At 71.5% G+C, this 57,671-nt stretch carries 42 protein-coding genes and 1 tRNA gene (1 of these 43 only partly in view); 13 read left to right on the top strand and 30 right to left on the bottom strand.

Annotated features, from left to right (window positions below):
• Positions 1-9: 9 nt before the first annotated feature.
• The 3 genes from ACYVDO_RS11095 to mfd are packed head-to-tail and all read right to left on the bottom strand — an operon-like array spanning position 10 to position 5,146.
• Positions 10-984: a MazG family protein gene (locus ACYVDO_RS11095; protein WP_460935742.1), complete on the bottom strand. Its 975-nt coding sequence runs from the start codon at positions 982-984 to the stop codon at positions 10-12.
• 8 nt (positions 985-992) lie between these two features.
• Entirely contained in the window at positions 993-1,529 is a 537-nt protein-coding gene (locus ACYVDO_RS11090; RefSeq protein WP_460935740.1) for a hypothetical protein, read from the bottom strand.
• A 20-nt stretch (positions 1,530-1,549) separates the two neighbouring features.
• A complete protein-coding gene (mfd, locus tag ACYVDO_RS11085; RefSeq protein ID WP_460935738.1) occupies positions 1,550-5,146 on the bottom strand; it encodes a transcription-repair coupling factor in 3,597 nt (1,198 codons plus the stop codon).
• A 235-nt stretch (positions 5,147-5,381) separates the two neighbouring features.
• On the opposite strand from mfd, the gene ACYVDO_RS11080 reads away from it, so the two are divergent.
• The 5 genes from ACYVDO_RS11080 to ACYVDO_RS11060 all read left to right on the top strand — a co-directional run bounded on the left by ACYVDO_RS11080 (position 5,382) and on the right by ACYVDO_RS11060 (position 11,022).
• Positions 5,382-6,014: a hypothetical protein gene (locus ACYVDO_RS11080; RefSeq protein ID WP_460935736.1), complete on the top strand. Its 633-nt coding sequence runs from the start codon at positions 5,382-5,384 to the stop codon at positions 6,012-6,014.
• A gap of 120 nt (positions 6,015-6,134) precedes the next feature.
• Positions 6,135-7,283: a hypothetical protein gene (locus tag ACYVDO_RS11075; protein ID WP_460935734.1), complete on the top strand. Its 1,149-nt coding sequence runs from the start codon at positions 6,135-6,137 to the stop codon at positions 7,281-7,283.
• A 90-nt stretch (positions 7,284-7,373) separates the two neighbouring features.
• The gene (locus ACYVDO_RS11070; protein WP_460935731.1) at positions 7,374-8,684 is read left to right on the top strand and encodes a glycosyltransferase family 4 protein; all 1,311 of its coding nucleotides are present in this window, start codon (positions 7,374-7,376) and stop codon (positions 8,682-8,684) included.
• A complete protein-coding gene (locus tag ACYVDO_RS11065) occupies positions 8,666-9,469 on the top strand; it encodes a glycosyltransferase family 25 protein (RefSeq protein WP_460935729.1) in 804 nt (267 codons plus the stop codon). Before ACYVDO_RS11070 ends, ACYVDO_RS11065 begins: the two co-directional genes overlap by 19 nt.
• A 305-nt stretch (positions 9,470-9,774) precedes the next feature.
• Entirely contained in the window at positions 9,775-11,022 is a 1,248-nt protein-coding gene (locus ACYVDO_RS11060; protein WP_460935727.1) for a DUF4082 domain-containing protein, read from the top strand.
• A 188-nt stretch (positions 11,023-11,210) separates the two neighbouring features.
• Here the strand turns inward: ACYVDO_RS11060 and ACYVDO_RS11055 are convergent, their stop codons facing one another.
• From ACYVDO_RS11055 to ACYVDO_RS11010, 10 genes are all read right to left on the bottom strand, one after another.
• Entirely contained in the window at positions 11,211-12,782 is a 1,572-nt protein-coding gene (locus tag ACYVDO_RS11055) for a YveK family protein (protein WP_460935725.1), read from the bottom strand.
• Positions 12,779-14,362, bottom strand: coding sequence for a hypothetical protein (locus ACYVDO_RS11050; RefSeq protein WP_460935723.1), 1,584 nt, complete (start codon positions 14,360-14,362; stop codon positions 12,779-12,781). Before ACYVDO_RS11050 ends, ACYVDO_RS11055 begins: the two co-directional genes overlap by 4 nt.
• Positions 14,359-16,533 carry an alginate lyase family protein gene (locus ACYVDO_RS11045; protein ID WP_460935721.1) on the bottom strand — a complete coding sequence of 725 codons (2,175 nt, stop codon included), beginning with the start codon at positions 16,531-16,533 and terminating at the stop codon, positions 14,359-14,361. Before ACYVDO_RS11045 ends, ACYVDO_RS11050 begins: the two co-directional genes overlap by 4 nt.
• Positions 16,530-18,734 carry a bi-domain-containing oxidoreductase gene (locus tag ACYVDO_RS11040; RefSeq protein WP_460935719.1) on the bottom strand — a complete coding sequence of 735 codons (2,205 nt, stop codon included), beginning with the start codon at positions 18,732-18,734 and terminating at the stop codon, positions 16,530-16,532. The genes ACYVDO_RS11045 and ACYVDO_RS11040 overlap by 4 nt, the downstream gene beginning before the upstream one ends.
• 25 nt (positions 18,735-18,759) lie before the next feature.
• Positions 18,760-20,667 (bottom strand): asparagine synthase (glutamine-hydrolyzing), encoded by a 1,908-nt coding sequence (gene asnB, locus ACYVDO_RS11035; RefSeq protein WP_460935717.1) that lies wholly within the window; start codon positions 20,665-20,667, stop codon positions 18,760-18,762.
• Positions 20,668-20,678: 11 nt separating this feature from the next.
• Positions 20,679-21,971 (bottom strand): glycosyltransferase family 4 protein, encoded by a 1,293-nt coding sequence (locus tag ACYVDO_RS11030; protein ID WP_460935715.1) that lies wholly within the window; start codon positions 21,969-21,971, stop codon positions 20,679-20,681.
• A complete protein-coding gene (locus ACYVDO_RS11025; RefSeq protein ID WP_460935713.1) occupies positions 21,968-23,287 on the bottom strand; it encodes a nucleotide sugar dehydrogenase in 1,320 nt (439 codons plus the stop codon). The genes ACYVDO_RS11030 and ACYVDO_RS11025 overlap by 4 nt, the downstream gene beginning before the upstream one ends.
• Positions 23,288-23,432: 145 nt before the next feature.
• On the bottom strand, positions 23,433-24,950 hold the full coding sequence (locus ACYVDO_RS11020) for a lipopolysaccharide biosynthesis protein (RefSeq protein WP_460935711.1): 1,518 nt from the start codon (positions 24,948-24,950) through the stop codon (positions 23,433-23,435).
• A gap of 16 nt (positions 24,951-24,966) precedes the next feature.
• Positions 24,967-26,100 carry a DegT/DnrJ/EryC1/StrS family aminotransferase gene (locus ACYVDO_RS11015; RefSeq protein WP_460935709.1) on the bottom strand — a complete coding sequence of 378 codons (1,134 nt, stop codon included), beginning with the start codon at positions 26,098-26,100 and terminating at the stop codon, positions 24,967-24,969.
• Complete coding sequence (locus ACYVDO_RS11010; protein WP_460935778.1) at positions 26,100-27,224, bottom strand: DegT/DnrJ/EryC1/StrS family aminotransferase; 1,125 nt, start codon at positions 27,222-27,224, stop codon at positions 26,100-26,102. The genes ACYVDO_RS11015 and ACYVDO_RS11010 overlap by 1 nt, the downstream gene beginning before the upstream one ends.
• Before the next feature lie 352 nt (positions 27,225-27,576).
• On the opposite strand from ACYVDO_RS11010, the gene ACYVDO_RS11005 reads away from it, so the two are divergent.
• Positions 27,577-28,746: a glycosyltransferase family 4 protein gene (locus ACYVDO_RS11005; RefSeq protein WP_460935707.1), complete on the top strand. Its 1,170-nt coding sequence runs from the start codon at positions 27,577-27,579 to the stop codon at positions 28,744-28,746.
• Positions 28,747-28,773: 27 nt separating this feature from the next.
• Here ACYVDO_RS11005 and ACYVDO_RS11000 read toward each other — a convergent pair whose 3' ends face one another.
• From ACYVDO_RS11000 to ACYVDO_RS10960, 9 genes are all read right to left on the bottom strand, one after another.
• Positions 28,774-29,913, bottom strand: coding sequence for a glycosyltransferase family 2 protein (locus tag ACYVDO_RS11000; protein WP_460935705.1), 1,140 nt, complete (start codon positions 29,911-29,913; stop codon positions 28,774-28,776).
• 108 nt (positions 29,914-30,021) lie between these two features.
• Positions 30,022-37,095: a DUF4082 domain-containing protein gene (locus ACYVDO_RS10995; RefSeq protein WP_460935703.1), complete on the bottom strand. Its 7,074-nt coding sequence runs from the start codon at positions 37,093-37,095 to the stop codon at positions 30,022-30,024.
• 35 nt (positions 37,096-37,130) lie between these two features.
• Complete coding sequence (locus ACYVDO_RS10990; RefSeq protein ID WP_460935701.1) at positions 37,131-37,712, bottom strand: RNA polymerase sigma factor; 582 nt, start codon at positions 37,710-37,712, stop codon at positions 37,131-37,133.
• Positions 37,709-38,710, bottom strand: coding sequence for an NAD-dependent epimerase/dehydratase family protein (locus tag ACYVDO_RS10985; protein ID WP_460935698.1), 1,002 nt, complete (start codon positions 38,708-38,710; stop codon positions 37,709-37,711). The genes ACYVDO_RS10990 and ACYVDO_RS10985 overlap by 4 nt, the downstream gene beginning before the upstream one ends.
• Positions 38,707-39,801 carry a Gfo/Idh/MocA family protein gene (locus ACYVDO_RS10980; protein WP_460935696.1) on the bottom strand — a complete coding sequence of 365 codons (1,095 nt, stop codon included), beginning with the start codon at positions 39,799-39,801 and terminating at the stop codon, positions 38,707-38,709. Before ACYVDO_RS10980 ends, ACYVDO_RS10985 begins: the two co-directional genes overlap by 4 nt.
• A 103-nt stretch (positions 39,802-39,904) precedes the next feature.
• Positions 39,905-41,485, bottom strand: coding sequence for a sugar transferase (locus ACYVDO_RS10975; RefSeq protein WP_460935693.1), 1,581 nt, complete (start codon positions 41,483-41,485; stop codon positions 39,905-39,907).
• 452 nt (positions 41,486-41,937) lie between these two features.
• Positions 41,938-42,537, bottom strand: coding sequence for an aminoacyl-tRNA hydrolase (gene pth / locus ACYVDO_RS10970; protein ID WP_460935691.1), 600 nt, complete (start codon positions 42,535-42,537; stop codon positions 41,938-41,940).
• A 200-nt stretch (positions 42,538-42,737) separates the two neighbouring features.
• Positions 42,738-43,427: a 50S ribosomal protein L25/general stress protein Ctc gene (locus tag ACYVDO_RS10965; RefSeq protein WP_460935688.1), complete on the bottom strand. Its 690-nt coding sequence runs from the start codon at positions 43,425-43,427 to the stop codon at positions 42,738-42,740.
• Positions 43,428-43,580: 153 nt separating this feature from the next.
• The gene (locus ACYVDO_RS10960; RefSeq protein WP_460935686.1) at positions 43,581-44,561 is read right to left on the bottom strand and encodes an EamA family transporter; all 981 of its coding nucleotides are present in this window, start codon (positions 44,559-44,561) and stop codon (positions 43,581-43,583) included.
• Positions 44,562-44,633: 72 nt separating this feature from the next.
• Between ACYVDO_RS10960 and ACYVDO_RS10955 the strand changes: the two genes are divergently transcribed.
• Positions 44,634-45,185, top strand: coding sequence for a CGNR zinc finger domain-containing protein (locus ACYVDO_RS10955; protein ID WP_460935684.1), 552 nt, complete (start codon positions 44,634-44,636; stop codon positions 45,183-45,185).
• A gap of 37 nt (positions 45,186-45,222) precedes the next feature.
• On the opposite strand, the gene ACYVDO_RS10950 is transcribed toward ACYVDO_RS10955, so the two are convergent.
• From ACYVDO_RS10950 to ACYVDO_RS10935, 4 genes are all read right to left on the bottom strand, one after another.
• The gene (locus ACYVDO_RS10950) at positions 45,223-46,203 is read right to left on the bottom strand and encodes a ribose-phosphate diphosphokinase (protein WP_460935682.1); all 981 of its coding nucleotides are present in this window, start codon (positions 46,201-46,203) and stop codon (positions 45,223-45,225) included.
• The gene (gene glmU, locus ACYVDO_RS10945) at positions 46,200-47,672 is read right to left on the bottom strand and encodes a bifunctional UDP-N-acetylglucosamine diphosphorylase/glucosamine-1-phosphate N-acetyltransferase GlmU (RefSeq protein WP_460935679.1); all 1,473 of its coding nucleotides are present in this window, start codon (positions 47,670-47,672) and stop codon (positions 46,200-46,202) included. The genes ACYVDO_RS10950 and glmU overlap by 4 nt, the downstream gene beginning before the upstream one ends.
• Positions 47,673-47,753: 81 nt before the next feature.
• Positions 47,754-48,011 carry a PspC domain-containing protein gene (locus ACYVDO_RS10940; RefSeq protein ID WP_460935677.1) on the bottom strand — a complete coding sequence of 86 codons (258 nt, stop codon included), beginning with the start codon at positions 48,009-48,011 and terminating at the stop codon, positions 47,754-47,756.
• Positions 48,012-48,253: 242 nt separating this feature from the next.
• Positions 48,254-48,332 (bottom strand) — tRNA-Gln (locus tag ACYVDO_RS10935).
• 151 nt (positions 48,333-48,483) lie between these two features.
• Between ACYVDO_RS10935 and ACYVDO_RS10930 the strand changes: the two genes are divergently transcribed.
• The 4 genes from ACYVDO_RS10930 to ACYVDO_RS10915 all read left to right on the top strand — a co-directional run bounded on the left by ACYVDO_RS10930 (position 48,484) and on the right by ACYVDO_RS10915 (position 52,321).
• A complete protein-coding gene (locus tag ACYVDO_RS10930) occupies positions 48,484-49,455 on the top strand; it encodes an acyl-CoA desaturase (RefSeq protein ID WP_460935675.1) in 972 nt (323 codons plus the stop codon).
• Between the two features lie 166 nt (positions 49,456-49,621).
• Positions 49,622-50,665, top strand: coding sequence for a hypothetical protein (locus ACYVDO_RS10925; RefSeq protein WP_460935673.1), 1,044 nt, complete (start codon positions 49,622-49,624; stop codon positions 50,663-50,665).
• Entirely contained in the window at positions 50,662-51,672 is a 1,011-nt protein-coding gene (locus tag ACYVDO_RS10920) for a methionyl-tRNA formyltransferase (RefSeq protein ID WP_460935670.1), read from the top strand. Before ACYVDO_RS10925 ends, ACYVDO_RS10920 begins: the two co-directional genes overlap by 4 nt.
• A 49-nt stretch (positions 51,673-51,721) precedes the next feature.
• Complete coding sequence (locus ACYVDO_RS10915; RefSeq protein ID WP_460935776.1) at positions 51,722-52,321, top strand: TetR family transcriptional regulator; 600 nt, start codon at positions 51,722-51,724, stop codon at positions 52,319-52,321.
• A gap of 15 nt (positions 52,322-52,336) precedes the next feature.
• Here the strand turns inward: ACYVDO_RS10915 and ACYVDO_RS10910 are convergent, their stop codons facing one another.
• A complete protein-coding gene (locus ACYVDO_RS10910; RefSeq protein ID WP_460935668.1) occupies positions 52,337-53,149 on the bottom strand; it encodes a methyltransferase domain-containing protein in 813 nt (270 codons plus the stop codon).
• 63 nt (positions 53,150-53,212) lie between these two features.
• On the opposite strand from ACYVDO_RS10910, the gene ACYVDO_RS10905 reads away from it, so the two are divergent.
• Positions 53,213-53,731, top strand: coding sequence for a MarR family winged helix-turn-helix transcriptional regulator (locus ACYVDO_RS10905; protein WP_460935666.1), 519 nt, complete (start codon positions 53,213-53,215; stop codon positions 53,729-53,731).
• A gap of 19 nt (positions 53,732-53,750) precedes the next feature.
• On the opposite strand, the gene ACYVDO_RS10900 is transcribed toward ACYVDO_RS10905, so the two are convergent.
• Positions 53,751-54,437 carry an alpha/beta hydrolase gene (locus tag ACYVDO_RS10900; protein ID WP_460935664.1) on the bottom strand — a complete coding sequence of 229 codons (687 nt, stop codon included), beginning with the start codon at positions 54,435-54,437 and terminating at the stop codon, positions 53,751-53,753.
• Positions 54,438-54,594: 157 nt separating this feature from the next.
• Here ACYVDO_RS10900 and ACYVDO_RS10895 point away from each other — a divergent pair, with 157 nt between their 5' ends.
• Entirely contained in the window at positions 54,595-55,155 is a 561-nt protein-coding gene (locus ACYVDO_RS10895) for a PadR family transcriptional regulator (protein WP_460935662.1), read from the top strand.
• 36 nt (positions 55,156-55,191) lie between these two features.
• Here ACYVDO_RS10895 and ACYVDO_RS10890 read toward each other — a convergent pair whose 3' ends face one another.
• A complete protein-coding gene (locus ACYVDO_RS10890; RefSeq protein ID WP_460935660.1) occupies positions 55,192-57,009 on the bottom strand; it encodes an ABC-F family ATP-binding cassette domain-containing protein in 1,818 nt (605 codons plus the stop codon).
• Positions 57,009-57,671, bottom strand: the 3' portion of a protein-coding gene (locus tag ACYVDO_RS10885; RefSeq protein ID WP_460935658.1) for a 4-(cytidine 5'-diphospho)-2-C-methyl-D-erythritol kinase. The gene runs 273 nt beyond the window's last position; 663 of the gene's 936 nt are visible here — the last part of the coding sequence; its start codon lies beyond the right edge, outside the window; the stop codon is at positions 57,009-57,011. Before ACYVDO_RS10885 ends, ACYVDO_RS10890 begins: the two co-directional genes overlap by 1 nt.

The following is a 57,671-nucleotide window of genomic DNA, read 5'->3' as shown; positions in this document are numbered from 1 at the left end:
GCGCCCGGGTCAGGCCTGCTGGTCGAGCAGGCGCAGCGCCCGGCGCAGCTCGGCCTCGGCGTCCGTGCCCTCGGCGCGGGCGCGCGCGACCAGGGCGAGCAGCTGGGACGCGACGTCGTCGCCGGCCGCAGGCACCGCGTCGCCCCGCCGCTCGAGCCGGGCGACCACTTTGTCCGCCGCGAGCAGCGCGGGCAGCGACGCCGGTATGCCGTGGAGCAGCCCTGCGTGCCCCGCCTCACCACCGGCGTGCGCCGCCTTGTCGGCCCGCTCCCGGGCCTTGATCTGCTCCCAGCTGCGCTCGACCTCCTCGGGCGTCCTGGCGGCACCGTCGGCGAACACGTGGGGGTGGCGGCGGACCAGCTTGGCCACGAGGCCGCCGGCGACGTCGTCGATGTCGAACGGCTGCTCCGCGTGCTCCTCGGCGACCCGGGACTGGAAGGCCACCTGGAGCAGGACGTCCCCGAGCTCCTCGCGCATGTGCTCGCGGTCGCCGGACTCGATCGCCTCGGCCGCCTCGTGCGACTCCTCGACGAGGTACTTCACGAGCGACTCGTGGGTCTGCTCCGCGTCCCAGGGGCAGCCGCCCGGCGAGCGCAGGCGGTCCATCACCGCGACGACGTCCAGCAGCCGGGCGCCCTGGACGTCCCAGGACCCGACGACGACCTCCACCTCGGGGGGGTGCGGCAGCCGGGACACCTCGGCCGCCACCGCGTCGGTGAGACCCGGGTCGGCGTCCGCCGACGACACCCAGACGACCGAGGCGTCCGCGGCGCGGGCCACGAGGTCGCGGGCGAGGGCGGGCGGCGCCAGGCCGCCGGCATACGCCACGGGCACCCCGGCCTCGGCGAGCGCGGCGGGCAGCGGCTCGTCCGCGTCGCGCGCGAGGACGTGGTCGGCGGACTCGAGCGCCTGCCAGGCCGACCGGCTCAACAGCCCCGGAGCGACCCGGGGGCTGGCGACGAGCAGGCTGAGCCGGCCGGTCACGTCGGGTGTCAGCCCTGGGGCGTCGCCGGCGCCGTGGGCGCCGGCTGCTTGATCCAGTTCGGTGCGCTGGCGTCGAAGGCGATCCGCTTGGGGTCGAACGTGCCGTAGCGGGGGTTGATCGTGACCTTCGCCTTGTGCAGCGCGTCGATCGCCTCGTTCTGCTGCTGCTGGTCGAGGGCGGCCGGGTTGTTGGGGTTGAGCAGGTCGCTGGTGCGGATCAGCTCGAGCGCGGCGTCGTTGAGCCTGCCGGAGCTGTCGTCCATGCTCGCGCGGACCTGGCTGTCGGAGACGCCCTTGCCCACGCGGTTGGCGACGGGGACGACGAAGGGGGCGAAGACGAGCAGCTGCAGGGCAGTCGCCGTGTCGATCTGGGCGTTCGGCACGACCTCCTTGATCTGGGTCACCGCCTCCTGGACCTCGGTCTCGGAGATGCGGTCGCCGTTCACCACTGCAGCGGTGTCGGCGGTGGCGCAGCCGGAGACGGCCAGCACCCCCGCAGCCACCACGGCCGCGGCCGACGCGCGCAGGACGCGAGTTGCGTTCACGAAGTTCCCTCTCTCGGTGCTCAGCGGGCGGTCGCCGCTCCCTGTCCGGCGCCGACGCGGGCCGCGTCGGAGACGCTGCCCAGCAGCACGGAGCGGATGAGGTCGCTGGCCCACTGCAAGACTGCCGTGTCGCGCAGTGGTCTGCCACCCACCCGAGCCGTGGTCGGCTTCGGCACGAGAATGGTATGCACCGCGTCCTTGACCAACGACTTCGGGTACAGCCGCTGCAGCCGCAGCTGGGCTGACTCGGGCAGGTCGACCGGGCCGAACCGCACGAAGTTCCCCTGGACGGAGATGTCCGCGACCCCGGCCTGGCGTGCCACCGTGCGCAGCCGGGCGACCTCGATGAGGTTCTGCACGGGCTCGGGCAGCGGGCCGTACCGGTCCTGCAGCTCGGCCACGATCTCGGCGAGCTGGTCCTCGTCGAGCACGCTGGCCAGCTTCTTGTACGCCTCGAGGCGCAAGCGCTCCCCCGGCACGTAGTCGTGCGGCAGGTGCGCGTCGACCGGCAGCTCGATCTTGATCTCCGCCGGGGCAGTCTCGCCCTCGCCGCGGAAGTCGGCCACGGCCTCGCCGACGAGCCGGACGTAGAGGTCGAACCCGACTCCCGCGATGTGGCCGGACTGCTCACCGCCGAGCAGGTTGCCGGCGCCGCGGATCTCGAGGTCCTTCATCGCGATCTGGATGCCGGAGCCGAGGTCGGTGTGGCTGGCCATGGTCTGGAGCCGGTCGTGGGCCGTCTCGGTCATCGGCTTCTCGGGCGGGTAGAGGAAGTAGCAGTACGCGCGCTCGCGGCCCCGGCCGACGCGCCCGCGCAGCTGGTGCAGCTGGCTCAGGCCCAGCACGTCCGCCCGCTCGACGATGAGGGTGTTGGCGTTGGAGATGTCGAGGCCCGTCTCGACGATGGTGGTGCAGACGAGGACGTCGAACTTCTTGTCCCAGAAGTCGACGACGACCTGCTCGAGCTTGTGCTCGCCCATCTTGCCGTGGGCCGTCGCGACCCGGGCCTCGGGCACCAGCTCGCGGATGCGGCTCGCGGCCCTCTCGATGCTCGACACCTTGTTGTGGACGAGGAACACCTGGCCCTCGCGGAGCAGCTCGCGCCGGATCGCGGCGACGATCTGCTTCTCGTCGTAGGCGCCGACGTAGGTCAGCACGGGGTGGCGCTCCTCGGGCGGCGTGGCCAGCGTGGACATCTCACGGATGCCGGTCACGGCCATCTCGAGCGTGCGCGGGATCGGGGTCGCCGACATCGCCAGGACGTCGACCGAGGTCCGCAGGCTCTTGAGCTGCTCCTTGTGCTCGACGCCGAACCGCTGCTCCTCGTCGATGACGACCAGGCCCAGGTCCTTGTACCGGATGTCCTTGGACAGCAGGCGGTGCGTGCCGATGACGAGGTCGACGCTGCCGTCGGCGAGGCCGGCGATGGTCTCGCGGGCCTCCTTGTCGGACTGGAACCGCGAGAGGGCGCGCACGGTCACCGGGAACTGCTGGTACCGCTCGCCGAACGTCTGGAGGTGCTGCTGGACGAGCAGGGTCGTCGGCACCAGGACGGCGACCTGCTTGCCGTCCTGGATCGCCTTGAACGCGGCGCGCACGGCGATCTCGGTCTTGCCGTAGCCGACGTCGCCGCAGATGAGGCGGTCCATCGGGACCGTGCGCTCCATGTCGGCCTTGACCTCGTCGATCGACGACAGCTGGTCGGGGGTCTCGACGTAGGCGAAGGCGTCCTCGAGCTCGCGCTGCCAGGGCGTGTCTGGCCCGAAGGCGTGGCCGCTGGTGGCCATCCGGGCGGAGTAGAGCTGGATCAGCTCGGCCGCGATCTGCTTGACGTAGCGGCGGGCCTTGCTCTTGGTCTGCTTCCAGTCCGACCCACCCATCCGGTTGAGGGTCGGCTGCTCGCCGCCGACGTACCGCGTGACCTGGTCGAGCTGGTCGGTGGGGACGAAGAGGCGGTCCCCCGGCTGGCCGCGCTTGGACGCGGCGTACTCGATGACGAGGTACTCACGCGTGGCGCCGCCCACGGTCCGCTGGACCATCTCGACGAACCTGCCGACGCCGTGCTGCTCGTGGACGACGAAGTCGCCCGGCTTGAGCTGGAGCGGGTCGACCTGGTTGCGCCGCCGCGACGGCATCCTGCGCATGTCCTTGGTCGAGCCGCCCGAGCCGGTGGAGCCGGTCAGGTCGTTCTCGGTGATGAGCGCGAACCTGCTTGCCGGACAGAGGAAACCGCTGCCCACCGAGCCGTTGGTGAGGTGGACCACGCCCTCGGTGAGGTCGGTGAGGTCGGCGTCGAGCCGGGCGGGGACCGACTCGGTCGCCAGGACCTCGGCGACGCGCCGGGCCATGCCCGGTCCCTCGGTGACGACGACGACGCGCCAACCGTCCGTGACCCAGCGCCGCAGGTCGGCCACGGCGTCGGGGGTGCTCCCGCGGTAGCGCGGCGCCTCCTCCAGGCCGGTGTTGACGACGACCGCGTCGTCGGCGGCGGTCTCCTCGTCGGCGACGAACGGGGAGAGGTCCCACCACGGCATACCGAGCTCGGCGGCGTGGGCCCGCAGGTCGGCGACGCCCCAGAACGAGGCGGTGCCCAGCACGCCCTGCAGGTCGATCGGGACGGCGTTGCCGGCCGCGGCGTTGGCCCAGCCCGCGTCGAGGAACTCCTGGCTCGTGGCGACGAGGTCGTGGGCCCGGGTACGCACGCGCTCGGGGTCGCAGACGACGACGGCGCTGCGCTCGCGCAGGGTGTCCAGGATGCTCTCCATGCCGTCGACGAGGGCCGGGGTGAGCGACTCCATGCCCTCGACGGCGATCCCCTCGGCGAGCTTGCCGAGCAGGTCGAGGGCCCCGGGCAGCTGGTCCATGAGGGCCCGGGCCCGCTCGCGGACGGAGTCGGTGAGCAGGACCTCGCGGCACGGCGGGGCCCAGAGGCCGTGCTCGGCCACCTCGAGGCTGCGCTGGTCGGCGACCTTGAACCAGCGGATCTCCTCGACGGTGTCGCCCCAGAACTCCACGCGGACCGGGTGGTCCTCGGTGGGCGGGAAGACGTCGAGGATGCCGCCGCGGACGGCGAACTCACCGCGCCGCTCGACGAGGTCCGTGCGGGTGTAGGCCGCGGCCGCGAGGTCCTCGACGACCTGCTCGAGAGGTGCCTCGTCGCCGGCCCGCAGCGCGACCGGGGCCAGCTCGCCGAGGCCCTGCGCGAGCGGCTGCAGGACGGCGCGGACCGGGGCGACGACGACGTCGAGGGGGCCGTAGGTGGCGTCGGTGGGATCGGGGTGGCGCAGCCGGCGGAGCACGGCGAGCCGCTTGCCCACCGTGTCGCTGCGGGGGCTGAGCCGCTCGTGCGGGAGCGTCTCCCAGGCCGGGAAGTCGGCCACGCGGGCAGGTGCGAGGAAGCAGCCGAGGGCGTCGACGAGGTCCTCGGCCTCCCGGGTGGTCGCGGTCACGACGAGCAGGGGGCGCTCGGAGGCGCGCGCCATGGCCGCGATCAGCTCGGGACGGGCACCGGCCGCCACGCTGAGGTCGGCCGACGGCTCGCTCGAGCGAGCGACGGTCAGGGCACCGGCCACGGCGGGGTCGGTGGCGAGGACGTCGAGCAGGGGGGCCAGCGACACGGGCACTTCTCTCGGTGGGGGCAGCACGAACGCCCCACCTCGAGGAGCAGGTGGGGGTGCTCCCACTGTAGTCGCGACTCCCGACAGGCACCCGGGGGCGCAGACTGCAGCCGAACCGCGCGCTCCACGGTCGTGCACCGGGCCCAGCAGCGACTACAGCATCGGCATGGGGTGCCGGCTCCCACACGCTCCTAGGGTCGAAGAGCATCGCCGTCCGACCACTGGGGGAGAGACCATGACGACACGCACGCGGCGCACGCTGACGAGCGCACTGGCCGTCGCGGCCCTCGGGATGACCGGCTGTAGCGGGTCGCCCGGCACGCCCCCTTCGGCAGCGCGTGTCGGCGGTATCACCTCCTCCACGACAACGTCCGGGGGCGGCACCGGGGCGAGCGCCTCCCCGACCACGAAAGCAACCGCGAAGGACCCCCGCGCCCACTTGCCGTCGGCCAAGCCCGTCGGCTCAGTCTCGGTGTCGTATGCAGCGGCCACCGAGAAAGACAAGGGGCGACTGGCCCCGGTGCAGGCCGCCTCGGCCGACCTGATCGACCGCTCGACAGTCCGGACCATAACCGTCGGCGGAAGGTCGGTCGGGGTGGTGGGCGTATACACGGTCAAGAAGTCGGCCGGAAGCAACCCGATCTTCCAGGATCAGTACGTCGTCCAACTGATCAACGCGGTGACCGGAAGGGCCACGACGCCGCAGTTCGTCAAGGCCGACGGACAGGTCCTGGCGCTCTCCACCACTTCCACGGCCGTGGCCGGCTGGTTCACCGGTGACACCGTCACCCTCGTCTACCGCCAGGGCAAGACCCCGGATCTGGCCGCGCTGGCACTCGCCGTGCGCTCATCACCTGTCAAGGGCTGAGCCTCACAAGTTTTCCAACGCGCCCGTGAGGTCAGGAGCCCAATGAGTACCAGCGCCACTCGCACGGTGCGACCCGCACCCCAAGGGCGGGAGCGCATCGTCAAGGGGTCCCGGGGCCCCGTGTTCGTGCAGGCGATCTGGGCTGCTCTGGTCATGAATGTGCTCACCTTCGGAACCACCACGACGGTGGTCCCCCTTCCCACTTCGATCGGCAAGATGATCGCCCAGGGCTCCCTGCCCGTGGCGTTACTGCTCGCTCTCGTCGCCAACCGGCGAGGGCTTGTCCGGGTGAACCTGTTCATGAGCCTGCTCACGGTCCTCGCAGTGCTAGGACTGCTTGTCAGTCTCCACAACGAGTTCTTCCTCGGATCGACGTATCGAGCGGTCCGCTTTCTCCTGTTTCTCACTGTTCTTTGGCTTTTGACACCGTGGTACGGACGCCGCGACATGCTCCTCCTTCGCTGTCACCGACGCGTGCTGTGGGTGGCCCTTGGCACGGTGTTGTTGGGTGCGGCAATCAGCCCCGGCTCGGCCTTCTCATTCGAGGGACGGCTCGGTGGAGTGATCTGGCCGATCTGGCCAACCGGCGTGGCGCACTTTGCTGCCACCCTTTTCGGGACAACCGTGGTGCTGTGGACCTGCCGGGTGATCACGGGAAGAAATGCGACATTGGCACTGGTCATATCGGGCGCGGTCCTGATCGCCACTCACACGAGGACCGCCGTCACCGGGACTGTCGTCGGCCTCATCGTCGCGACTGCCAGTCTCATGCTCGGCCACGTACGCGCTCGAAGAGTGGCCCTTGGAAGCGGAGTCGCAACGGTCGTCGCAGCCATGTTCTTCGCCTCGGCGCTGACGACGTGGGCGCTCCGGGGGCAAAGCACCAGCCAGGTCGGTGAGCTCACGGGGCGGACCAAGGTCTGGACGGACGTCTTCGACACCCCGCGTCCTATGGTCGAGCAGGTATTCGGTTCCGGGCTCTCCAACCAGAGCTTCAACGGGCTGCCGATCGACAGCAGCTGGGTCAGCGTGTTCGTCGACCAAGGGCTGATCGGGGTCTTCCTGCTGGCGACGGCCGTGTTGCTGCTCTTCCTCATGGCAGCCACCCGCGAGCGTGGGCCGCAGCGAGCTGCCGCGCTGTTTCTGCTGACGTACTGCGTGGTGGCGTCCATCACCGAAACCGGCCTCGGGGCCGCCGCCCCGTACCAGCTGGACCTGGTCGTTGCCGCCGCCCTCCTGATGCGACCCGCCCCCGGCGGTGGCGGATGAGTGTGCTCAACGCCCGCCGACGATCGGGCTCACGAGCAACTCCGTCGCTGATGACCGACTCCTCTTTGCGACACCGGAGAACCTGTACACATGGCCAACGGAACCGACATGGCTGACCTCCCCTCGGTCGGTGGACCCACCCGCGACTGCGGTTCGCCACCACTCGTGATCGCGACGCTGCATAGACCCCAGGGGTCGACAGGTGTTCAGACGCATGTGCAGGAGCTTCTGCAGCATCTCGAGCGCAGCGGTCGCACCGCCACGCTGCTGACGCCGTTCTCGTGGGGCGGACCGCTGAGCATTCCCGTATTCGGTCCGCGCCTGATCCTGTCGCGAGTGAGCGCGTCCGCCGGCATCATGTGGCACCGGCACTGGCATGAGGTCTTTCTCCGGAACGCGTTGCGCAACCACTTGGGCAGGCTGGGCGACTGCATCATCTACGCCCAAGGGCCACTGGCGGCCCGCGCCGCCATGAAGGCCAGGCAAGGTCCACATCAGCGCGTGGTGATGGCCGTCCACTTCCGCGTCTCGCAGGCGGACGAATACGTCGAGAGCCGGCAGATCAAGCGCGGGGGCTGGGTCTTCCGTCAGATACGCCAGGTGGAACGCGAGGTGATTCCCAAGCTCGATGGTGCAGTGTCTGTCACCAAGTGGGCCCGAGACGCGCTGGTGGACTGGCTGCCCGATGCGGCCGCCGTCCCTCACGCCATCATCAGCAACTTCGTCTACCGACAGCGCGCGCACGTCGAGACGGAGCTGCTCGGCGATCTGGTGACGATGGGCCGGCTGGAACCCGTAAAGAACCATCGTTTCCTCTTGTTGGCGCTCGCTGAGGCGAAGCGGAGAGGACGGGCCTACACCCTGGATATTTTTGGGGAAGGTGTGTGCCAAGCCGAGCTCGCGGACATGGCGGTCGCGTTGGGACTTGAGGACGAAGTTCGTTTTCGAGGCTTCAGGGACGACGTCAGAACGTTCCTCCCGCGCTTCCGCGCGTACGTCCATGCTGCGTACTCCGAGTCTTCCTCGCTGGCGATCATGGAGTCGATGGCGGCGGGTCTGCCCATCGTAGCCGGCTATCTGGAGCCCCTGACGGAGGTGTGTGATGACGGCGTCGAAGCGAGGTTCTTCTCGCTGGAGGACCCGGTCGAGGCCGCGACTGTGTTGATCGACCTGCTGGAGTGTGAGCCGGCGAGGGGCGAGATGGCGAGGGCCGCTCGCGCCCGCTTCGATCGTGACTTTGACGCGGACACCGTAGCTCCGCAGCTCATGTCCTTCTTGGAGGGCACCGAGCAGAGAACGCCTCTGGAGGGCACCGAGGAGACAACGCCGAGGGCGGGGCGTGGAACATTCATGAGTCTAAGCACAAGTGGAGGAGAAGAACCGTGCACGCGTACGTCATAAACCTCGCCCGGTCGCCGGAGAGGCGAGCGCACATCACGGCCGGCCTGGAGAAGACCGGGCTGGACTTCGAAATCATCACGGGTGTGGATGGTCGAGACCTCGACTTGGACGACCGAACCACCATCGCACCGGAATTGCTGGCAAAGAACGACTTTGCCGCTGGGACGGCGGGGTGCGCCTTGAGCCATCTTCGGGCTTACCGCAAGATCATCGCGGACGGGCACGACTTTGCGTTGATACTCGAGGACGACGTAACCGTACCGGCCGATCTCGGTTCGATCGTGGACCAGATCACGCCACACATGACGGGGGCGGAAGTCGTGCTGCTGAACTACGGCAGCAAGGAGGGTCCCCGCTTGGGACGGGAGGGGAGCATCCCACTCTCGCCATCAAGCGTCCTTGCACTCCCCATCGACGTCAACGACCTGGTGAACACTGCGGCCTACATCGTCACCCGAGCCGCCTGCGAGCGTTTGAGCCAGCACCTCCTACCGCTGCGCGCCAACGCTGACGACTGGGGATTCCTCTATCAGGAGGGGTATCTGGAACGAATTCGTTGCGTCCATCCCCTCGCTGTCACGAAGAGCGCTGCCTTCGAGTCGACCATCGGGCTCTACTCGCTCGGGAATGGAGCGGTGTCCCGGCTCGCAGGGACTCTGCTACGTCGTAGAATTCCGTTGTTGCGCAGCGTAGTTTTGCGCAGACGACAACGCATCCTTCGTCGGTGGGAACGGTCTGAGGTAGTCGACAATCCGTTCACATTGAGGCCGTCAAGGCTGGATTAGCCTGATCGGTGGGCGTTGATGGGAATCCTCGAGAAGCAAGGCGATCCGGGCGAGCGTCGGCTGATGCCCCATTCGGGCCAGTCGGAACCCTCCCTTTCCACCCCAGCACCGCGGAGGGCGCCGTGGTTCATGGATCGCCCAACCGACCGCCCCGCGGGGTCTGCATGCAGCTCATGACTAGGCGCCCCGTGCTGCTCTTTGCCACGGCGGCCGTATTGGCAGCGGGCATTTCAGTCGCGTGGAGCGCTTGGCCGTCTGCGCCACCATCCCCCTTCCAGCGTCTTCGGCTGCCCACGGGCAGTGCCGTGTCTGACGACACGTCAGCCGTCACCCTCGGGGTCACGTTCATCCCGTCGATCGATGGGTACGTGACAGGGGTGGAGTTCCGCCGCGACACCATGGGGAACCTCGCCAGGGAAGTGCAACTGTGGAACTCGACGGGCAAGCAGCTCGCCACGTCGTCCCAAACACCTCATGGAACTGGGCTCGTGCAGCAACTGTTCGGAGAGCCTGTGCCCGTGAAGGCAGGCGCTCAGTACGTCGCGTCCTACTTTGCTCCCGCCGGGCGCTACAACTCGGTGGAGCAGGCGCGAAGGAAACCGCAGACCTCGGGTCCATTGACCGCGCCAGCGAACGCCGGTGTGTACAGCTATCAGACGGAGACGACGTACCCAACGCAGACATGGGAGTCGTCGGACTACCAGGTGACGCCGCTATTCGTTGCGAAGCTCCCCGGCGCACCCCGACCGTCATCGTCGAGGTCCTCCCGCTCGAGCTCGCCCCGCCCCTCCGAGATGCCACCAACGTCGGCCGTGGCGCCCACCACGTACCCGACGTTGCCGCCGATCGCCGCGATGCCTGCAACCCCGGAGGCATACAGGTGTGTGCGGACGGACGCGCAGGGCAAATGCTTCTATCCGGCAGTTCCGTACATCACCGGCACCTCCGACAATCCGTATTTGAACCAGAACATCTGGGCAGCGGCGAGCGACCCCACATACCAGCAGTCCCTCTTCGGCCGCAGCCCACGCGACTGGTACGTGTCCGTCAACGCCAATACGCACTCTGGCGGCGTGCAGGCGTTCCCCAATGTCGGCTGGAACATGGCCGGCGTCGTTGATGCCATGCCCAAGACTGTCACCTCCTGGTCCGTGGACTTTCCCCACGATGGAAAGACCATCGCCTGGGCGGCCTATGACCTCTGGCTGAACGATTGGGCCGACGAGGTCATGATTCAGGTAGACATCTCCGCGAACGACCGCTACAACTGCCAGAACGTCGCGTCCGCGACGTTCGGTGGCAGACCTTGGCACATGTGCCGGTTTGGAGCAGAGCGGGTGTGGAAGCCGGGCATGGACGACGGCAGCATTCGCAACGAGCCGATCGGGTCCATCGAGATCAAGCAGTTCCTGGTCTGGATGGAGGATCACGGCCACCTGCCGAGGAACAGCACATGGACCGCTGGCAGTTTTGGGTTCGAGCCTTGTGACACAGGCGGGGCGACGGCGAAGATGAAAGTCACGGACTTCTCCTGGATGATGCTTGCTCCTTGACGCGCCAGCTTCTTTGCGCCCACCCGACTCTTGTCCCGTGAGGCAGAATTCGCAGGAACTCGCCATCGTCGCGAACGCAAAATGTGAAGCTGCGTCACCTCCTGTGGTGCACCCGTTGATCAACTGGCGCTCACGCGTCTCCCTGTACACGCACTCGCTGGCGGCTTCAGCAGGCTTGGCTCAGTCGGTCAGGCCTGGGTCACCACATCGGGCGTGTCGAGTGCCAAGGGCTCGACGACTCCCAGACTCTCGTCGGTCTCGTCGGCACCCACCAGCATCACATAAGGCAGGCTCAGGCCGGCTGCACGCAACAGCTCCCCGGTGGTCTCGAGCAGCTCCGGGGTCGCGCGTCCTGCTGTGACGAGCGGGATGACTTGGTCGACCCACGTCCCAAGGCTCTCGGCGTCCACACCGGGATTCACCTCGGCGAGCACGAGGACCACGTCGGCTGCGTCCCAACGTGCTCCCCATTCGTCGCCCATCGACACAGTGGCGCCCCCTGCATAGCCGGCCGCGAGCGGGCCACGAGCCAGCTCCGGGACGGACCCGGCCGGCCGGTACGCCTCCACCGTCCCGGCCTCGTGCTCACCGCGGCGACGGACGCGACGTGGGGCGCGCGCCAGGGCGCCGCTGCGGCTCAGGTCGACGAGGACGACGGCGAAGCCGCGCTGGCGCAGGGCCTCGCCCAGTCCGTGGACGACTGCCGCAGCGGCGGCTGCGTTGCCGACCGCAGCCACGGCGACGCGATGGGGTGCCCTTGACGTCCCCGTCCGGATCACCGTCGACGCGGCGCCCTCCACGAGGAGGTCGAGGTCACTTCCGCGCCACCCTCGCTGCCCGCGACGACGCGGGAAGAGGCGCGCGAGCCCGCGGGCAGGCGTTCCGGCAGAGGCCACCGAGTACGCGACCGGGACGTCGAGGGCGAGGGCGATGTCGTGCCGCCGCCGGAGTCGGTCGGTGGTCAGGGCGCGGAAGAAGACGATGGCGACTCCCAGTGCCAGGCCCCCGAGCAGCCCCGACCCGACGTCCAGGACGAGGGTCTTCTTGTGCGAGCGGGTCACGGGGTGGGCGGCATCGAGCACGTGGGTGCTGGCAAGGGCGGCGTCGAGTCCCATCGTGGCATCGTCGGAGGCCTGCTCCAGCTGTGCGACCTGTACAGCGAGCTGCGCTCGCTGGGTGACCACGTCCGTCGACTGGCTCTGCGCCCCTTGGTCCAGGCCGCGGATCTGCGCCTGGAGTGCGTTGATCCTCGACTGGTAGCCATCGACGATGCCCGCCGTGATCGAGCCCAGCTGCTCGCGACGGAACCGCAGGAACGTCTCGCTGAGCACCTGGCTGCGGTGGACGGCGTCGGCGTCGCTGGCGCCCGTGACCGTAACCGTGAGGATCTCGGCGGTGGTCGCCTGGGCGCTGACCGAGCCCTGGAACGCCTCGGGCGACACGGCCAGCCCGAGCTGCTCGACGGTGCGCTGGGCGACCTCACGGGTGTTTAGCAGGCTCAGGTCGGTTGCCATGGCAGCGGCCGGGTCGAGGTCGGCTGGGTGCACCATCAGGATCGTGACCGTTGCCGCGCTCCCCGGGGGCAGGTACACGACGACGGCCAGCCCGAGCAGGGCGCCAACGGCGGCGAGCCCGACCCATGTGCGCCAGAGCCGACGGAGTGAGTTGCGCAGGTAGTGCAAGGTCCCGAGCAGGGGACGCGGCGTGCCGGCGAGCTCGTCCTGCTCGTTCTCGGGGATGCGCCACGACGTGTCGATCACGGTCTCCTCCTGCGGCCCTGGAGCGAGGCGGCCTCCCCGTGGACCGGGGTGCCGGTCATGAGCGAGGGCAGCGGGACGTGCTGCGCACGTTCGGCGGGTGCCAGCCGGCCGGTCGTCCTGTCGAGCACGTCGGGGTCGACGACCACGATCCGCGCGATGGGGTGCCCGCTGTCGTCCGCCACGAGTGCGACCGTGGCCAGCTCGTTGGAGGTGGCTGCACCTGAGCTCACCGCAAGGATGGTGACGGAGCGACCGGCCTCTCGGACGTGTAGCACCGGGTTCTCCCTGTCGACGACGACGACCCGGACGACCAGGTCGTCCCCGGCCTGCAGCACCGGCTCTCCGGTGTCGACGAGGAGGCCCGGGCGGGGCTGGGTGCCCGCGGTGACCCCTGCGCACGCGGCCCACAGGGCATTGGCGGAGGGATGCGACTGGGCGGCCACCAGGTGCGTGCGCAGTCCCGTCGAGGCGGCGAACGCGGCGATCTGGGGACCCGCCGCCAGGCCGCGCACGTCGTCCGAGAGCGTGAGGACGATGACGCCCGTCGGTGCCTGGTCGCCCTCAGCCTCCGGAAGCAGGCTGCCGGCGTGCCCCGGGGTGACCAGGCGCAGCAGCTGTCGCAACGTCCACGTCTCGACGTTCGGGGGAGCGTACTTCTGCAGGAGGGTGGACCACCCGGCCACGGACCGCGGTGCCTGGCTCTGCAGCGAAGCCGCCACCGGGATGCCCACGGCGTCGGCGATCTCGTCCCGGGAACGCACGGTCGGCTCGCGCCGCCCACGCCAAACGATGACGATGACAGCCAGCAGGACGAGCAAGGCCGCTCCACCGAGCTCGTAGGTGCCGTAGTGGACGATCTGCGGGGTCGTGCGCCCAGGCGTGGCCGGCTGGATCACGCTGGCCGCACCCCCCGGCTGGCCGTTCGTGGCGGCGTCGATCTCCTTGTTGACCTGGTCGAGCTGCAGGGCCAGCTTGCCCTGCTGAGCCGTGAGGTTGGACACCGCTGTGGCGTCCGCCTTGCCCGTGCTGGAGGTGAGGCCCTCTTGCGCGATCCGCTGCTGCGTGGCGGCCACCTGGGCGTTCACGCTGTCCAGCGACACCTTGAGCGCCTGCGCCCTTGCCGCGAGCGCGTCCCGCGCATCCTTGCCCGTGGCGTCGGCGGAGGCCTTGAGGTAGCTCACCTCCGCCTGCGCCACGGCCTGGGCCAGCGCCTCGGCATTCTGGCTGGTGGTCCCCGTGGCCGTGAATCGAAGCACGTCGTCGGTCGTGGCCGCCACCGTGACGCGGCGGCTGACCTCAGCCTGGCTGAGCTCCGGCTTGACGGCCTTGCGGGCGACGTCCAGGACGGCCTCGCTCTGGGCGATCTCGACCTGGGTGTCGATGCTGTGGGTCACCGAGGTGGTCGAGCCGGCCGGGGCGGCCGGCAACAGGACGAGGCTGGAGCTGGTGAAGTCCGCCGGGTGGACATAGGCGACCGCAGCGCCCGACGTGGCGCCGAGGGCGGCGGCCGCGACCAGGACCCCCACCCTTCGGCGCACCACCGCCCACGTCGACCGGAGGTCGATCACCTGCTCGCTCATCGCCGTCCCTCCTGCTGGGTCGTGCTCGGCGTCCGAGTGGCGCCCTCGGGCACGGCGACCAGCCGACGGGCTGCCGTGGGCCGCTCCGTCGCCGTGCTGTCACGTGTCCCGGAGACGTCGCGCATCCTTTCGAGGCCCCGCATCGCCGAGAGAGCCCCGGTGTCCGCGAGGTCGAGCGTGGTCGTCAGGACGAGCTCGCCGTCGACATAGCCGGAGCCGACGAGGGTGCTGGTGGGTACCCGTGTGCCGAACCGGGGTGAGTACCAGCCGCGCACCGGGTCTGTCCCGCCACGGTGGGCGGCCCAGGCCAGCGCGTCGGGCACCCGCAGCCATGCGGTGCCCGCGCCGGAGGGGCCGTGCCAGGACAGCTCGGCGACCGGGCCGTCGAGCGCCACCTCCACCTCGGGGCCGAGGTGCCAGGCGAGCCGCACGGTGTGCGGGCGCGACGAGGTCACGGTGTCGCGGACGGTGACGACGCGCGCCACCGTGTCGAGCTCCACCCGGCGGTCGTGCCGCAGGGCGCGGTCCAGGCGGTGGTAGCCGTCGTGGTGCGCCGACCACGTCTGCACCACACCGTCCAGGTCGCTCTCGTCCACCACGGCGTCGGTGCGCGTCGACCACAGGAACGGCCCGCCCTCGACCGACTGGCTCTGGCCGTCGACCTCGATCGTGTTGTGCGCCAGGGTGGAGCGGAAGTACGACCGCCACGCCGGCTCCCCGTGGTAGCAGTACGTGCCGGGGTCGGCGAGCAGGTCGACGCTGTCGCACCGGACCTCGACCGACAGCGCGTCCGCGTGGCCGTGGGCCGCCATGGCGCCGAAACCCTGCGGGCCCCCGTCGCACCGGCACCAGATCTCCGGGCCGCCGCCGTGTGTCCTCAGCAGGTGCAGACCGGCGTCCGCGAACCGTGTGGGGGCCCGCTCTGGCCGGCCGGCCACCGGGACCGGGGTGGCGAGCGACCCGAGCAGGACACCGCCCACGGTTCCCGGGGCCTGCGGCCACCACGGCTGCGCGCCCAGGACCGCTGCGCCCCACGACAACATCGAGGACCACGTGTCGCCCTCGGGGTCGTCGACGAGCAGGCCACGGCCCTCGTCGCCGTCGCCCTGACGCGGTGGCCGGCCGGTCCCGTCGACCATGGCCGCAGCCGCGTCGAGACAGGCTGCCAGCAGCCGCCGGGTCGGCGCCGCGAGCGGCTCGCCCGCCACGTCGGCCTCGACCAGGCCCAGCAGGCCGAGCTCGGCGACGAACCGGTGGTAGTCGGAGGCCTGCTCGCGGTTCACGCCGCTCGGAAAGGTGTTGGCCTCCAGGGAGGACTCGAGGGCGCGCGCGGCCGAGCGGCGCCACTGGCGGCTCTCCTCGAACCAGGGGAACGCGCACGCCGCGGCGAGCAGGCCGACCGACTCGGCGACCAGGTGGTTGTTCGAGGACGAGCCGCGGCTGCGGAAGGCGGCGAGGTACTCCTGGTGCCAGCGCAGCTGGTGCAGCGCCACCGGGTTCTCGTCGAACAGCGCGGCGGTGCCCGTCCACCCGTCCAGCAGTCGGCGAACCCAGACCCAGCTGGTCAGCCGGGTGCCGAGCTCGATCCCGCTCGTCCAGTGGATGCCCGAGAGGAACGGGTTGGCCGCCCACCAGGAGCGCAGCTGGCGGTCCACCACCACGGCGTACCGCTCGTCGCCGGTGAGCCACCAGGCGGCCGCGAGGACGGTGAGGTGGTGGTGGCGGGACAGCTCCCAGACCGATTTCACGTTGCCGGTCACCGACTCGTCGCGGTGGTCGACGCGGAAGGCGAGGACGTCCTGCGGCGCCCGCCGCCCGGTCACGGGGTCGGCGAACCAGTCGGGGTCCAGGACGTCGGGGCGCCGCACCCCCAGCACGAGCCATTCCCCCGCCAGGAGGCGGTCGGCGGCCTCGAGCAGCGCCTCACGGGCGGCCACGGGCACCAGCTCGCGCGTACCCACCGGGACGGCCGACGCGAACGGCCTGCGCTCCAGCACCCGGGGGACTCCGGCGAGCCCGCGCCTCCCGCCGCCGGCGGTGACGGCGGCGCCGGGTGCGACCCGGCGTCGGGACCAGGCGAGCTGCCGGGCGCGGTCACCCACGCGTGCGCCGACCTCGCCGGGCGACATCGCGCGCAGCCGGCGGGCGTACCAGCCCAAGGACCTGCTCACAGCTTGACCGGCCCCCCTGACGAGAGGCTCTCCTCGACCGCGATCGTGGCGAGCGTCGTGGAGACCAGCGAGTCCAGGCCGATCGGCATCGGACCGCCTGCCCGGACCGCCTCGACGAACGCGGTCACCTCCGCGCGCTGGCCCTTGTCCTGGCCGGCATACGACCGCTTGACGTCCTTGCCCGACCGGCTCCACACGGTGGCACGGGTGAAGTTGTCGAGCCGGGCGTTGCGCCCCGCCCCGGAGACGTCCAGCGTCTCCTTCGGGAACCGGGCGTTGCCGTCGGTGGCGTACGTCAGCGACGCCAGCGAACCGTCGGCGTAGCGCAGCGTCGCCTGCAGGTCGGCGCCGTCGGAGGTCTGGAAGGCCGTCACCTCGACCGGCACGGACCCGGTCCACGCGCTCACGGTGTCGATGAAGTGGCCACCCTCACCGAGGAACCGGGAACCCTCCTGCTCCTCGTCGAGGTACCAGCTGCCCGAGGAGAGCTGCCCGGCGTTGACGAGGTAGCGCAGACTCACGGGGCCCGCCGTCGCCCCGAAGCGCCGGCGCAGGTCGGTGAACAGCGGGGCGAACCGGCGGTTGAAGCCCACCATGACCCGGTCGTTCCCGGTCCGGCCGACGGTCTCCAACACCCGGTCGACCTGCTCTGTGGTCAGGGCCAGCGGCTTCTCGACGAAGACCGCCTTGCCGGCCTCGAGGGCCCGGCACACGAAGTCGGCGTGGGAGTGGTGCCTGGTGACCACGAACACGGCGTCGATGCCGGGGTCGGCCAGCACGCTCGACGCATCGGTCGTCATCGCCCCGAACCCGAACTTCCGCTGCGCGTTCACCGCCGACAGCGACCGGGTGGTCGCCACCGTCGCGAGGGTTGCGCCCGGCAGCTTGGCGAGGTGCGGCAGCAGCATCGAGCTCGCATAGGCACCCGCGCCGATGAAGCCAAGGCGCACTTCCCCCGTCGCGGTGCCGCCGCCCGTCCGCGGGCCGGTCGTGGCGCGCCGTGGCGCGGTCAGCGTGCGCGCGTATGCCGTGGACGGCACCGCCGTGACGCCCTGGGCCGCGTCGTCGGCGTCCGGGTACGCGAAGAGGAACCCGATGCCCTTGAGCGATCCGTCCCGCAGCTGGCCGTACACCTGCTCGGCGTCGGCCACGGGGCGGGTGCCCGAGACGAGCGCCGAGACGTCGACGGACCCGGACGCGAGCAGGTCCAGGAAGCACTGGAGGTTGCGGCGCTCGGTCCAGCGGACGTAACCCGCGGGGTAGTCGACGCCCTCGAGCTCGTACTTGTCGTCGTACCGGCCCGGCCCGTAGGACCGCGAGAAGCGGACGTCGAGCTCCTTCTCGTAGTAGGCGTTCCACGGGAGGTCGAGCTTCGTCTTGCCGATGTCCACCACGCGCGCCCGGTCGCGGGCGATGCGGGCAGCCAGCTCCACCGGGCCGTTGCTGTCACCGCCGGCGGCGAGGAAGACGTGGTCGGCACCGAGGCCGCCGGTGGCAGCCGCGATGGCACGCTCGAGCGCCGCGGCGCCCTCGCCGTCGGGGGTCCCGCTGGCGATCGCCCCGGCCTCCTCGGCCATGGCGCAGCGCACAGGTACGGTGTCCACCCCGACGACGCGGACCCCGGCCGCGACGAGCAGCCGGACCACGAGCTGGCCGATCAGGCCCAGCCCGATGACGCACGCCAGCTCACCGAGCTGGGGCTCGCTGCGGCGGACACCCTGCATGGCGATGGCGCCGACCGTGGCGAACGCCGCGTGCTCGGGGGCGACCCCCTGCGGCACGTGGACGCACAGGTTCCTGGGCACCCAGTTGAGCTCGGCGTGCAGCGCGAACTCGTTACCGGCGGCGGCGACCAGGTCGCCGACGGCGAACTCCTCCGCCCCGGCTCCCACCTCGACGACGACGCCGCACAGGGAGTAGCCCAGGGGCGTGTAGCTGTCGAGGGTGTTGATGGCCTTCTTGTACGTGGCGACCGGGCCCTGCTGGGCCATGGAGTCGAGGACCTTCCTGACCTGGTCCGGCCGGGCGCGCGCCTTGCCGAGCAGTGACAGGCGCGCCTCGGTCACCTTCATCATCTCGGTACCGGTCGAGATCAGCGAGAAGAGCGAGCGGACCAGCACCCCTCCCGGCTTGCACGCCGGTGCCGGCACGTCGAGCACCGTCAGCTCACCCGACCGGTAGTTCTGCGCCACCTGCTTCACGACCCCTGCCCCCTGCTCCTGCTGTTCATGCGGTGGCCACCCCTGCGGTCCGGACGTTGCGGTACCAGTACTCCAGGCACAACAGCTGCCAGATCTGCTTGGACTCGTCACGCCGCCCCGTCCGCTGGTCCTCGACCAGTCGCTGCAGGGGGTCCCGGCGCAGGAAGCCCGACGCGACGAGCTCGCCGCGCAGCAGCGTGTCGTCGACCAGCTCCCTGAGGTCGTTCCCGATCCAGGCCCGGAGGGGGACGCCGAAGCTCGCCTTGGGGCGGTCGATGACCTCGTCCGGGAGCCACGCCCGGGCGGCGTCCTTCAGGGCGGCCTTCTGCACCCGCCCGCGGATCTTCTCCGGCCCGGGCACCGAGAACGCCGCGCGGAACACCTCGATGTCGACGAACGGCACGCGCACCTCGGTCGACGCCGCCATGCTGGCGCGGTCGGTGTAGGTGAGGTTGAGCCCCACCATGAACATCCGCGCGTCGGCCAGGCACATCCGGTCGACCTGGTGCTCGAGGGCGTTGTCCTCGTACACCTCGCGGTGCCGGTCGATGACGTGGTCGACGCTGCCCGAGAGGGCAGGGTCGAGCAGGTCGGCCAGCTCGTCACGGTCGTACATCGTGTAGCTGCGCCGGAACGCCTCCTCCTCCGGCAGCTCGGCGAAGGTGAGGAAGCGCTGGGCCCAGCGCACCGTGCGGATGCCGCGTCCGCCGACCGCGACGGGCGTCGCCCGCACCAGGGGCGCGATCACCCCCGTGCGCAGGGTTGCGGGCAGCCGGCGGTACCGGGCGGTGGCGAGGGTGGCCAGGTGCTTGCGGTAGCCGCCGAACAGCTCGTCGGCCCCCATGCCGGACAGCAGCACCTTGACGCCGGCGTCGCGCGCCGCGTCGCACATGAGCAGGGTGTTGATGGCGGCCGGGTCGCCGATCGGCTCGTCGAGGATGTCGACCATGCGCGGTAGGAGGCTGACGACGTCGGGCCGGATCTCGATCTCGTGCAGGCGGATCCCCAGCGTCCGCGCCATGATCCGCGCGTACTTCGCGTCGTCCGGCATGGCCTCCAGCTTCTGGTCCTCCGCGCGGAAGGCGATGGTGTACGCCTCGATGGACGGGTCGTGGCGGTGGGCGAGGGCCGTCACGATCGAGGAGTCCAGGCCACCGCTGAGGAAGGACGCCACCGGCGCGTCGGACACCAGGTGAGCCTGGACGGACTGGGCCACCACCTCCCGCAGGTCGGCCTGCGGGCCGCGCGACGCGCGCGCAGCCTCGTCGGCGACGTCCCAGAAGACCCCGGCGGACCGCGACCCGTCGCGTTGGTAGGTCCGCCACGTCCCTGGCGGCAGCTTGGAGACTCCGCGGACCGAGTCGAACTCCTGCGGGACCCAGTAGTAGAGGGCGGAGGCGACCATCGCCTGGGGGTCGACCGTCAGCTCGCGGCCGACCGCAGCCAGGATGGCCTTCAGCTCCGAGGCGAACACCACACCGTCGCCGCGCTCCATGACGTACAGCGGCTTGATGCCGAGCGGGTCACGGACGAGGGTGATCGAGCCCGTCGACGCGTCGTGGACGGCAAAGGCGAACATGCCCCGCAGCCGCGCCAGCGACGCCGGCCCCCAGGCCCGCCAGGCCTCGAGCACGACCTCGGTGTCCGACGCCGTGGCGAAGCGGACCCCGTGGTGCCGCTCGAGCTCGGACCGCAGCTCGCGGTAGTTGTAGACCTCGCCGTTGTAGCTGAGCGTCAGCCCGTCCTTGGCGAACGGCTGGTCCGACGCGGTCGACAGGTCGATGATCGACAGCCGCCGGTGGCCCAGGACCACGGAGGTCTCCGGGTCGACCAGCTCGAGGACGCCGCACGCGTCGGGGCCGCGGTGGTCGATCCGCTCGACCATCGTGCTGACCACGACCTTGCCGTCCGGCTGCTGGTAGGCCCCCGCCACACCGCACACGACTAGGCCCCCGACCCCACCCGTGGGCGTCCGGCCGCCGTCGACCGGGCCGACCGTGCCAGGCCAGCGGAGGCGGACCTGGTCCGCCCGCTCAGGTCGTCGAACACGGCGAGGTAGCCGCCGCGCTGGTGCTCCCAGGCGAGCTGGGTCTCCACCCGCTCGCGGCCGTACCGGCCCATCTCCGCCCGGGTGGCCGGGTCGTCGACGAGCTCGACGATGGCGCGGGCGTACGCCTCGACGTCACCGGGCTGGACGTAGCGCGCTGCGTCCTGGGCGGACACGCGCGTCTCGTGCAGGTCGAAGGCCACGACCGGCAGGCCGAACGACATGTACTCCATCGTCTTGTTCATCGTGGAGACGTCGTTCAAGGGGTTGAGCGGGTCGGGTGACAGGCCGACCTCGGCGGTGGAGAAGACGGAGACGACGAAATCGTCCGGGACGCGCCCGGGCATCTCGACGTGGTCCTCCAGCCCCAGCCGGTTGCGCTCGGCGACGAGGTCGGTCCAGCAGTCGCCGCCGCCCATGAGGCTGAAGCCGATGTCGTTGCGCCCCAGTCGGTTGACGACGATGTCGGCCGCCTGCAGGGCCACGTCGACACCGTCCTGGGGTCCCATGACCCCCAGGTAGGCGACGAGGTGGTCGTGGCCGCGCCGCAGCTCCGGCTCGGCCTCGCGACGACGGAGCTTCTCCGGGTCCGGCCCGGTGCGCACCACGGTGACCCGCTGCGGCGGCTTGCCGCCCCGCGAGGTGGCGATCGCGGCATACGACTCGTTGGTGGAGGTGACCCGGTCGGCGGTCCGGAACGTCATCCGCTCCAGGAACAGCAGGCCGCGCAGGAAGGCGCGCCGCCCCGTCGGGAAGCGCGACTCGAACAGCTCGGGGCACAGGTCGTGGTGGTCGAAGACGAACCGCGTGCCGTCGAGGACGCGCAGGGCCCACGCCAGCGGCCAGAAGATGTCCGGGGGGTTGCAGGCCTGGACGACGCGGAACGCGCCGCTGCGACGGGCGCGCAGGGCGAGGCGGGCGGTCGCGAGGAAGGAGTATGCGTACTCGGTGATGAAGCCCAGCGCTCCCCCGCCGGGCGCGTAGGGACGGTAGGCGAGGATGCGCACCCCGTCGACGACCTGCGAGGCGCCCGTGCCGTGGCCCTGGGGGCAGACCACGGTCACGTCGTAGCCCGCCCCGACCAACGTCTGGCACTCGAGCCAGACCCGGCGGTCGAAGGGCACGGGGAGGTTCTGGACGATGACCAGGACGCGGGGCCGCGCCGAGCCGCTGCTGCGACGTCGGCTCACCAGGCCACGCCCTCGTAGGACTCCAGCGCCTCGACGTCGGCACCCAGCCGGCCGTGCAGGTCGATGACCAGCGCCGGGCGGCTGGCGGCCAGCGCTCGCAGCGCAGCCGGGTCCGAGGAGGAGACGAGCACGACCTCGGCGCCCTCGAGCGCCTCCTCCGGCGTCTGCGCCAGCAGGCGGTTGACGTGCGCCAGCTTGCTCTGCAGGTGGCGCAGGTTGGCACCGATCAGCTTGTCGGGGTTGACGATCGGGTCGTAGATCCGCACGTCGAGGCCCTTGCCGACGAACCGCTCGGCCACCTCGAGGTTGGGGCTCTCGCGCAGGTCGTCGGTGTCCATCTTGAAGCTGAGGCCGAGCATGCAGACGCTGCGCAGGCCGGTCTGCAGCACGCGGTCGACGACGGTCCGGACGGCGATCTCGTTGCTCACCATGGCCGAGCCGACCATCGGGATCTCCACGCCGCTGACCCGGGCGAGGCTCTGCAGCGAGCGCAGGTCCTTGGGCAGGCACGACCCGCCGAAGGCGAATCCGGGGCGCAGGTAGGACGGTGCGATGTTGAGCTTGCGGTCCTCGCAGAAGATCTCCATGACGCGCCGGCTGTCGACGCCGTGCGCTGCGAAGACGCGGCCCATCTCGTTGGCGAACGTGACCTTCACGGCGTGGAAGGCGTTGCAGGCGTACTTGAGCGCCTCGGCCGAGGCGACGTCGACGTGGTGGATCTCCATGCCCAGGAAGGCGAACAGCTCGCTCATCGCCGCGCGGGTCCGGGTGTCGGCCGTGCCGACGACGACGAACGGCGGGGCGAAGAAGTCCTCGACGCCACAGCCCTCACGGAGGAACTCGGGGCACATCGCCGTGCCGACCTCCCAGCCGTCCGGCAGCTCGCCGTCGAAGACCGGTGCCACGACGCCGGCCACGGTGCCGGGCGGCACCGTGGAGCGGACGACCACCGAGTGCATGCCGGATGGCGGCGGCGTGGCCACCTCCATGGCCTCACGCAGGTCGGTCACGGCCCGCTCGATGTAAGTCAGGTCGGTGTCACCGCGGGGAGAGGAGGGTGTCCCCACGCACACGAGGGAGACGTCCGCGCCCTCGACGGCAAGCCTGGCGTCGGTGGTGGCGTGCAGGCGGCCGGCAGCGACCGCGTCCCGCACCAGCTCGTCGATGCCCGGCTCCACCACGGGGCTGTGCCCCGAGGCGATCGCGTCGACCTTCATGGCGTCGACGTCCACCCCGACGACGTCGTGTCCCCTCGACGCGAGGCCCGCGGCCGTGACCGTGCCGACGTAGCCGAGACCGAAGACAGCAACCTTCATGGACTTCCCCTCCCACACTGGAGTTCTCATCGAACACCGCGCTCCCGCAAGGCGCGTCGGCCCGATGGGGAAGGCCTGGGTAGGCCAAATGGTGGAGACGGTTCGACCCGGTTCGGGCCCGGTTGTCCCACCCGCCCGACGCTCGTCAGGAGGTGCTGGGGCGCAGCCAGAGTGCGCGGACGACCGGCCGGGTGAACCGGTCGGGCACGGGCAGCAGTCCGAGTGCGTCCCGCAGCACGTGGGGGGCCGTCAGTCGCAGCAGCACCAGGTTGGCAGCGAGGGTGACGGCGCCCAGGAGCGCCAGCCCGAGGACGAGCGAGCCGAGCGTGGACGTCCAGCGCGACACCAGTGCCCCGACCACGAGCGCCCCTGCGGTGGGGACGAGCGCGGTGAGGAACGGGCGCGCCACCGTGGCCGGCCGCATCCCGAGCAGGCGACCGACGACCAGCCACCGGGCCACCGTGGCGAGGGTCGCGACGACGAGGAAGCCGACCGCGACCCCGGCCACGCCCCAGCGCACGGCCACGGCGGTGGTCGCGAAGGTGCCCACGTCGACCACGACGGCGTAGGCCAGCCAGGTCCCGGGGCGCCCCAGCCCGTAGAACAGCCCGTGGTCGAGCATCGCGCCCAGGGTGATGATCGCGGCGACCGCCATCGCCTGGGCTGGCCGCACGCTCGGACCCCACTGCGAGCCGAAGAGCAACGGGATCAGCTGCGGCGCCGTGACGGCGATGACGACCATGAGCGGCGAGACCACGGCATACGCCACGCCGAGCGCCTTGAGGTAGGTGGTGGTGAGCCGGTCGCCCGAGTCGCGCACTTTGGAGAACACGACCGTCGACACGGGCACCAGCGACCCGGCGGTGAGGTCCTGGGCGACCAGGACCAGGCGCTGCCCCACGTTGAGCAGGCCCATGGCCGCCGGGCCGAGGGTCGCCGTGACCACCCAGCTCTCGGCCCACGCGCGGCCGGTCGAGGAGAGGTCGACGCTGGAGACCCGCGCACCGAACGCCGTCATCTCGCGGAACTTGGCCGCCGAGACCGTCCACCCCGGACGCCACCGCGCCCCGTGCCACGCCAGCATCGCGACGACCCACTGGGTGGCCACGACCTGCGCCACCAGCGCCCAGACACCGCCGCCGGAGAGTGCGAGGACCACCGCCACGACCTGGCCCACCATCGCGGCGGCGAGGCTCTGCAGGGCGACTGCACGGAACCGCAGTGCACGCCGGAGGAGCGCGAGCGGGACGCCGGCGAGGACGGTCGGCAGGACCGCGAGCACCAGGGCCCGCAGCACGGGCACCAGCGTCGGGCTGCGGAAGGCGCCGGCCATCAACGGTGCGGTGAACCACAGGATCGTTGACAGCACCGCGCCGGCAGCCATCGTGGTCCAGAACGCGGTGCTCAGGCTCCGGCGGTCGGTGTCCGTGCTCTGCAGGAGGTAGGTCGAGAAGCCCACGTCGGAGAGCAGGTAGATCATCGGGACCACCGTCATCGCCGCGGCGACGACGCCGAAGTCCTTCGGCGACACGTGGTGGGTGAGGACGACGAGCGTGACGAAACCGCTCGTGCGCACCACCCACTTCTGTGCGGCCAGCCACATCACCCCCGACGTGGCGTGGCGGCCGAGCCGGTCGCGCGGCGCCTGCTGGTCGAGGGTCACCGGTGCCGTTCCCGGCTCAGCCCGCGGTCCGGGCGAGCGCGCCGGACAGCACGTCGACGACGCGCTCCTGCTGGCTGCGGGTGATGCCCGGGAAGAGCGGGAGCGACAGGATCTGCCCCGCCGCGCGCTCGCTCACCGGGAACTCGCCGACCCGGTGTCCGAGGTGGGCCATGGCAGGAGTCAGGTGGACCGGGGTCGGGTAGTGGATGCCCGCGCCCACGCCCTCCTCCTGCAGCTGCCGCAGCACCTCGTCCCGGTGGTCGACCCGCACGACGTAGAGGTGCCACACGTGCTCGTTGCCCTCCAGCGTCGTCGGGAGCCGGACGCCCGCGGCGTCGGCAAGCAGCTCGTCGTAGACCGCCGCAGCCGCACGACGCTCGACGTTCCAACCGCGCAGGCGCTTGAGCTTGGCGGAGAGCACGACCGCCTGGAGCGTGTCGAGCCTGGAGTTGAAGCCGATGATGGTGTGCTCGTACTTGGCCGGGCTGCCGTGGGCGCCGAGCAGCCGCACCGCCGCGGCGATCTCCTCGTCGTCGGTCAAGACCGCACCGGCGTCGCCGTAGGCCCCGAGGTTCTTGCCGGGGTAGAAGCTCGTCGCCGCCACGTCGCCGAAGGTCCCGGCGGCCTTCCCGTACCGCGTCGACCCCTGGGACTGGGCGCCGTCCTCGACGACGCGTATGCCGCGCTGCGCCAGGGCCGTGGGCAGCTGCTCGAAGGGCGCGACCTGGCCGAAGAGGTCGACGGGCACGACGGCCCGGGTGCGCCCGGTCAGCGCGGCGTCCACGGCAGCCGGGTCGAGCAGGAGCGCGTCGTCGTCGACGTCGGCGAACACGGGCGTGCCGCCGGCGCGCAGCACGGCCTCGGCCGTGGCGATGAAGGTGTTGGCCGGGAGAACGACCTCGTCGCCGGGGCCGACCCCGACCGCGCGCATCGCCAGCTCGAGCGCGTCCGTGCCGTTGCCCATGCCGACGCACGCACGGACGCCGACGAACTCGGCATACGCGCGCTCGAAGGCGCCGACCGCCTTGCCGCCGATGAAGTCACCGGTGGCCAGCACCTGACCGAAGCCCTCTGCCACCTCCTCGGCCACCTGCGCGTGCTGCACCGACAGGTCGACCAGGGGCACCCCGGCCCGCTGCTCGGCGCCCATCAGGCCGCCCTCAGCCCTGCGGCGCCGCGGACGCAGTCGACGACGTGCTGCTGCTCGGCCGCGGTCATCGTGTGGAACATCGGCAGGATGAGCGTGGTGTCGGTGAGCCGTTCGGTCACGGTGAGGTCCCCCCTCGGGTGGTCGGAGTACGCGGGCTGTCGGTGGGCGGCCATGATCCCGGCGCGGGCCGAGACGCCACGGTCGGCGAGCTGGGCCAGGAGCTCGTTGCGGGACAGCGGAAAACCCGGCTCGAGCTCGACCCAGAACGACTGGAAGTTTGAGTTGCCCCACTCGGGGTCGCGCACGGTGCGCAGCCCCGGGACGTCGGCGAGCATCGCCTGGTAGGCGCCCGCGAGCTCGCGCCTTCGGGCGACCATGGCGTCGAGCTTGCCGAGCTGGACGAGGCCGACCGCGGCCTGGATGTCGGTCATCCGGAAGTTGAAGCCCACCTCGAGGTACTGCTCCAGCACAGGCTGCTTGCTGGCGTGGCGGGCGGCGGCGCTGACGCTCATGCCGTGTTCCCGCTGGCGACGGGCGCGCTCGGCGAGCTGCGTGTCCGTGGTCGTGAGCATGCCCCCCTCGCCGGTGGTGAGCAGCTTGCGTGGGTGGAAAGACCAGGCCGCCAGTGCGGAGGACACTCCCACGGGCTGTCCGCGGTAGGTCGACCCCGCGGCGCAGGCGGCGTCCTCCACGAGGGCGAGCCCTCGGGCGTCGCACAGCTCGCGCAGGGGCTGGACGTCGGCCGGCATTCCGCCCTGGTCGACGACCACCACGGCCCTCGTCCGGTCGGTCAGCACCGCCTCGACCGTGCGCACGCTGAGGTTGCCGTCGAGCGCCTCGACGTCGCCGAACACCGGCTCGGCGCCGACGTAGCGGACGCAGTTCGCGGTGGCGATGAAGGAGAACGACGGCACGACGACCTCGTCGCCGGGCCCGACCCCGAGGAGGTGCAGGGCGAGGTGCAGAGCGGTCGTGCACGACGAGACCGCCACCCCCTCGGCCACGCCGACCTTGGCCGCGAAGGCCGACTCGAACTCGGCCACACGCGGTCCTTGGGCCAGCCACCCGGAGGCGACGACATCGGCCGCAGCCTTCGCCTCCGCCTCGTCGAGCCACGGTTTCATCACCGGAATCACGTCATCGTCCCCTCTGTCCACGCACCCAGTTCCGTGGTCGCCCTCGCACCGCGGCTGTTCCTGCTGCGACCGCATCTCGTGGCGGTCCTGTGAAGGAGAGCGACGGGCAGGCGCTTGTGATACCGCCCCGCGCAGGAAGTTCGCTGAGTCGCGCCGGTTCCGATCGCCGCCGACAGGAGCGGACGCCACGCCGGCGCCCACCCGTGTGATGCCGCCCCTGCAGCAGTTTCTGGGCGACGCACTTGCAAGGGCACAGCCGCCGTCCGCGGAGACTTGGGGCGATTCCGGGTAGCTCTTCGCGGGGCACCCAGGGTGGCGGGCGTTGTGCGAGGATGAGCGCATGGCTGGCGCAGGGACCGCACCGCTGCGAGTGGGGGTGGTGCACAGTTACTACTCCTCCCGCCAGCCCAGTGGCGAGAACTCCCTGGTGGAGCAGCAGGTGGCCGCGTTCCAGCGCGCGGGCATCGAGACCCTGCTGGTGGAGGAGCGCACGGACGAGCGCGAGAACAGCCCGCTCCACGTCGCCGCGGCAGCCTTCACCGTCGCGACGGGACGTGGCAGGTCGCCCCTGGGTGCACTGACCGAATTCGCCCCCGACGTGGTGCACGTCCACAACCTCTTTCCCAACTTCGGGCGCACGTGGGTGAAGCGGTGGAAGGGGCCCCTCGTCGCGCACGCCCACAACTACCGTCCGCTGTGCCCGGTGGGGACATTCTTCCGCGACGGCCAGGTGTGCACGAACTGCCTGGACGGCCGCAGTGCTCTTCCGTCGCTCCTGCACGGGTGCTACCGCGACAGCCGGCTGCACACCCTTCCGCTGACGGTGTCCACCCGCTTCGGCGCGGACCCAGTGCTGACCCGGGCCGACCGCCTCCTCGTCCTCAGCCAGGAGATGGCGCAGCTCTACACGCGCGGAGGTGTCCCGGCGAGCCGGGTCGACGTCGTGCACAACTTCATCCCCTCTACCGACGTGCCCGAGGTCGGCGGGGGAGGCGACTACTGGCTGTACGCCGGCAGGCTCACTGCCGAAAAAGGAATCCTCGAACTCATCAGGGAGTGGCCCCGCGGGCGACGACTGGTCGTGGCGGGGGCCGGGCCGCAACTGACCGACGTGCGGTCCGCCGCAGGTCCCGGGGTGGAGGTCGTCGGTCAGCAGTCGAAGTCCGCGCTGCGCAGTCTCATGGCGGGCGCCCTCGGCTTGGTGTTCCCGTCGCGATGGCTGGAAGGACTGGCCCTGGTGGCCCTGGAGAGCCTTGCCGTCGGCACACCCGTCCTTGCGTGGCGGCCGGCTCCCGCCGCTCGCCTGGTCGCCGAGCTGGGGGTTGGGGCGGTCGCGGGCCCCGACCTCGCGGCGTCTCTCGACCATGCCGCGACCTTTTTCCCGAGTTTGCGGCCGCACTGCCGATCAGTGTTCGAGGAGAGGTTTACGGAGTCGGCGTGGGTGCAGCGGGTCTGCTCGTCGTACAACCGTGCGGGTGCGGTGTCATCGGTCGCACGCCACGACTCCTGAGCGAGGAGCTTGCCCGTGGCCGTCCAGTCAGGCGCGGTATCGGGCCCAGGTCCCGGAGGACAGCAACGGTCGCCAGACCGGCAGCCCCAGCCAGGCCGACTGCGCCTTGCGGGCGACCTCGACCGGGAGCAGCAGCGGCCGCAGTCTGGGCATCGTGTCGGGCCCGATGACGCGGCGCACGCGCAGCCCCCGGTGGATCGCCAGCGACGTGGCTTCGGGACTGGTGCGGAGGGCGAACTCGACCAGCTCGTCGACGGGGGTCTGCGCGACCTCGCCCCGCTCGTAGGCACGGGCAGCGGTCAGCAAGGCCTCCCAGGCCAACTTGCGACGCACAATGGCCGACAGCCGTTCGGTGTCTGGGACCCGGTCGGCCACCCGCTCGAGGACGGAGTCGTACATCTCGGCGTACTGCTGGAGGGTCAGCAACGGCGTGTAGGCGATCGACATGTTCGAGCCGTGCCGGCGGTAGTACGCCTGGTCGACGCCCCGCAGGTAGCCGACGTCACCGTGCGCAGCGAGGCGCAGCCACATGTGCGTGTCGGCGAGGTGCGGGTACCGGACGTCGTAGCCGCCCACCTCCCGCTGCGCCGACGTGCGCACGACGACCTCGGGCGAGTTGATGCCGCTACGGCCGTGGCGCAGACGGCGCTCGAGCCAGCGGTGGCCGTCCCAGACAGACCAGCCCCGCGGACGGGTCCGCGCCGCCGGGAGGGGGCGTCCTTCGTGGAACCAGAGGACGTTGCCGTAGGCGAACGCCGCTCTGGGGTGCGCCTCCATGAGATCGGTCGCCCGCTTGAGCGACCCGGGGGCCAGCATGTCGTCAGCCGACAGCAGGACGCAGTAGTCCCCGTCCGCCCAGTCGAGGAGGCCCTCGTTGTACGTCTGCAGGTGACCACGGTTCGAGGGGTGCACCGACACCTCGACCCGCGGGTCGCGCTGGGCCAGCTCTTGGGCCACCTCCGCGCTGCCGTCGCCCGAGGCGTCGTCGACGACGAGTACCCGCACGTCGACGCCCTCCTGCTCCAGCACGCTGCCCACGGAGTCCTGGAGGTAGTGGCCGTAGCGGTAGCAGGGGACGACGACGCTCACCGAGCTCCTCGTCCGCCCGCTGCGCCCGGGCGCCTGCACCGCCACCTCCTCCGGCCGCTCACTCGTGTCCGTGCTCATGCCCTCCGCCCCTGCCACTGCTCTGCTCCTGCCTGTCTCTCCGCGTCCCCGGGAGGGCCGTCGGACTCCGTGGCGGCGCACCGGCCGCCCTCCCGATGGACGTCGTGCCTAGTTGGCGGTGAAGAGGATGTCGACCCAGTAGTTCGTGCCTTGGTAGCTGTTCGAGGGGAACGTGGACGACGACCCGTACGCATACACCCCGTTGCCACCACTGACCCCGTCCGCCAACGCGTGCAGCACCCCGTTGTCCACCCCCGCCGACAACCCACCGTTGTCCGCGGCGTACCCACCCGCCGGAGCGAAGTACGACGCCACGTACACCGTGCCCGCCGTCACCGCCACCGGCGAGGCGAACGTCACCGTCTGCCACCCCGTCGCACTCTCACCACTGAACGTCGCCGACGCCAGCTTGGTCCCCGACGAGGTCCACAACGACCCCACGTGCGTCCCAGTGTTGCCCGAACCCTTGTAGAACCGGATCCCCGTCACCGACCCCGACACGTCAGCCTTGAACTTCACCCCCAGCTCCACCGACGACGGATCCGACACACTCGCCGTCACCGGAGCCGACGAAACCGACCAGATCGAGCACGGCGAGCACGACGGCGCCGATGGGGTCACCGCAGCCGACGCAGCCGACGCAGGCCCCGTCCCCACACTGTTCGTCGCCGACACCGTGAACGTGTACGCCGTCCCGTTCGTCAACCCCGACACTGTCGCACTCGTCGCCGGAGGCGAACCCGACACCACCACAGGCGTCCCCGCCACCGACCCCGCATACGGCGTCACCGTGTACGACGAGATCGCCGCACCACCATCGGACGACGGCGCCGACCACGACACCACCGCCGAGGCGTTCCCCGCCACCGCCGACACCCCCGACGGCGCACCAGGCGCCGCTGCGGCGCTCGTCGTGAACACCACGTCGACCCAGTAGTTCGTGGACTTGTAGGAGTTGGACGGGAAGGTCATCGTCGACCCGTAGGAGTAGACCCCGTTGCCACCGCTGACGCCGTTCTTCAGCGCGTGGAGGGGCGCGTTGTCCACCCCGGCGTTTGCGAAGTAGCTGCTGTCGGAGGCGTAGCGACCGTTTGGCGCGAGGTACGACGCGACGTAGACCGTCCCGGCCGTGATTGCGACGGGTGACGCGAACGTGACCTGCTGCCAACCCGTCGCGCTCTCACCCGTGAAGGTGGCGGACGCGAGCTTGGTGCCCGACGTCGTCCACAGGGCCCCGACGTGGGTCCCGGTGTTGCCGCTGCCCTTGTAGAAGCGGATGCCCTTGACCCAGCCGGCCACGTCGGACTTGAACTTGACCCCGACCGTCAGGCTCGAGGTGTCCGCGGCGCTGGCCGTCACCGGCACGGCGTTCGAGGACCAGAGGGTGCAGGCCGAGCACGTGGTGCTCGGTGCTGCGGGGGTGACCGCGTTCGACGGGGTGGAGGCCGGGCTGGTGCCGACGGCGTTGGTGGCGGTCACCGTGAAGGTGTACGTCGTGCCGTTGGTCAGGCCGGTGACCGTCGCGGTGGCGGCGGGCGGGTTGCCGGTCACCGGCACCGGTGTGCCCGCGGTCGTCCCGGCCCAGGGCGTGACGGTGTAGGAGGTGATTGCGCTGCCGCCCGTGGACGGGACGCCCCACGTCACGGTGGCCGACTTGTCACCGGCCGTGGCGCTCACGCTCGTGGGCGCGCTGGGCGCGGTCGCCGCCGCGTTGCTGAAGACCACGTCGACCCAGTAGTTCGTCGAGTTGAACGTGTTCGTGGGGAAGGTGCTCGTCGACGCGTAGGTGTAGAGGCCGTTCGCACCGCTCGAGCCGTCCTTGAGCGCGTGCAGCGGTGGGCTGTCCACCGCGGAGGCCAAGGTTCCGCCGTCCGCTGCGTAGCCGCCCGACGGCGCCAGGTACGAGGCGACGTAGACGGTGCCCGCCGTGACCGCCACCGGTGAGGCGAAGTTGGCCTGCTGCCACCCGCTCGCGCTCTCGCTCACGAAGGTCGCCGAGGCCAGCTTGGTGCCGGTGGTGCTCCACAGGCTGCCGACATGCGTGCCGGTGTTCCCGGTGCCCTTGTAGAACCGGATGCCGGTGACGGTGCCGTCGACGTCGGAGCTGAACCGCACACCCACCTCGATCGACGAGGTGTCACTGTCCGAGGGGTTGGCCGGCACCGCGGTCGACGGCCAGATCGTGCAGGAGGTGCACGAGGTGGTCGCCACCGGCGTCACCGCGGCGGACGGCGCCGACGCGGGACCGGTCCCGACGCTGTTGGTCGCCATCACCGTGAAGGTGTAGGCCGTCCCGTTGGTCAGCCCGCTGACCGTCGCCCTGGTGGGGGCCGGGCTCCCGGTCACCGTGACCGGGGTGCCGGCGGTCGATCCTGCCCAGGGCGTCACCATGTAGGAGGTGATCGTGGCGCCACCGTCGGAAGGGGCCGTCCAGGTCACCGTCGCCGAGGCGTTGCCTGCCGACGCGGTGACACCGTTGGGTGCACCCGGAGCGGTCGCTGCCACCGTCCGGAAGACGACGTCGACCCAGTAGTTCGTGCCTTGGTAGCTGTTCGAGGGGAACGTGGACGACGACCCGTACGCATACACCCCGTTGCCACCACTGACCCCGTCCGCCAACGCGTGCAGCACCCCGTTGTCCACCCCCGCCGACAACCCACCGTTGTCCGCGGCGTACCCACCCGCCGGAGCGAAGTACGACGCCACGTACACCGTGCCCGCCGTCACCGCCACCGGCGAGGCGAACGTCACCGTCTGCCACCCCGTCGCACTCTCACCACTGAACGTCGCCGACGCCAGCTTGGTCCCCGACGAGGTCCACAACGACCCCACGTGCGTCCCAGTGTTGCCCGAACCCTTGTAGAACCGGATCCCCGTCACCGACCCCGACACGTCAGCCTTGAACTTCACCCCCAGCTCCACCGACGACGGATCCGACACACTCGCCGTCACCGGAGCCGACGAAACCGACCAGATCGAGCACGGCGAGCACGACGGCGCCGATGGGGTCACCGCAGCCGACGCAGCCGACGCAGGCCCCGTCCCCACACTGTTCGTCGCCGACACCGTGAACGTGTACGCCGTCCCGTTCGTCAACCCCGACACTGTCGCACTCGTCGCCGGAGGCGAACCCGACACCACCACAGGCGTCCCCGCCACCGACCCCGCATACGGCGTCACCGTGTACGACGAGATCGCCGCACCACCATCGGACGACGGCGCCGACCACGACACCACCGCCGAGGCGTTCCCCGCCACCGCCGACACCCCCGACGGCGCACCAGGCACCGTCGCGGGGGGCGCGGGCGTGACTGCGGCCGAAGGCGACGACTCGGAACTCGTGCCGAGGGCGTTGGTCGCGGACACCGTGAACGTGTACGCCGTGCCGTTGGTCAGCCCTGTGACCGTCGCTGTCGTGGCGGGCGGGTTTCCGGTCACCGTCACGGCCGCCTGCTTCGTCGAGCCGACGTAGGGCGTGACCGTGTAGGAGGTGATCGCGCTGCCGCCGTTGTAGGGCGCTGTCCAGGTCAGGGTCGCGGAGCCGTCACCGGCCTTGGCCGTGACACCCGTGGGGGTGGACGGTGCCGTTGCTGCACCCGTCGGCGTCACGGCACTGGTCGCGGACGACTGCGGCCCGGTTCCGATCGCGTTGGTGGCCGAGACCTTGAACGTGTAGGCCGTCCCGTTGGTCAGGCCGGTCACCGTCGCCGTCGTCGCAGGTGGGTTGCCGCCCACCGAGACGGGTGTCTGGGCCGTCGTGCCGACGTACGGCGTCACGGTGTAGCTGGTGATCGCGCTCCCGCCGTCGGACGGTGCTGACCAGCTGACGGTGGCCGACCCGTCACCCGCCGTGGCGGTGACGCCGGTCGGTGCGCTGGGTGCCGTGCTGGTGGCACCCGTGGTGAACATGACGTCCACGTAGTAGCCCTCGGACTGGTAGGTGTTCGTCGGGAAGGTGCTGCCGGCGCTGTACTTGTAGACGCCGTTGCCACCACTCACCCCGTCCTTGAGCGCGTGCAGGGGTGGGCTGTCGACGCCGGAGGCCGCGAAGTAGCCGGTGTCGGCGGCGTAGTGGCCGTTGGGCGCGTAGTAGGACACGACGTAGACCTGGCCTGCCGTGATCGCCACGGGCGAGGAGAAGGTCGCCTGCTGCCACCCCGACGCGGTCTCGTTGGTAAAGGTGACGGTGGCCATCCGTGCGCCGGACGCGGTCCACAGGTTGCCGATGTGGGTCCCCGTGTTGAGCGGGGCCTTGTAGAACCGCACGCCGGTCACGTAGCCGTTGATGTCGGCGGTGAACTTCGTCCCGAGCTCGTCCGCGTTCGGGTCGTTCTGGTCCGGCGTGTTCGGCACGGTCGCGGCTGACCAGATCGTGCACGGGGAGCAGACGGTCGCCACGGGTGTGACGGCGTTGGAGGCCGCGGACGCGGGGCCCGTGCCCACCGAGTTCGTGGCTGTGACCTCGAACGTGTACGCCGTACCGTTGGTGAGGCCGTTGACCGTTGCGCTGGGGTCGGCGGTGACGCCCGTCACGGTGGTGCTGGGCTGGGCCGTCGTTCCGACGTAGGGCGTCACTGTGTAGCTGGTGATGGCACTGCCGCCGTCGGACGGAGCCGTCCAGGAGACGACCGCCGAGGCGTTGCCCGGTGTCGCCGTCACGGCGGTGGGCGCGCCGGGTGCCGTAGCCGGTCCGGTGGTCGGGCTGTACATCACGTCGACCCAGTAGTTGGTCGCGGTCGAGCTCGAGGTCGGGAACGCGCTGCTCGAGCCCGTCTTGTAGACGCCGTTCACCGTGCCGTTAACGTCACGCAGCGCGTGGAGCGGGGCACTGTCGACAGTGCTGTACACGTAGGGCGTCGGTGAGGGGTTCGGGTAGAAATAGTCGTCGTCCGACGCGGTATGCCCGACCGGCGCGTAGTACGACGCGACGTACACGCTGTTGGCGTTGATGGCGACCGGGGTCGCGAAGGTGACCTGCTGCCACCCCGAGGCCGTCTCGCCCGTGAACGTGGCGGACGCCAGCTTCGTCCCGCTGGAGGTCCACAGGTTGCCGACGTGGGTGCCGGTGTTCTTCGCCGACTTGTAGAAGCGGATCCCGGTGATGACTCCCGAGGCCTCGGACTTGAACTTGACGCCCACCTCGGTACCGGTGGCACTGCCGGAGTCCGCAAGCGTGGGGGTGAAGGCAGGTCCCCAGATGCTGCAGGTGCACCCCACGTTGACCGTGGTGCCGGCGCCCGGGGTCTCCATGTTGCCGCTGTCGTCGACGGCCCTGGTCCTGATCGTCGTCGTGGGCGAGCCGTGCGCTGTCCAGCTGTAGGTCCAGCTGGTCGTCCCGGTCGCCGGGTGCCAGGTCGTCCCACCGTCGGTGGACACCTCGACGCCTGCGACGACCCCGCCACCGGAGTCGGAGGCCGTGCCGGAGACGGTGACCTTCGCACCGTCTCCCACCGTGGCGTTCGCAGCCGGTGAGCTGACGACGGAAGTCGGGGCCATGGTGTCCGTGGAGGTGGAGGCCGTGGTCAGGCCGCTGAGGAGCGCGTAGGGCTGCATGCCCATGTCGGCGAACAGGTTGACCGTCGCCTGCTGCATGGTGACGTCTGCCGCGGACCCCGATTGGCCGAGGCCGAAGGACCACTGCACGGTGCCGGATCCGAACACCAGGGCGCCGCTCGGTGCGCGGTACAGCGTCATGTTGTGGGTCGCCGACTGGTTGTCCTTGGTCGTCGTGCCGTAGTCGGTGAACACCTGGCTGGAGTTGTACGTCGTGGCCGACAACCTGAAGGCGCCGGCTGGTCGGAAGCCGTTGTCCACGTCCGCGTCCCACTCGTACCCGAGGGTCCCGAGGCCGGCGCCCAGCGTTGCGGTCTGCCCCGACGTCAGGCGCGAGACCGCGGTGTTCCGCCAGAAGCGCAGCTTGCTGAAGGCCGCGGGCACCTGGATGTCGGTGGTGCCCGAGTTGGTGACGAACAGCTGTCCGGTGAGGGCGTTCTGCGGCCTGCCGCCGTCGGAGGGCGGGCTGAACCGTGGGTCCTGCCAGGTGCCCGTCCACGCGACGGGGTCGACCTGCACGTCGTAGTGGGTGTCCTTGTAGCAGACCAGGGTCCGGTTCGCGGTGCTCGTACCGTCGTAGCTCGACTCGAACCGCGTCTTCCAGAAGACCTCGTTGCCGCTGAAGAACGCCAGGTTGACGCCGTGGTCGCGCGCGTTCTCGACGTTCGCGCGCTGCTGGCCCGACCAGTACTCGTCGTGGCCGACGGACATGAACGTCTTGTGGTTGAGCAGGAGCGGCGCAGCGCTCGACTGCGACATGTCCACGCCGCTGGTGTACGAGACGTCGTACCCGTTCGCCTCCATGAAGCGGATCATCGGGTACTCGGCATACATCAGCCAGCTCCGCCCACTGTCGTCCGCGGCGCTGTGGAAGGGTCGGTTGTAGGAGACCTTCGAGGCGCCGGTGTAGGACGCGAGGCTGTTGGGCGGGCAGTTGGTGAGCGTGCACTGGTAGAGGCTGTTGCCGCCGTAGGTGTTGTAGGCCTGCCACGTCTGGTCCGACGTCTGGAACAGCACGTCGGAGTGACTTGCGTCGTTGCGCACGACGAAGACCATCATGCTGCTGCCGCCGGTGTCGTCGCGGACCAGGTGGACCATGTAGACCCCTGAGACCGCCGTGCTCGGCACGGTCCAGGAAGCAGACTCGGCCCAGTTGCCGCAGTCGACCATGCCCGTACCGTCGTTGATGACGGCACAGTTCGGCTGGGTCTGCGGGAGCGTGGCCGTGGGCTTGACACCGGCTTGGATCATCCGCGCGCCGTTGCCCTGGTAGTAACCCATGCGGAGCACGTCGAGGTGGTACGAGTTGGCCGTCGTCTTGATCTTGAAGTGCACGGTGTCGCCGGCCTGCACGCTCATCGACGTCGCGAACCCTTGGATCGTCGCGTCACCGACGCCGGACACGGCCCAGTTGCTGGACGGTGTCCCGGTCTTCGTGTTCTCGCACGCGATCACGTTGACCGGAGCAGCGCAGGGGTCGGCGGCGGCCGCGGGCTGCGCGGACATCACCTGCAGCGGCGCGACGACCGTGGCCGCGGCCGCCGCCAGGGACACCAGCGCGCGCCGCAGCCGGAAGCGCGGCCGTCCTGCCCTCGCGCCGACCGGTGCCGCAGACGACTGGCTTCCCATCATGCCTCCTCGGGCAACTGGCGGTGCCGGGACACCTAGACCGCCAGGATCGAGCGGAGCCTGCGCACAGCGCGTCCGCGGGTGGGGCCGATGCTCCCGATCGGGACACCGAGGGTGGCGCCGATCTGCTCGTAGCTGAGCGCAGGTTCCTGGGCCAGCAGGTTCATGAGACTCCGCCAGGGGGCCGGCAGCGCCTCGAGCGCCTGGCGGGCGAGGCCACCCTGCTCACGGGCGATGCACGCCTCGTCCACGGCGGGCTGCAGCGGGTCGACGCGGTCGAACGCGGCCTGGTCGTCGGCCAGGACGACCCGGCGACGGTCGGCCACCACCCGCAGGGACTCTCGCTGGGCGGTCGTCGAGAGCCAGGAGGCGACGCGCGCCGGTTCGCGCACGTCGTCGATGTGCTCGACCAGCCGCAGCCAGGTGTTCTGCACGACGTCGGCCGCGTCGCTCTCGCTGAGCCCGTGGCGCAGCGCGATCCGCCACAGGAGGGCGACGTACTGACGCACGAGCGCCTCCCACGCTGCGTCGTCACCGTCGGCCGCGGCGCGGACGAGCGCTTCGACCTCGTGGCCCTCCGGTGCAGTCCTCGGGGCGCCCTCGCGCGTCGCGCTCACGACGACCCGGCCTTGAGGGCCCGCCCGGCGGCCACCTCCGCACGCAGCGGGCGCCACCACTGCACCAGCTCGCGCAGGCCGTCCTCGAGCCCGACCTCGGCGGTGAAGCCGAGATCGCGGCGCGCCGCGGTGGTGTCGGCGAGGCGCCTGGTGACGCCGTTGACCGCCCGGTCGGGTCCGTGCGCGACGGACAGGTCCGAGTCCATGGCGCGCAGCAGCGCCTCCGCGAGTCCGAGCAGGCTCGTCTCGGTGCCGCTGGCGATGTTGTAGACGCCGTCGACGACGTCGCTCGTCGCCGCCAGCAGGTTGGCGCGGGCGATGTCGCGCGTGAAGACGAAGTCCATGGTCTGTCGGCCGTCTCCGAAGATGAGCGGCGGCTCGCCGTCGGCGATGCGCTCCATCCACCGCACGAGCACCTCCGTGTACAGGCCGTGGACGTCCATGCGCGGCCCGTAGACGTTGAAGTAGCGCAGGCCGACGTGGTTCAGCCCGTACATCGCGCGGAAGCTGCGGGCCATTCCCTCGTTGAAGGACTTGGCCGCGCCGTAGAACGTGTCGTTGTTGTGGTGGTGGTGCCGCTCGCCGGTCGGGAACTCCTCGGCGAGGCCGTACACCGACGCCGACGAGGCGTAGACGAGCTTGTCGACCTTCGAGCGGGCGGCGGCCTCGAGCACGGTGAACGTGCCGTCGACGAGGACCTCAAGGGCGAGCCGGGGCTCCTCGGCGCACTGGGTGATCCGGATCGCCGCCTGGTGGAACACCACGTCCTTGCCACGAGTGACGTCGTGGACGAGGTCGCGGTCGCGCAGGTCTCCCTCGACCAGCGTGACGCGACCGGCGGCGAGGGCGTCGGCGAGGTTCTCCCGACGACCGCGCACCAGGTTGTCGAGCACGTCGACGTGGACGACACCGGCGTCGAGCAGCTGGTCGACGATGGTGGAGCCGATCGTTCCCGCGCCACCGGTGACGAGGACCGCGGCGCCCTGCAGCGCGGTCACCAGGAGCTCCCGGTGGTGGCGCCGACTCCTTGGGGCAGGCGCCCGGCATACGTCGTCATGCCCACCGCTGCCATGGCACCGGCGCGCCGCTGGCTCTCGCTGGCGGCGTCGAGCACGGACAGGACCCGCAGGCCGGCCCAGCCGTCGGTGAGCGGCGGCCGCCCCTCGGTGACGGCGGCGGCGTACTCCTCGACCATGACGGCGAGCGCCTCGCGCTCCGGGAGGGCGGGGGCGTGCATGTCGCCGAGCCGGTAGTTGACGTTCACCGCCCGCTTGCGGTCGAGCTCGGCGTCCACCGAGGTGAGCTCGAGGTCGACGCCCCGGTCGTAGACCGAGAGTCGCTGCTGGGGGTTGAGGTCGTCCCAGACCACGGTCTTGCGGCTGCCGCCGATCACCATGTGGCGGATCTTGGTGGGGCTGAGCCAGTTGACGTGCACGTTGGCGATCGCATTGCCGGGCAATGGCATCGTGAGGTAGCCGAGGCAGGACTTGCCCGCCCCGATGGGGTCGGCGCCGCGCGCCGAGACCTCCAGCGGCGACAGGCCCTGCGGCAGCACGAAGTCGAGGATCGACAGGTCGTGCGGCGCGAGGTCCCAGAAGACGTCGACATCGGGCTGCACCAGGCCGAGGTTGATGCGCACCGAGTCGACGAACAGGATGTCGCCGAGCTCGCCGCTCTGCACGAGCGCCCGGAGGTGCTGCACCGGCGGGGTGTAGCAGTAGGTGTGGTCGCACATGAGGACTAGGCCGAGCTCCTCGGCGCGCTGCACCATGCACAGGGCGTCCTCGCGGCTCGAGGCCAGCGGCTTCTCCACGAGCACGTGCTTGCCTGCCTCGAGGGCCGCCAGGGCGATCCCGCAGTGTGTCCGCGCCGGCGTGGCGACGGCCACGGCGTCGATGTCGGACCGCGCCAGCAGGGCCTCGACCGAGGTCTCGACGTCCACGGCGCTCTGCGGACCAGCGACCCGCCGGGCGCGCTCTGCGTCGAGGTCGCAGACGGCCACCAACTCCCAGGAGTCGCTGTTCCGGAAGCTGCGCACCAGGTTCGGTCCCCAGTACCCGGCCCCGATGACACCAACCCGCAACGACATCAGTACGCCCCTCTCTCGCGAGCCGGTCCCGGCCCGATGGCCTCACCCTGCCGCCGCGCCACCGGCGGCACATCGGCCCTCTGCAGTAGCCGGGACTCGGGCATCAGTAGGCACCGGTGCCGCGCAGGACGGCGCGTGCGGTGCGGAACAGGATCTGCAGGTCCAGCACCATCGACCAGTTGTCGACGTACCAGAGGTCGAGGCGCAGGCTCTCGTCCCACGACAGGTTGCTGCGGCCGCTGACCTGCCACAGCCCGGTGAGGCCGGGACGCACCCTCAGCCGACGCACCGCGTCCGGCTCGTACGCGTCGACCTCCCGCTGGAGGGCCGGCCGGGGTCCGACGAGCGACATCTTGCCGGCGAGGACGTTGAGCAGCTGCGGGAGCTCGTCCAGGGAGTACCGGCGCAATACCTTGCCGATGCGGGTGACCCGAGGGTCGTCCTTCATCTTGAACATGACGTCGTTGCCGGCGTCCCGCTGAAGGGCGGCAAGCCGCTCCTCCGCATCCACGCACATGGTGCGGAACTTGAGCATGGAGAAGGGCTCGCCTCGCGCGCCGACCCTTTTCTGCCGGAACAGGATCGGGCCCGGGGAGTCGAGCCGGATCGCCAGGGCGATGGTGAGCCCGACAGGGAGCGCGGCCAGCAGCAGCAGGGCCGTGAGCAGGCGCTCCATGGCCACCTTGAGGACACGACGCGCGCCGGACATGACGGGCCGCTCGACGTGCAGCAGCGGCATCCCCGCAGTCGGTCTGATCGACAGCCGAGGACCGGCGACACCGAGCAGGCCCGCCGAGACCACCAGGTCCACCTCCCGCTCCTCGAGCGACCACGCGAGGCGGCGCAGCTCCGGACCGTGCAGGTCCGGGTCGCTGGACACCGCCACGACCTCGGCATCGAACAGGTCGACCGCCGACATGGCCTCCTCGGGATACCCGAACACGGGCACGCCGTTGACCTCGGACGGCACGTCGCCGGAGAGGTCGAGCCCGGAGACGCACGCTGCCACGACGCGCAGACCCTGCTCTGGGGCGCGCTGGATCTCCGCGATCATCGGCGCCACCGAACGCGCGTTGCCGATGATGACGGTCGCCTGCGTCTCAGTTCCCGCGCGCCGGCGCCGGCCGAGGTCGCTGCGCAGGAGGCGGCGCGCGGTCAGCCCGAGGACGACCAGCATCGGTGCGGCGACCAGCGGGATGGCGCGGGGCACGTCGAGCTTCAGACCGTAGGAGACCAGGCCTGCTGCGGCCACGAGGTAGCAGGCCGAGCGCACGACGGCGCGGTACTCCTCGGGCGCGGTCCCGACGTAGCGCCCCTCGTAGCCGTGGCCCAGTGCGAGGGCGCCGACCCACAGGACCGGCATGACGACCCCCGCCACGGCGGTGCGCGTCAGCGACCACCCGGGGAAGGCGAGCATGCCCGTGACGACGCCGGTGAGGACCGACACCACCAGGTCCCCTGCGACGGCGCGGCGACGGTACGCGTCGGCCCACGTGGCGCGGCGCCTCGCTGCCGTCTGCGCGCCCTCGCCGAGCCGTGCCGGCGACGTGAGGCCGGCGATGATGCGGCGACGGCGAGTGCGCTCCGCCGCCTCGCCCGGGTGGGCACGTGCCCGGTGGGTACCGACGTAGGCCTGTCCGGAGAGCCGTCCCTCTGCTCGTCCGGTCCCTGCGATCTCTGCCATCTCCTGCTCCCCCACGACACCTGAAGTGCGTCGCACGCTAGACCCGGCACGACATGCCGGACACCCCCCGACGAGGTAATTCGCTGTGCTGGAAAAGGTTATGCAGCAATGGAATCCGGGACCTACTCCCGGGACCCGATGGTGGGGTGGACCCCTCGACTACACCACTCGACGGACCCGTCTCGGCTGTGTGGTGGAGACGCGGCACGACAGCCCGACGCAAGCGGGGAGCAGCACCACCAAACGCAGGGATCGAGCCCCCGGCCGCTCGGCGGAATCGCGCGGCGCCGCCTCGTGACCACGCCGGAAAAATGGTCACTGACTAGTCACTGACCATCCGCGGGCGCCGAAATCGGCACACTCGGCGCCGACCGGGACGGCTCAGGCGGGACCGATCCGCCTGCCTCAGGCCGGACCGTGCCGACAGCTTCAGCCGCACTGAGCGGCCAGGCTCAGGCCGGGCTGTGGAACTTCTGCTGGGCCACCGTCAGGCCCTGGGTCACGAGCAGCTCGACCGCATCCGCCGCGTCGCCGACGAGGAACGGCAGCTCCTTGCGCTCGACCGCCGAGAAGTCACGCAGCACGAAGTCCGCCGGGTCCATCCGGCCGGGCGGCCGGCCGATGCCGACCCGCACCCGCAGGTAGTCCTTCGTCCCGAGCGCGGAGGAGATCGAGCGCAGCCCGTTGTGCCCGCCCTCGCCTCCACCCTGCTTGAGCCGGACGTCGCCGGCCGGGATGTCGAGCTCGTCGTGCACGACGACGAGGCGGTCCGGCTCGACCGAGAAGAACTTCATCAGGGCCTTCACGGGCCCACCCGACTCGTTCATGTAGGAGGAGGGGACGGCCACCACCGCCCGTGGGCCGGGCAGCCCGCCGGGCAGCGTGCCGACCCGGATCGTGGTGGCCGAGGCACGGGCCTTGTGGCTCGTCAGCCGCGCCGAGCCACGGGACGCCAGCTCGTCGACGACCATCGCGCCCACGTTGTGCCGGTTGCCGGCATACCGGGGTCCGGGGTTCCCCAGGCCCACCACCAGCCACGCGTCGTCGCCCACGGGCCGCAAGTATGCCGGACCGTCCCCTCGGCCCCGTCCGTCGCCCCCACCCCACCCGCGCAACACGGCAGTTGCTGGCACGAAACGGCACTCAGGAAGTCCCGTTTCGCGTCAGCAACTGCCGTTTCGTCGGCCCGGGGGACGGCGGAAGGCCGGGACCCGGTCGGGTCCCGGCCTTCCGGCGGTGCTGGGGTGAGGCGTCAGCCCTCGGTGGACTCGCCCTCGGCCTCGGTGGCCTCGGCGGACCCACCCTCGGCGGGAGCGGTCTCCTCGGCAGCCTCGCCGGCCTCCTCGTGCTCGATGCCGGCCTCGGCCTCGGCCTCGGCGAGCTCGGCCTCGAGAGCCTCGGCGGAGACCTGCTGGGTGACGTTGACGACGAGGGTGTCGCCGTCGACCGCGAGGACCGCGCCCTCGGGCAGGGTCACGTCGGAGGCCTTGACCTGGGTGCCGGCCTCGAGCCCGTCGACGGAGACGACGATGTTCTCGGGGATGTGGGTGGCCTCGACCTCGAGCTGCAGGGTCTGGGCGTCCACGGTGACGACGGTCTCCGGGGCGGCCTCGCCCTCGACGTGGACGGGGACGTCGACGGTGACCTTCTCGCCACGGCGGACGATGACCAGGTCGACGTGCTCGATGACCGGCTTGATCGGGTCGCGCTGGACGTCCTTGGCCAGGGCCAGCTGCTCGTCACCGTCGACGACGATCGTGAGGACGGCGTTGGCGACCTTGAGGGCCAGCATGGTGTCGTGGCCGGGCAGGGTGATGTGCAGCGGCTCGGCGCCGTGGCCGTACATGACCGCGGGGATCTTGTGGTCGCGGCGGATCTTGCGGGCGGCGCCCTTGCCGAACTGCGTGCGCTTCTCGGCGACGAGCTTGGTGATCTGGGACACGGGAACTCCTGTGACGTCGGGGGGATCTCGAGGATGCGGTGGGCCTCGACGCGGGGCGCAGCACGGAGGCTCCACCGCGTCGATCACGGACGGTGACGGCGGGCCACCATGGACCGGCCGTGCTGTGTCCCTCGCCGAGGCAACCCCGAGAGTCTAGGCGACGCCCGCGGGGAGAGGGAAATCCGCCTCCCCCACCGGGTCGGCGAGCGCGAGCCGTCGTGCCCGTCGAGCCTCCCCGGCGCGCACCGCGACGACGCCGAGCAGGATGAGCACCCCGCCGCCGAGCTGCATCGGCCCGGGCAGCTCGGCGAGCAGCACCCAGGCGAAGAGCACCGCGAAGAGCACCTCGGTCAATCCCACGAACGACGCCACCGTGGACCCCAGGCTGCGCGCCGCCACGATGCCGAGCAGGTATGCCGCGGCGGCCGCGACGAGCGCCAGCTCACCGATCGCCACCCACCAGGGGAGCTGGGCGCCGCGCAGCGTGACGTCCAAGGCGGCAAACCGCATCGGCAGCACCCCCACCAGCCCGAGGACGCCCAGCACCGCCGCCCCGGCGACCATCCCGAGGCCCGCCAGCCCGACCGGGGGCAGGCCCGAGTCGTGGGCCGCGAGGACGAAGTACGTGGCCAGCCCGGTGGCGGCAAGCAGGCCCCACAGGACGCCGACGAGGTCGGGCCGGGCCTGCCCCGACAGGTCGAGGACGAGCACGAGACCCGCGATCGCCAGGACCACGCCCAGCGCGGTCAGGGCGCCCGGCGAGCGGCGCGTGCGCAGCCACACCCAGAGCACGACGAGGACGACCCCGAGGTACTCCAGCAGGAGGGCGACCCCGACGTCGAGCCGCTCGACCGCGTAGAAGTAGGTCACCTGGCAGCCCGCGACGGCCACCGCGCCGTAGGCGACGACGGCCCCGACGTTGCGGCGCAGCAGGTGCCACCGGCCCCGCATCGCGAGGGCGGCCGGCACGGCGAGCGCCACCGCGGCCCCGGCCACCCGCAGGAGGACCACGGCGCCCGAGCTCCATCCCTCGACCAGCAGCGGCTTGGCGAACGGGCCGCTCGTGGCGAAGGTCGCGGCCGACGCGAGGGCGAACCACAGCCCCACGCCGGTGCCGGGTGGGCGCTGGGCCATGGGCCTGCTCCTGTCAGGGGTGTGGACGTCGTATGCTCATGACGGTAGCGATCCGCCGCGTCAGGAGTCAAGATGCTGTTCGCCCATGACACCGAGGTCGCGCTGCGCGGTGCCGCGGCGCTGGTCAACACGGCTGCCACCCTCCCGACCGACACCGACGACCTCACGACGCCCGCCGAGCTCGACGCCTTCGTCCGCGAGTGGAGGTGGACCGGGTCGCGCACCGGGGACCTCGCCGAGCTCGAGGCCGTCCGCGCACTCCGGCCGCGACTGCGCGCCCTGTGGGCGGCTGACACGCAGGAGGCGGTCGCCATCGTCAACGACCTCCTTGCCGAGGCGCACGCCCTCCCCCAGCTGGTGCGCCACGACGAGTGGTCCTGGCACCTGCACGCCACCCCGCCCGAGGCGCCGCTCGCGACGCGGATGGCGGTCGAGGCCGCGATGGCCATGGTCGACGTGATCCGCGCCGACGAGCTCGACCGCCTGCGGACCTGCGCCGCCGACGACTGCGAGGACGTCGTGGTCGACCTCAGCCGGAACCGGTCCAAGCGCTACTGCGACGGGACCTGCGGCAACCGCGCCAACGTCGCGGCCTACCGGGCCCGTCGCGCCGGCAGCGCCTGAGGGCCGGCCGGCCAGGAGGCGCGAAGGGCGTTGCGGCTCAGGCGCGGCCGTCGAAGAGACTCGTCACCGAGCCGTCCTCGAAGACCTCCTGGATGGCGCGGCTGATGAGCGGGGCGATCGACAGCGTCGTGAGCTTGTCGAACTCGTGCTCGGCGCCGATCGGGAGCGTGTCGGTGACGATCACCTCCCGCGCCTGACAGGCCTTGAGCCGGTCGACGGCCGGGCCCGAGAGGATCGCGTGGGTGGCGGCGATGACGACGCCGGCGGCACCGTCGGCCATGAGGGCGTCGGCCGCCTTGGTGATGGTGCCGGCGGTGTCGATCATGTCGTCGACGAGGACGCAGACGCGGCCCTCGACCTCGCCGACGACCCGGTTGGCCACGGTCTCGTTCGGCCGGTCGATGTCGCGGGTCTTGTGGATGAAGGCCAGCGGAGCGCCTCCGAGCCGCTCGGACCACTGCTCGGCGACCTTGATCCGGCCGGCGTCCGGGGAGACGACCGCCAGCTGCTCGTGGCCGTACTTCTCCCGCACGTACTCGGACAGGATGGGCAGGGCCATGAGGTGGTCGACGGGGCCGTCGAAGAAGCCCTGGATCTGGGCGGTGTGGAGGTCGACCGCCATGAGCCGGTTGGCACCCGCGGTCTTGAACAGGTCGGCGACGAGCCGGGCCGAGATCGGCTCGCGGCCGCGGTGCTTCTTGTCCTGCCGGGCGTAGCCGTAGAACGGCAGCACGACCGTGATCCGCTTCGCCGACGCGCGTTTGAGGGCGTCGATCATGATGAGCTGCTCCATGATCGCGTCGTTGATCGGCACCGTGTGGCTCTGGATCACGAACGCGTCCGAGCCGCGCACCGACTCCTCGTAGCGGACGTAGGTCTCGCCGTTGGCGAAGTCGTAGGCGCTGGTCGGGACGAGCTCGGTGTCGAGCATCCTCGCGACCTCCCGCGCCAGCTCGGGGTGGGCGCGCCCCGAGAAGACCATGAGGTTCTTCTCGGTGGTCCTGAGGATGCCGGTCACGCCTGGTCCCGTCCTTCGCTGGTGGAGTCGGTATGCCGCGTGGCCGCCTCGGCCGCGGCGGCGGTCCGGGTGCCGGCCCGAGAGCGCGCCACCCAGCCGTCGATGTTGCGCTGTCGCCCACGGGCGACGGCGATCTGGCCCGGGTCCACGTCACCGGTGAGGGCCGACCCCGCGCCGACGTAGGCGCCGTCGGCCACGGTCACCGGTGCGATGAGCACGGTGTCAGACCCGACGAACGAGTGCTTCCCGATGGTGGTGTGGTGCTTGGCGACCCCGTCGTAGTTGGCGAAGATCGTGCCGGCGCCGATGTTGGCGCCTTCCCCGATCGTGGCGTCGCCGGCATACGTCAGGTGCGGCACCTTGGCACCCTCGCCGATCTTGGCGTTCTTCGTCTCGACGAAGCCACCGATCTTGCCGCCCGCACCGAGCTCGGTGCCCGGCCGCAGGTACGAGAACGGCCCGACGGTCGCGCGGGGACCGATCACGGCGAGCTGCGCCTCGGTGCGCTTGACCTCCGCGCCGTCGCCGACCTCCGTGTCGCGCAGCGTCGTGTCGGGGCCGATCGTCGCGTCCGCGCCGACCACGGTCGCCCCGAGCAGCTGGGTGTTGGGCAGGAGGGTGGTGTCGCGGCCGATGGTGACGTCGGCGTCGATCCAGGTGGTGGCCGGGTCGAGGATGGTGACGCCCTCGCGCATCCACCTCTCGGTGAGCCGGCGGTTGAGCTCGCGGCCGAGCCGAGCGAGCTGCACCCGGTCGTTGACGCCCTCGGTCTGCCAGAGGTCGTCGACCACGTGGGCGCTGACGCGACCGCCGCCCTCGCGGGCCAGGCCCAGGACGTCGGTGAGGTACTTCTCGCCCTGGGCGTTGTCGGTGCCCACGGAGGCCAGGTAGGTGCGCAGCACCGCGGCGTCGAACGCGTAGATGCCCGAGTTGATCTCGGTGATCGCCCGCTGCTCCTCGGTGGCGTCCTTCTGCTCGACGATGCCGACGACCGAGCCGTCCTCGCCACGAAGGATCCGGCCGTAGCCGGAGGGGTCGGCGAGGTGGGCCGTGATGACGGTGACGGCGCTGCCCGACTCCTCGTGGTGGGCCACCAGCGTGTGCAGGGTCTCGCCGGCGAGCAGCGGGACGTCGCCGTACGTGACGAGCACGGTGCCGTCGAGCTCGGGCAGTACCTGCAGGGCGCACTCGGTCGCCCTGCCGGTGCCCTTGACGTCGTCCTGGTCGGCGATGACCGCCTCGGGGTCGACCTCGGCGACGTGCGCCGCCACGAGGTCGCGCTCGTGCCGGACGACCACGGCGAGGTGCTGCGGCCCGACCTCACGCGCTGCGGCGATCGCGTGGCCGAGGAGCGAACGGCCACCGAGGCGGTGGAGCACCTTGGGGGTGGCGGACTTCATCCGGGTGCCCTCACCAGCGGCGAGGACGATGACGGCGGCAAGGCGGGAACCGCCTGCAGGGGTGCTCACGCGCGAACGCTCCAGGGTTCTGGTCGGGTGCGTCGGTCGTCGTCATGCTACCGGTCGGTCGGACCCCCGAAGGCCGCCGCCTCAGACGGCCGGCGTCGGGGCCGCGACGTGCGCGGGGACCGACCCGGCCTGCTCGGACGGCATGAGGATCCACAGCACGGGGTAGATGAGGATCTGGCTCCCGGGTACGACCATGAGGAGCAGGACGAACAACAGGCGCGCCGGCCACGGGTCGATGCCGAAACGGCGGCCGAGGCCTGCGACGACACCGCCGAGGAGCCGGCCGTCACGGGGCCGGACGAGCCCCTGCTGGGCGAAGGTGGTGTGGACGTCGTTCATGGGGAGCACTTCCTCTGTCGGTGCCGGGGCCTGTCTGTCCCTGGCTACCTCCAACCCTGCTCCGGGCGACGGCTCGTGCCCATCGGGTGCTCCCCTGGGCGCACCCCGAACCGGCGTCCGCTCGCTCAGGGTCGCTCGGCTCCCCGGGTAGGAGCCGGCCGGCCGCCCCACCTCGTTCCTCGGTACGGCGGTCGCCCTCCCAAGGTTCCTACCCGGGGCGCCGGCCCGCTCCGCTCGCTCGGCTCCCCGGGTAGGAATCGAACCTACGTCGCTTGTCCTGATTCAAAGTCAGGCGGGCCCTGCCAGCAGACCAACCGGGGAACGGCCCCCGGAGGCGCCGGTCACAGGGTATCGGGGTCCGGGCAGCAGGCTGGCCGGCGGACGAGGCCGGTGATGACAACCTACGCGAACGTAGGTTACGTTTTCGTAGGTTCGCAGCGCCGCGACTGGACGACCCACGGAAAGGTCCCCCATGACGACCGTGACCCCCTCGGCCCACGGCTCGGGCACGGCCCGCCCGGCCACCTCGACCACGGCCCCGACGACGCCACAGGCCGAGCGCAAGGGCAACGGCGAGCAGCTGACCCTTGCCCTCTTCATCGGCGTCCCGTTCCTCGCGCTGCTCGCCGCCGTCCCGGTCGCCTGGGGTTGGGGCCTGGGCTGGCGCGACGTGGTCATCGCCCTCGTCATGTACGCCGTCGCCGGCCACGGCATCACCGTGGGCTTCCACCGCCACTTCACCCACGGTTCCTTCAAGGCCACGAGGGGTCTCAAGATCGCCCTCGCGGTGGCGGGCACGATGGCGATCGAGGGTCCGGTCGTCCGCTGGGTCGCCGACCACCGGCGGCACCACGCCTTCTCCGACCGCGAGGGTGACCCGCACAGCCCGTGGCGCTACGGCGAGACCATCCCGGCCCTGGCGAAGGGGCTCTGGTGGGCGCACACCGGCTGGCTCTTCGACGTCGAGCAGACCCCCCGCGGCAAGTACGCCCCCGACCTCATGGCCGACGAGGACCTGAGGAGGGTCGACCGCGCCTTCCCGTGGATCGTCGCCACCTCGATGCTCCTGCCCGCCCTCGTCGGGGGCCTGTGGTCGATGAGCTGGCAGGGCGCCCTCACCGCCTTCTTCTGGGGCTCGCTCGTCCGGGTCTCCCTGTTGCACCACGTCACCTGGTCGATCAACTCCATCTGCCACACCATCGGCGAGCGCCCGTTCCGCAGCCGCGACCGGTCGGGCAACGTCTGGTGGCTCGCGTTCCTGTCCATGGGCGAGTCGTGGCACAACCTGCACCACGCGGACCCGACCTGCGCCCGGCACGGCGTGGAGAAGGGCCAGATCGACTCCAGCGCCCGCGTCATCCGGCTGCTCGAGAAGGCGGGGTGGGCGTACGACGTCCGCTGGCCCGTCGCCAAGCGCCTCGACGCGCGTCGCGTCGAGGCCTGACGCCGCAGCCCTCCACCATTCGGCGTAGGGCTGCGCGGCCGCGCACTGGTAGAACGCTGGCAAGGGCTCGCCGAGCCGCCACCGCGTCTCGTCGCCGTGGTGGATCACGGCGCGCGCAGGCGCTTCGCACGGGGGTAGCACGGGGATGGGTGCAGGGACGACGGACGTGGGCTCTGCCCTCGGCGGGAAGCTGCGCGCGGTGCTGGACGAGCTCGACCTGGACCTGGCCGGCCGGGTGGTCCTCACCGAGGCGGCCACAGGCCCGTACGTGGTGACCGCCCTCCTGGCGGCCCTGGCGGGGGCCGAGGTCTTCGCGTTCGCGAAGGACACGGCCTACGGGACGGCCGAGCGGGCGATCGACGCCACCCGCAGCGCGGGGTCCGGCCTGGACCTGCGCCACGAGGTCACCTACCTCACCGAGCTTGCGCCCGAGGTGGTCGCGGCCGCCGACGTCATCACCAACAGCGGCCAGCTGCGGCCCCTCGACGAGTCGCTTCTGAGGCACGCCAAGGACTCCGTCGTCCTGCCGCTCATGTACGAGGCGTGGGAGTGGCGCGAGGGCGACCTCGACCTCGCCTATGCCCGCCGTCGCGGCATGACGGTGGGCGCCACCAACGAGCGCCACCCCGGCGTGGACGTCTTCGGGTACCTCGGCGACATGGCGGTCAAGCAGGTGTTCGACGCCGGGACCACGCCGTACCGCAACCGGTTCGTCCTCGTCGCCAACAACGACTTCGGGCCCTACATCGCCCGGGTGCTCGGCCGCGTCTGCGCCGGCCTGGCCGTCGTGGCGCCCGACGAGCAGCGCAACAGCTACGCCGACCTGCCCGGCGTCGACTGGGTCGGGGGCTTCCCCCAGGTCCGCCTCCCCGCGGCCTACCGCGCCGCCGAGGCTGTCGTCTTCACGGCGTACCCGTTCGACCGGACCTGGATCGGCCACGGCGCCCCCATCGACGTCGCCGGGCTCGCCGCGTCGCTGGATCACCCCCTCGTCCTGAGGTATGCCGGGGACGTCGACGTGCCCGCTCTCGAGGCCCACGGCGTGCGCTGCTTCCCCGCGGTCGTGCCCTCGGGGCACATGGGCGTACTGCCGTCCGCGGTCGGCTTCGACCCCGTCATCCGCCTGCAGGCCGGCGGCCTGAAGTCTGCGGAGGCCATGCTGACGGGCCGGCACGAACACGCGGGCGTCCCGGTGGTCGAGCTGCTGTGACGACCCCCGAGCCGATCGTCGCGATCGGGCGCTCGCGCCTGCTCCACGACTCCGTGGAGCACCTCGCCGGGGCAGGTCACCGGGTCGCTGCGATCGTCACGGCGCCGGCGTCGGCCGAGTACGACGTCGGGCCCGAGGAGTTCGCGGCCCTGGCACAGCGGCTGGGCTGCGAGTTCGTCCTGGTCGAGCGCGGGGGCCTCCCGCCGGAGGTCGTCGGTGCGCTCGAGCGGCACCGGGTGCGGGTCGGGATCAGTGTCAACTGGCAGTACGTCCTGCCGGGTCACGTCCTGGACGCCTTCCCTCTCGGCCTGCTCAACCTGCACCTGGGGAACCTGCCCGACTACAAGGGCAACGCCACGGTGAACTGGGCGATCCTGCGCGGCGAGAAGAGCATCTGTGCTGACGTCCACAAGATGGCCGTCGAGCTGGACGCGGGCGACGTCATCGCCCGCTCCCTCATCCCCATCGATGACACGACCTACGTCGGCGACGTGCTCGCGCGGGCGGCGCAGCTGGCGCCCGGGCTGTTCCGGCAGGCCCTCGAGAACCTCGCCCGGGACCCCGCGCACTGCGTGGTCCCTGGTTCGCCCGAGGGCCTGCGCTGCTTCCCCCGGCTCCCGGAGGACGGCCTGCTCGACTGGACGCGATCCGCCGTGGACGTCGCGCGCCTGGTCCGCGCCTCCTCCCGCCCCTATCCCGGCGCCTTCACCTTCCTCGGGGGCCGTCGTGTCACGGTCTGGCGCGCCGCGGTCTCGGGACGCAGCGACCTCCTCGCCGTGCCCGGCCACGTCCTCGGTCCGGGCTCGACGTCGTCGTCACTGCTCGTGGCGTGCGGCGAGGGGGCCCTCGAGCTGCAGGAGGTGGCCGTCGACGGGCACGCCGTCGAGCCCTCGACCCTCACCCGCAGCATCCGGGCGCGCTTCTCCTCGTCCGGAGCGCACGGTGCGCGGCACGCCACCGATTCGCACCGGCGGCCCGGAGCACCCGGCATACCGGCAGAATGGTGAGGTGAGCGACACCCAGGGGGCACCGGCGACGAGCGCCGCGCGGCTGCGCATGACCGGCAAGCAGCGGCGTGAGCAGCTCATCGAGGTCGGTCGGAAGCTGTTCGCGGACAAGGGTTTCGAGGGCACGACCGTCGAGGAGATCGCCGCCAAGGCGAACGTCTCCAAGCCGGTCGTCTACGAGCACTTCGGCGGCAAGGAGGGGCTCTACGCCGTCGTCGTCGACCGCGAGATCGCCGCCCTGCTGGGCTCGATCACGGGCGCCCTGACCACCGAGATGGGCAGCCGCGAGACCCTGGAGCGGGCCGCCCTCGCCCTGCTCGACTACATCGAGACGTCCACCGACGGGTTCCGGATCCTCGTGCGGGACAGCCCTGCAGGGCAGTCGACCGGCTCGTTCGCCAGCCTCATCTCCGACGTCGCCAGCCAGGTCGAGCACATCCTCGCCGCCGAGTTCAAGCGACGCAAGCTCGACCCCAAGGCGGCCCCCCTCTACGCGCAGATGCTCGTGGGCATGGTCGCGCTGACGGGGCAGTGGTGGCTGGACTCGCGGAAGATGAAGAAGACGGACGTGGCCGCCCACCTGGTCAACCTCGCGTGGAACGGCCTGGCCGGCATGGAGAAGAAGCCCGACCTCGTCACGCGACGCTAGGCCGACCGCTCCGCGTCAGGGCCGTGCCTGCGCCGCGTGCCCGACGCAGAAGACCCGCCGGAACGGGAAGACCACGCCGACCTCCGTGCGCGGGTATGCCGCGCGGAGCCGCACGTCGTACTCGGCGAGGAAGGCGTCGCGCTCGTCGGCATCCGTGAGGGTCTCGAGGACCGGTCGCAGGCCGGTGCCGCGCACCCACTCCAGCACCGGGTTCCCCTGCTGCGCACCGGGATCGAGCACGTGCTGGTACGTTGTCTCCCAGGCGTCGACCTCCAGCCCCGCCGATGCGAACAGGCGGACGTACTCGACGGGCTCGTCGACCGCCAGTCGCTGCAGTGCCGGGCGCAGCCGGGCGGCCGCCGGGTGCGTGGCCGCCACCTCGCGCATGAGCCGGTGCGAGGGCGCCTCGAGGTTGCCCGGCACCTGCATGGCGAGCCACCCACCGGGCGCGAGCGCCGCGGCCCACGCGCGCAGCAGCTCGCGGTGGCCGGGGACCCACTGCAGCGTGGCGTTGCTGACGACGACGTCGGGCCGCTCGCCCAGGCCTGCGAGGTCCCACGTCGCCAGGTCCGCCTCCACCCACTCGACCCGTCCGTCCCGGTCCAGCGAGCGCGCGGAGTCCAGCATCTGCGGGGAGGAGTCGACGCCGACGACCCGGGCCCCCGGCCAGCGCTCCGCGAGACCGAGGGTCAGCGGGCCGTTGCCACAGCCGAGGTCGACCACCAGGCGCGGGTCCCGCGCCCCGACCCGGGCCAGGAGGTCGCCGAACGGGCGGGAGCGGTGGTCGGAGAAGCGCGCGTACTGCTCGGGGTCCCAGGTGGTGCTCATGCCGTCTCCCTCGGTCACGGTATCTTGATATCAAGATACTTGATGCCGGGTAGAGTTTCCACCATGACCCCCCAGGCGGACGACGTCGACCGGATCGTCGACGCGTGGCGACGCGAGCGCCCCGACCTCGATGTCGCTCCCCTGCAGGTGCTCTCGCGCATCTCGCGGCTGGCCCGCCGGCTCGACCTCGACCGCGCCCAGGCCTTCGCCCAGCACCAGCTCGAGGGCTGGGAGTTCGACGTCCTGTCGGCCCTGCGCCGCTCGGGCGCGCCCTACGAGCTCTCCCCCGGGCAGCTGATCCGCCAGACCCTCGTGACGAGCGGGACCATGACCAACCGGGTGGACCGCCTGGAGCGGCGGGGACTGGTCGAGCGCAGCCCCAGCCCGACCGACCGCCGCGGCGTCATCGTCCGGCTGACCCCCACGGGCCGTGACACGGTCGACGCCGCCATGGCGGACCTGCTCACCCGCGAGCGCGCGCTGCTGTCGGACCTGTCCGCGCAGGACAGGGACCACCTCGCGGCGACGCTCCGGGACCTGCTGGCGCCGTTCGAGGCGGAGTCCGTCCCGACGACCGGCTGACCGGCTGGAGCCGCCCCTCCTACTGCGGGGTGCCCTGCGCCCACCGCAGCACCGTGGTCGCCAGCGGGGTCCAGCGCGGCTCGGCGTCCGTGCCGTCGTTGAGCATCCCCCACCCGTGCCCGCCGGCCGTGGAGACGAACTGCTTGCGGGTGGCCGGAACGCTCGCGAACGCCGTCCGGGTGCGGTCCGGCTCCATGGTGCGGTCGCTCGCCGCGATCGCGACGAGCAGGGGCACCGTGATGCCCGGGGCCGCCTCCTGCGCCGACGGCGCCCCGAACCCGTCGAACGGCCCCGACAGGTCGACGATCGCGTCCACGCCGGCCTGCTGGCCGACCCCGAGCGCGATGGCACCGCCCATCGAGGCGCCCACCACCGTGACACGACCGGCGCCCCACCGGCGCGCCCAGTCCACGGCGACCCGCACCTGCGCCTCCGGGTCCGCCGCGAAGGACGGCGTGCACCGCGCCCGGCCCCACCCGCACAGGTCCAGGAGCAGGCCGTGGACCCCGCGCTCGGCCGCCCACGCGGCATACGACACCCAGCCGCAGAAGCCCGACGCCGAGGTCTGGTGCAGGTAGACGGCCACCGTCGGCCCGCTGCCGAGGGTCGCGGCCGTCATGACGCTGCCGTCCGGCGCGGCGACGTCCACGAGCCGCCCACCGTCGACCGGCACCTTGCAGCGCTCGGCCACCGTCGTCGGCGTCACGATGGGCAACGGCGTGGGCGATCGCGTCGCCGACGGCCTGGCCGCTTCCCCAGCCCCCACGCACGCCGACAGCAGCGCCACCAGGACGGCACCCCACCAGACCCGCCCGGCACCCGAGCGTCCCCACCACCGTGCTCGCATATGTCAACATTGACATATGCCTGCGCCCGCGTCCATCCCCTCGCACCTCGGGTGCGCGGTCCTCGGCCTGCTGGCGCGCCGGCCGCGCACGGGGTACGACCTCGCCAAGGCGATGGAGCGGCCCGTCGGCTACTTCTGGACGGCGCAGCACAGCCAGATCTACCCCGAGCTCGCCCGGCTCGAGGCCGCCGGCCTCGTCGAGCACGAGGTCGTGGCGGGCGCCGGTCCCCGGCCCACCAAGCGGTATGCCGTGACGCCGGCCGGCCTCGACGCCCTGCGTGCGTGGGTGGCCGCCGACGCCGAGCCCCCGGCGGTGCGGGACCTGGAGACGCTGCGGCTGTGGTCGGTGTGGACCGTGGAGCCCGAGGTGGCGCGCGAGCTGGTGCGCGCGGGGCGGGCCCGGCACGCGGCCGCGCTCGCGGCCTACCGGGACGAGCTGGGCGCGCTGGCCGGCGACCCGGCGGCCCACGACCGCACGCAGCCGCTCTTCGCCAGCCGGCTCACGCTGGAGGGCGGCGTCCGGACCCGGCAGGCGGCCGTCGAGTGGTGCGACTGGATGCTCGAGCAGCTGGCCTGACACCTCGGGGTGGGCCATGGCGGTCCCCGCCGTCGGTCAGCCGGCGACCTCGGCCGCCTCGAGCCACTCCAGCTCGAGCGCCTCACGCTCGTCGGACACCTCGCGCAGCTGGGCGTTGAGCTCCCCCACGCGGTCGTAGTCCGTGGCGGCCTGCGCCATGGCCAGGTGGATCCGCTCCTCGCGCTCGGCGAGGCGGGCGAGCTGGCGCTCGATCCGGGCCATGTCCTTGCGCGCCTCGCGGAGCTCGGCCGGGGTCGGGCCGGCCTCCGCAGGAGCGGTCGCGGTGGCAGCCTGCGACGCCGAGACCTGGTGGCGGACACCGGTCTCCAGGGCCCGGTGCCGGAGCTCGAGGTACTGCTCCACACCACCGGGGAGCTCGCGGACCCGGCCGTCGCCCATGAGGGCGACCTGGCGGTCACACACCCGCTCGAGCAGGTAGCGGTCGTGGGAGACGACGAGCAGCGTGCCGGCCCAGCCGTCGAGGACGTCCTCCAGCGAGGTCAGCGTCTCGATGTCGAGGTCGTTCGTCGGCTCGTCGAGGAGCAGGACGTTGGGCTCGTCCATGAGCAGGCGGGTCAGCTGCAGGCGGCGCCGCTCGCCACCGGACAGGTCCGACACCCGCGTCTGCTGCCGGCCACCGCTGAAGCCGAGGCGCTGGGCGAGCTGGGAGGCGCTGATCTCCTTGCGCCCCAGGCGGATGTACTTGCGCACGTCCTCCACGGCCTCGATCACCCGCCGGTCGGCGAACCGCTCGAGCTCGCGCACCTCCTGCGACAGGTAGGCCAGCCGCACGGTGACGCCCTGCTTCCGCTTCCCCGACGCGAGCGGCACCTCGCCGGCGATGGCCCGCAGCAGTGTGGACTTGCCCGCGCCGTTGACGCCGACGATGCCGATCCGCTCCCCCGGCGCGAGGTGCCACGTGAGGCGGTCGAGCAGTGCGCGGTCGCCGAGGACCACGGTGGCGTCCTGGAGGTCGATGACGTCCTTGCCCAGGCGCGTCGTCGCGAAGCGCACCAGCTCGACGTCGTCGCGTGGCGGCGGCTCGTCGGCGATGAGCTGGTTGGCGGCGTCGATGCGGAACTTGGGCTTGGAGGTGCGCGCGGGCGCCCCGCGTCGCAGCCAGGCCAGCTCCTTGCGCAGCAGGTTGTCCCGGCGCTCGGCGGTGACCGTCGCGATCCGGGCGCGTTCGGCCCTGGCGAGCACGTAGGCCGCGTAGCCGCCCTCGTAGGACTGCACCGTCCCGTCGACGACCTCCCACGTCTGCGTGGCCACGGCATCGAGGAACCAGCGGTCGTGGGTGATGGTGACGAGGGCGTTGTCGGGGCGGGCCCGGTGCCGCACGAGGTGCTCAGCCAGCCAGGCGACCCCCTCGACGTCGAGGTGGTTCGTGGGCTCGTCGAGCAGCAGGACGGTCGGGTCGGCGACGAGCAGCCGGGCGAGGGCGAGGCGACGGCGCTCGCCACCGGAGAGCGGCCCGACGGTGGCCTCGAGACCGCCCACGGCCTCCGCGCCGATCCCGCCGAGCAGGCCGGTCAGCACGTCGCGGATCCTCGGGTCGCCGGCCCACTCGTGCTCCGCGCGGTCGCCGAGCACCACCGCGTGCACGGTCGCGCCCGGGTCGAGCACGTCCTCCTGCGCCAGCACGCCGATGCTGGAGACCCCGGCTCGCGTGACCCGGCCGGTGTCCACCTCGCGCTGGCCGGCCAGCACCCGGAGCAGGGTCGTCTTGCCGCCGCCGTTGCGGCCCACGACGCCGATCCGGTCGCCGCCGAGGACCCCGAGCGAGACCTCGTCGAGGACCTGGGCCGTGCCGAGGGCCAGGGAGGCCCGTTCCACGCTGATGAGGTTCGCCATCAGCGGGCGCGCACCCCCGTGACGACATGGGCTCCGTGGGCCGGGCCGGTCGCGCGGCGCACGTCCTGCACGGTGCCCGACGCGGTGAGGGACACGGCGAGGTCGAGCGCGGACTCGTTGTCCTCGGCGAGGAACGCGACGGTCGGGCCAGAGCCCGACACGATCCCTCCGATCGCGCCGAACTCGAGCCCGGCGTCGATCACGTCTGCCAGGGCCGGCATCAGCGAGATCGCCGCCGCCTGCAGGTCGTTCGCGAGGGCCGCGCCCAGGGCGCGAGGGTCGCCGGACCTCAGGGCGGTCATCATCTCGGGGGTCGGGGCCGGCTCCGGGACCGGGCGGTCCCCCCGGAGCCGGTCGCACTCGGCATACACCGCGGGGGTGGACAGCCCGCTCTCGCTGACCGCGAGCACCCAGTGGTAGGTGCCCCGGGCGAGCACGGGGGCCAGCACCTCCCCGCGGCCGGAGGCCATGGCCGTGCCGCCCGTGAGCAGGAACGGCACGTCGCTGCCGACCTCGGCCGCCACGTGCTCGAGCTCGACCCGTGGGGTGCCCAGGCCCCACAGCTGGTCACAGGCCACGAGGGCGGCGGCGGCGTCCGCGGAGCCGCCGGCCATGCCGCCCGCGACGGGGATGTCCTTGCGGATCGCGATGTGCACCGGCTC

It is taken from the genome of Phycicoccus ginsengisoli, from assembly GCF_054779295.1.
The sequence above is the reverse complement of the archived record's forward strand: the minus strand, read 5'-3'. Positions and strand labels throughout refer to the sequence as shown.

Excerpts from the sequence above, each read along its gene's own strand:
- ACYVDO_RS10895 (WP_460935662.1), top strand. The coding sequence starts at position 54,595 with ATGCCTGCGCCCGCGTCCATCCCCTCGCACCTCGGGTGCGCGGTCCTC.
- ACYVDO_RS11070 (WP_460935731.1), top strand. The coding sequence starts at position 7,374 with ATGGCCAACGGAACCGACATGGCTGACCTCCCCTCGGTCGGTGGACCC.
- ACYVDO_RS11025 (WP_460935713.1), bottom strand. The coding sequence starts at position 23,287 with ATGAAGGTTGCTGTCTTCGGTCTCGGCTACGTCGGCACGGTCACGGCC.
- ACYVDO_RS10930 (WP_460935675.1), top strand. The coding sequence starts at position 48,484 with ATGACGACCGTGACCCCCTCGGCCCACGGCTCGGGCACGGCCCGCCCG.
- ACYVDO_RS10995 (WP_460935703.1), bottom strand. The coding sequence starts at position 37,095 with ATGGGAAGCCAGTCGTCTGCGGCACCGGTCGGCGCGAGGGCAGGACGG.
- ACYVDO_RS11080 (WP_460935736.1), top strand. The coding sequence starts at position 5,382 with ATGACGACACGCACGCGGCGCACGCTGACGAGCGCACTGGCCGTCGCG.
- ACYVDO_RS11005 (WP_460935707.1), top strand. The coding sequence starts at position 27,577 with ATGGCTGGCGCAGGGACCGCACCGCTGCGAGTGGGGGTGGTGCACAGT.
- ACYVDO_RS10890 (WP_460935660.1), bottom strand. The coding sequence starts at position 57,009 with ATGGCGAACCTCATCAGCGTGGAACGGGCCTCCCTGGCCCTCGGCACG.
- ACYVDO_RS10910 (WP_460935668.1), bottom strand. The coding sequence starts at position 53,149 with ATGAGCACCACCTGGGACCCCGAGCAGTACGCGCGCTTCTCCGACCAC.
- ACYVDO_RS10975 (WP_460935693.1), bottom strand. The coding sequence starts at position 41,485 with ATGGCAGAGATCGCAGGGACCGGACGAGCAGAGGGACGGCTCTCCGGA.
- ACYVDO_RS11015 (WP_460935709.1), bottom strand. The coding sequence starts at position 26,100 with ATGGGCGCCGAGCAGCGGGCCGGGGTGCCCCTGGTCGACCTGTCGGTG.
- ACYVDO_RS11050 (WP_460935723.1), bottom strand. The coding sequence starts at position 14,362 with ATGAGCGAGCAGGTGATCGACCTCCGGTCGACGTGGGCGGTGGTGCGC.
- ACYVDO_RS10960 (WP_460935686.1), bottom strand. The coding sequence starts at position 44,561 with ATGGCCCAGCGCCCACCCGGCACCGGCGTGGGGCTGTGGTTCGCCCTC.
- ACYVDO_RS11000 (WP_460935705.1), bottom strand. The coding sequence starts at position 29,913 with ATGAGCACGGACACGAGTGAGCGGCCGGAGGAGGTGGCGGTGCAGGCG.
- ACYVDO_RS11010 (WP_460935778.1), bottom strand. The coding sequence starts at position 27,224 with ATGAAACCGTGGCTCGACGAGGCGGAGGCGAAGGCTGCGGCCGATGTC.
- ACYVDO_RS10905 (WP_460935666.1), top strand. The coding sequence starts at position 53,213 with ATGACCCCCCAGGCGGACGACGTCGACCGGATCGTCGACGCGTGGCGA.
- ACYVDO_RS10980 (WP_460935696.1), bottom strand. The coding sequence starts at position 39,801 with ATGTCGTTGCGGGTTGGTGTCATCGGGGCCGGGTACTGGGGACCGAAC.
- ACYVDO_RS10955 (WP_460935684.1), top strand. The coding sequence starts at position 44,634 with ATGCTGTTCGCCCATGACACCGAGGTCGCGCTGCGCGGTGCCGCGGCG.
- ACYVDO_RS10915 (WP_460935776.1), top strand. The coding sequence starts at position 51,722 with ATGACCGGCAAGCAGCGGCGTGAGCAGCTCATCGAGGTCGGTCGGAAG.
- ACYVDO_RS10940 (WP_460935677.1), bottom strand. The coding sequence starts at position 48,011 with ATGAACGACGTCCACACCACCTTCGCCCAGCAGGGGCTCGTCCGGCCC.